The organism is Myroides sp. DW712, from assembly GCF_046557355.1.
Taxonomy (GTDB): Bacteria; Bacteroidota; Bacteroidia; order Flavobacteriales; family Flavobacteriaceae; genus Flavobacterium.
Genome location: NZ_JBKFDO010000016.1, coordinates 1 through 57,671 on the forward strand (window position 1 = coordinate 1; position 57,671 = coordinate 57,671).

Genomic DNA, 57,671 nt, shown 5'->3' on the forward strand with positions numbered 1-57,671 from the left:
CCAGTGTCACCAGTGATACCACAACAGGAACGATCACCTTTAAAGATGAACAAGGTGTTGAAACCGTTTTGAATGTGAGTCAATTGGTTCAATTGCACGAGACCTTGACTGTTTTGGATTACAATGCTACAACAGGAATATTAACCTATCAAGATGAACATGGAGATAGGGTAACAGTAGATATCAAAGGAGCCATTCAGTCTTTTGAAACAGTTACCAGTGTCACCAGTGATACCACAACAGGAACGATCACCTTTAAAGATGAACAAGGTGTTGAAACCGTTTTGAATGTGAGTCAATTGGTTCAATTGCACGAGACCTTGACTGTTTTGGATTACAATGCTACAACAGGAATATTAACCTATCAAGATGAAAAGGGCGATGTGGTAACAGTAGATATTAAAGGAGCCATTCAATCGTATGAGACTTTAACTGTTTTAGGGTATAGTGAAACAACCGGTTTATTGACCTATCAGGATGAAGAAGGAAGTACCACAACAGTCAATTTGAAAACGGCAATTAAAGCCAATGAAACAGTGACTAAATTGGTGCGTAATCAAGATGGAACGATGACCTACTATAATGAAAAAGAAATCGATGCCGAAGGTGAACCTATAGCGAACACAGGAACTACGTTTGCCATACCCGTAACTAAAACGTATGAGTTGACCAATAAAATAACAACAGATAACTCCACTTTTTACGCTAGTGATTGGACCATTGAACAAATGATTAGAAATTGGGATTACCCCAATTATTTTTCCACTACAGGAGAGGAACCACAGGTTGTATTAAGAAGTTTTTTTGATACGGATGGAAATCAGGAGGGATCGAAGTATATGAATTTTGATTTTTTCGTGAAATGTAATACACATACCCTAGGAGACGTCAGCCCTATTGGAAAGATAGAAGCAGAGTTACAAGTCGAAATTTATATTAATGATATATTAATTAAAGAATTCTTTCCCTTGCGTTATACGTTTGGACGAGCGGAAGGGTATGACGGTTTTGATGTGAAGCACTATGGTGGAATCGTCACCTATGCAAATGATTTAAGCTTACAAAGAACCAATAATAGATTGGAGATTCGAATTGCTCCAATTAGAAGTACGTTCAAAAATAATATTGGTGTGAATAATGGCTCTTTTGCGGTGGGGGCAAAAGCCTTTTCTATTGAAATATTAGATGTTGCTTTCCACATATTTGAAAAACTTTAAGCTATGAAAAAGTACGTTCAAGTATTTGTGTGTTTTTTGGTTGGAGTCTTGCCCATTCTTGGGCAGGCTCCGTTCCAAAACACCATGGTCAATCAGGGTCTATTAATTATTACACCGGAGGCCTTAATTAGTACAAGTTATGATTTTAACAATACAGATACAGGTATCGTTAAGAATGATGGAACGACCTATTATTACCGTGATTTCAACAATGATAATTTGTATTATCACAGTAATCAGACCAAGGCGCAAGCTATTTTTACGCCTTTAGATGCGCAGCAAGGGCATCAACTTATTTCAGGTTCTAGACCTTCAGATTTTTACGATGTAGTTTTAAACAATCCTACAGCAATTCGGGGATTTGATCTTAAAAATGAACTGAATGTCAAGGGAAGTATGGAGTTTCAGGAAGGGATTATCAAAGTAGATGCGTTGGAAGGCATGTTGACCTTTCATCAAGGGGCACAAGCTATAAATCCCAACGATCGTAGCCATGCAGAAGGCTATGTTGAAAAAATAGGTAAAGAAGCATTTACTTTTCCGATTGGCGATAAAGGCTGGTATCGCTATGCGAGTATTTCAGCACCAGAACATGAAAAAGAAGCCTATAAAAGCATGTATGTGACTATGGATCCGCTATTTTATGACACGCATAATAAGAGACAAGAAGGAATTGAATTCCTCAATATGAATGAATATTGGAGGGTTGATAAAGTTACGGCAGATCAAGGTGAAATCATGCTGACGCTCAGTTGGGATGAACGCACAACTCCTCCTGAACTAGTACCAAATATTCACCAGGAACTAACTATTGTTCGATGGAATAAACAAACACAGCAGTGGGAAAGTCAAGGAGGTATTGTAAATGTGGAACAGAAAGAAATAATGGCACCCACAATAGTCGAAGGAGAGGGGTATTTTACCTTGGCTACTGTAGGAAATGCTCAGGAATCCGGAGAGAATGGAGAAGGGTTTGTTATCTATAATCTGGTAACCCCTAATGCGGATGGTAAAAATGACTACTTCTATATTGAAAATATCTATACCATACCGAATAATCGAGTAGAGATTTACAATCGTTGGGGGGGCAAAGTTTATGAAACAACACACTATGATACAGTAGATAATGTGTTCCGAGGATATTCTGAAGGTCGAGTGACTATAAACAAAAACGAACTTCTTCCTACAGGAACATATTACTATATCCTAACGTATGAAGCAAAAGAAAATAATACTAGCAGTGTGAAGAAATGCTCGGGTTATCTTCATTTAGAAACAAATTAATAAAAGAAAAGTAGTGAAAAATAGAAGAATATACTGCAGACTGATTTTAGTAATACTAGGAGGTCTGCCTGGCTTGGTGTATGGACAGCAAGATCCTCAATATACCCATTATATGTATAATCACTCTGCAATCAATCCTGCTTATGCGGGTAGTCAACAGGGAATTGAGTTATTTGGACTGTATCGCACGCAATGGATCGGGCTAGATGGTGCTCCAAAAACAGCAACCTTGGCTATGAGTACACCATTGGGAAATAGCGGACTGGGTTTAGGAGTGAATTTTACCAATGATCACTTAGGAGTAATGGATGAGAATCGATTAGCAATTGATTTATCCTATACGATTGACTTGAATTACCAATACAAATTGGCCTTTGGAGTAAAAGGAACAGGAAGTTTGTTGGATGTAACTTACAGTGAATTAACTATCTATGATGGAACGGATCCTGTGGCTAGTCACGATATTAAAAATTCGTTTACTCCCAATTTAGGTGCTGGTTTATTTCTGTATTCTAACAAGGCCTATGTGGGGGTATCAGCTCCCAATTTGTTTACACAATCTAGGTATGATGACAATGAACTGACAACACTTCGTCAGAAATTACACCTCTATGTTACGGGAGGATACGTATTTGATTTGAATGATAATTTAAAATTTAAACCAGCGGCTATGGTGAAAATGGTTGAAGGAGCGCCGCTCCAGGTAGATGTTAGTGCGAATTTTATGTGGATGGAAAAATTTACCCTCGGAGCGGCTTACCGCTGGGATGCAGCAGTAAGTGGTCTAGTTGGTTTTCAAGCAACAGACGCGATTATGATTGGTTATAGTTATGATGCAGATACAACCAAATTAGCCCATTATGGGTCTGGTTCCCATGAGATTTTTATGCGTTTTAATTTGTTTAATGGTTTTAAGCGCCTCACTGCACCGAGGTTCTTTTAATAGGGAATAATTATGATAAGAGAACTAAATATAGGGTTGCTAAGTCTAATGTTGTGCTTGGGAACTACAGGATATAGCCAGATTAAAAAGGAAAAACGTGCCGATGAGCATTTTGATCATATGGCTTATGCTAATGCGATTGAACTTTATGAAACCTTGGCAAATAAAGGATACATAAATACTTCTATCCTTCAGAAATTAGGGGATTCCTACTATTTTAACGGGAAACTACAACAAGCTAATCCGTGGTATGCCCTGCTTTTTGATGCCTCTTACAAAGATAAAGAAGTGTCAGAGTTGCCTTCGGAATACTATTATCGATATGCACAAACATTAAAAAGTGTAGAAGACTATAAAAAGTCTCAAGAATTGATGGATCAATTTGCAGCAAAAGAACAAGGAGATTCACGTGCGTTATTATACACGAAAAATCGGGATTATTTGTCGCATATTGAGCAGCAATCCGAAGTGTATGAGCTAAAATTGTTATCCCTTAATTCCCCTTACTCTGATTATGGGGGAAGTATCCTGGGGAGTGAGTTTGTCTTTACTTCAGCGAGAGAAACACCAACGGCTAAGGAAAGTGATATTCACACTTGGACGAATGAAAGTTATACAAGTTTGTATCGCGCTCAAGTCGATGCACATGGATTGAGTGAACCCAAACGCTTGATTGTAGGAGTCGATACGGATGTAAATGATGCAACCGCTGTTTTTACTCAGGATGGAACTACCATGTATTTTACGCGAAACAATGCCAAAAAAAATGGCAAAAGCAAACAAAATAAGCAACATACGTCCATGTTGAAAATTTATAAGGCAATAAAGCAAGGGGATGGGCAATGGGGACAGGTAGAGGAGTTATCCATCAACTCGGATAATTACAATACCGCCCATCCCGCTTTAACGCCAGATGATAAATGGTTGTACTTTGTTTCGGATCGCCCAGAAAGCTTAGGCGAATCGGATTTATACCGCATGTCTTTGTATGCCAATGGGGAGTATGGTTCAGTTGAAAATTTAGGCGCTACAATTAATACTGCAGGACGAGAGTCTTTTCCGTTCATCACTTCCGATTATCAGCTGTATTTTTCTTCAAATGGTCATCCTGGATTAGGCGGTTTGGACGTATTTGTTGCCAAACTATATCCCGATGGAAATCTAGGCCCTGTTGTGAATATGGGAAAACCCATCAACAGCCCCATGGATGATTTTGGTTTCTACTTTGATCCCAAACAAAAGAAAGGTTTTGTAAGCTCCAATCGTATAGAAGGCCAAGGATCAGATAATATTTATTTAGTTGCAGAAAAACCTTGTAATCAAATGATTGAAGGTAAAGTTTACGATAAGAATACCCAAAAAGTGTTGACAGATATTACTCTTACTCTTTCCGACGCACAGTATCAACGTCTAGATACACTGCGTATTAATAATCAAGGCTATTACACGAGTTCGCCGTTAAATTGTGGAAGTAAGTATCGAATCAAGGTTGAGTCACCTTCGTATAGTACAGTTGAAGTAGTGGTACAAACAGATAACACAGGTGGAGTAAAAACAATGAATATCGGACTAGAACCACAGGAAATTCCTATAGAAGTGAATGATGATTTATTTAAAACCTTGTCTTTAGAACCAATTCACTTCGATTTCGATAGTAATTTCATCCGTTATGATGCGGCTATAGAATTGATGAAAGTAGTGGAGCTCATGAAAAAATATCCGAAGTTAAAGATTGATATTCATGCACATACAGATAGCAAAGGAAATGGAGCGTACAACTTGAATTTATCTAATCGTCGGGTAGAAGCCACTATCGGATGGATGATTGATCATGGTATTGAAGCAAATCGTTTAAGTGGTCGCGGATATGGAGCAACCCGTTTGTTGAACAAATGTAAAAAAGGAGTGCGTTGCACCAATGCGGAACATCAACAAAATAGACGTTGTGAGTTTATTGTACTAGAGAAATAAGAAATTAATGAAAGCTATTTTTTAGGTTATCCCGCTGTAGGATGTAAAACAAACAGCTGGAGTATAGAATGCTCCGCATAGCGGAGCTTTCTTTTCCATAGAAACCACAGCAATAGTGAGGTTGAGTTGTGCTTCGTTCTTTGAATGATTGTATAGATGGTATAGGATGAGAGAATCGTTTAGAATTACCCAAGGAAAAAACGTGCATATGGAAACTAAAATTGATAAAAATACAAGCTGATAAGTTGAAAATGAATCCTGATGTAAGAAGGGAAACGTAAAAATAAATTGATTTTTATAGCTATCGGTTCAATTGCAAGAGGAAGAAGATGGGGCGGCCTAGAGGAATTGGAAAGGAAGAAGGAAATAGTCTGGTTAGTTGTCTGCTTAACCAATTAATCAATTGGAATGTAGTTTTATTAATTTACAAGTCTTCTGCTTTTTTATTTACACTTTAGTACCCTTTTTTTTTGCTGTTTCTTGAATTTTGTTTCGTGAAAAATAAAGAATATCACTTATTCACTAGGCTATTCTTTAGTTGTTTAGCATCAAAGATGCTGTTTTGGTCGAAAGTAAAAAGTCTTCGGGGTTCGGTATGCATGTATCTTACCTGAAGAAGGAAAAGCTTGCCATGATTTATGTTGTTAGGATCAAAAGAAAATCCAAAAAAAACTAAAAAAGAGTAGTGAAAAGGGAATCTGTTGTTTCCAAGAAGTATGGCCCATTTATGGGCATACTTCTCTTTATTGTGGAAGAGAAAAGTCAATCCCCGCAAGGAAAATAGAACCGATGAGACGTAGGACGCAACAACTGCGAGTGGTATCAGGAGGCATCTTTACGCTATCCAAGGGGTATATAAGAACAAATTAATATAAAAAATCGTGAGAAAACGAATGAGTAAACTAGGTGTATCCCTTTTAATCTTAGGGGGATATTCGTCGCTTTATGCGCAACAGTATCCCTTGTACACACAATATATGTATAATCCTACGGTGATTAATCCCGCCTATGCAGCAAGTAAAGAATACATGAGTTTTTTTGGTTTATATCGGAACCAATGGATGGGGATTGATGGAGCGCCAAAAACAGCTAATATTGGTTTTACCACTCCCTTAAATCAAACGAATTTGGGATTGGGGATAAATTTTGTCAATGACCATATTGGGGCAATGGACGAAAATAGTCTAGCCATTGATTTGGCCTATACACTGGATTTAGATGGACAATACAAATTAGCAGTCGGATTAAAGGGAACTGCGAATTTGTGGAGCATGGCCTATTCGAAATTGAATATATACGATCAAACGAATCCCTTTGCATATGAAGATGTAAAAAATAAATTTACTCCTAATATTGGTGCCGGTGCCTATTTATTTTCTGACATCGCTTACTTAGGGCTATCTGTACCTAAAGTGTTCAAAGTGGACTATTATGATGATATCAAACGAACCACTATGCGCCAAAAACCCTTATTCTATATGACTGGGGGGTATGTAGTGGATTTAGCGCCAAATTGGTTGTTCAAACCTACCTTTCTCTCAAAGATCGGAAGTGGTAAACCTTCCATAGAATTAACCGCAAATTTTATGTTTCAAGAAAAATTCACCCTTGGGACAGCCTATCGTTGGAATGCTTCTATTAGTGCTTTGCTCGGTTTTAAACTGGATGAGAATTGGTTTATCGGTTATACTTATGATATAGATACGACCAAATTGAATCCCTATAATGCAGGATCCCATGAGCTATTTATGCGTTTTGATTGGATGGGGAGTTTTGCGGCAAGAAACCAAAGTAAAAGTCGATTCTTCTAAAAGAAAAGATAAAGTAAGTTAGAAGCGAAGTAGTAAAAGTAAAGCATTTGTTTGCTGCCATTGCACGAAGACCAACAGTATAGGATAACGTAAAAAAGCCTAGTAAAGCCCAAGAGAATAAAAACGCAAGAGTAAAAAGGGAAGCGATAGAACAAAAATAATCAGACTACTATGTTGAGCATCTGTTCATTTGAGTTTAAAAGCGATAAAATACAAATTCTTACACCTTAAATCAAAAAATGCAATGAAAGAAGAAATGAAACAAAACAAAGAAGGGATACTCTCTTCTACAGAGATTTTAACGAGATTAAAAATCTTATTAGGGGTACGGTCAGCGAAAGAATTAGCCCACTTTTTTAACCTAAAACCCAATACAATTTCCTCTTGGAAAAAGAGAAATACATTGTCCTATTCCAAGATTATAGAACTTTGTAGCCAACATGAAATTGATCTTAATGCGCTATTTTATACGGCCTATCAAAATATTGCCATCAACAAGAGTTATGTACAAGTTCCTATTGTTTATCTAGATGATTATTTGGAATACTACTTGAATTTGCACACGAAGAATAAAAAGATAAAGCAGATTTACTTTCCCAAAAGTGTCAATTTTAATTTTGTTATTCAGATGTATTCCAATTCATTGGAACGCATGCAAAGTGAATTGATGTATGTCTTTTGTAAAAAAGTAGAGCTAGCTCAGGTGGGAATCGGTAAAGAGTATGTTTTTCTGATAAAAAATAAAGGATTTCAAAAGTATATCGTACTTATTAATGAAGTAGAACAACACCGACTGCGACTAGAACGAGCGCAAGAGGAAACTATTTGGATTAATACAAAAGAAGTTTCTGAGTGTTTTCAATGTATCAATGTGATGTCCTGTTAAAACAAAAGTAAGAAAAGGGGAAAGAAATTGATGTTGTGGTTTGATTGGACAGGATTGAAACTTTTTAATTGATGCAAATCTAACTTTTATCACTAAAAAAGGCTGTCTTCATTTGACAGCCTTTTTTGTAACCCGACTGTTTCAAGTGAAAATGAAGGCACTTGTGAAAAAAAGTAACTCCTTATAATTTTTACTGCTCTTCATCTGCTGAATTTCTGCTAATGGCTAGGTACCACAGGAGAAAAATGCCCTTCAAACGATATTCTTTATGCCCTTGCGTTTGAAAAAACTAGCACAGCTGATCGAATAAGGCATGCGTTGCTAAAGATTAAGCTAAAACGAGAGAAATAGAGTACGAAAATGAGGTAAATGATCCATTTTTATCTATTTAACGGTTCATTTTTTTTTAAAATAAATTGATTTGACTTATTTAACTAAAGTAAAAAAGAATACTACTAAAGGGAATAGTGTTTTTTATTTCATTGAAAATGAATGAATTGTTGCGGCTTTGTTGTGGAAAGGGATATTTTTTACAAAAGCAAATACATATATTCAAATTTACTTTGATGTTTTTACACTTTGTTCAATTTTTTTTGAATTGTGGTGATTTCTTTGTCCCATAAAATAATAAAAGACAAATGAAAAGAATAGCAGGATTGATACTTTGCTTATTTACTTCTACAATGGGGGCACAAGTATTAGGGGTTAATACACCAACCCCCTTAAGTACATTAACAGTAGACGGATCTTATTCTGGAAGAAGTAGAGAAGTGTATGTGGCGAATTATACGCTTACAAATGAGGATTACACTCTATTTTATGTCAATAGAAGTTCTGATGGAACTTTTTTATTACCTAAAGTAGAAGATATTTCAGATCAGAATACAGGTAGGGTGTACCACATTAAAAACCTTTCTCCAACACGATCAGTAAGGGTTAGATCCATAGCTGGACAAGGGTTTAGCTCAGGAGTAAATTTAGATAATAATCAAGGAGTATTTGAACTTTTCCCTGGTGATTACTTAGCTGTGATTAGTAACAACAATGGAACATGGAGTGTACTGCAGTATGAACCGCAGCGTTTTGCGACTATGGCGATAGATTGGTCTGGTAGTGTTCCTTCGAATGAATTGCATTTTCGCAATTTGAATATTAGAGCAATAGATGGAATAGTAGCCTCACAAAATAATGCAGCTTATTTGCAATTTAAACTAGATGGACGTGTTCATGATGTTGCTTATGTGCGGTTTAGCAAAGCGGGGAAAGCCAAACCTTATAATGTGACGAGTACGTTTAAGGAGATAAGTACACTCAATAGCGAATGGTATTATATGTACTCAGCTACAGGTGCAATGGCTATATCGGACTGTATATATAGGAATTCTATAGAAATGGCAGATATCACCCTGGGACAAGGGTCTACGAATCAGATATTTAGAATTAAAGCTTTTGTCGTGGATATAGATAGCAGAATACCCGTTGGGAAGAAGTTAATAGTATCAGTAGAATTAATGAATTAAAAATAAAAATAGAAATTTAAATAAATGAAGAAAATTGTATTTTTTGCCTTTTTAATAGGCGCAAATTTTGTAGGAAAAGCACAGGTAGGTATTGGTACTCCAACACCAGCAAATGCAGCTATGTTAGATGTGGAAGCTGCGGATAAAGGAATTCTAATTCCCAGAGTACAACTAAAAACAATAGGTGATTTCGCTCCAATTGAGGGAGAAAAAGTAGAAAGTTTATTGGTTTACAATAACGGAACGCTAGTGCCCAAAGGATTTTATTTTTGGAGCAACAGCATGTGGAACCAAATTATTGACCAAGCCAATCTAGAAGTTTCCATTAATACCATTATTAATGGAGGAAATGGTAGCGATTTAGGAGAGTTGAAAAGAGTAGTGGATTTCTTGGTACCGACGAACCCTAAAAGCGGTGATAAAAGCTTAAGTCAAGCCGCTCTTATTATTGATCCAACGGATAATAAAATTTACAGCGTTAGCTATGACGTAACAACAGATGCATATATCCGTACTGAAGTGCAACTACAAGAGAGTATCAAGGCATTTGAAACACGCACTTACTTTAAAAAGGGAATGATCCAAGTTGATGGACAAGAACCTAATTTTGAACTTACCAATACAGCACCTGATTTCTCAGTAACGAAAAAAGGAGATGTTTTTTATCAATATTTAGGAGAGGATGACCGCATCGATTATTTAAACCTTACGGCTGATATTACCAATATTATCGAGAATAATGAACACATTAAAAACGAAATTACAAACATCATTAATCAAGGAGGTAACGTTTATTTTACCAAGGATGCTATTGAGGATATTCCCGCAAATAGTATGTACTACGTAGACACAGAGACAGGAGAGAAAACGGTTGTGGATATCTCTGAAACTATCATTAATACCATAACAGAAAGTATAGAAACTATAATAACACAAGTAGGGAGTAAAATTACAACAAATGAAGTGGTTAAAACAGGTAATTCAGTAGATGGGGATACCGTATTTATCTATAAAACAACAACCGAATTTACGGGGGCTAAGGCAAGACGCGTAGAATTAGATCAAAAATTACTTGAAGGAGGAAAACACATTAACCGTATTCTTAGTATTCAAGTATTTAAAGACAAGAAATTCATTACTAATTTGGTGACAGATGTAGAAATATTTGCTACACAAACAAAGGTGGATTTTAATTTGGGAAATGGCAAGATGTATATGCCTGTAGAAAGTGGAACGTATGAGGTAATACTCGAGTTTACAGCAAATTAGATTGTATGATATTCAGGTGAGATGAAACTCACCTGAATACTTTTACCCATTGAGTCTCGATATATCCTTTTGAATAAAAAGAACTACAATTGATACACACAGAACTACAATGAACAATAATTCCTTACTACCACAAGTCAGAATTAATTCCTCAAAGGAAGTCTTGACAAAATTAAAAATTTTATTAGGGGTGAAATCGGCAAAAGAATTGGCTGGTATTTTACATCTAAAACCCAATACTATTTCCTCATGGAAAAAGAGAAACACGCTGTGTTATACCAAGTTAATTGAAGTGTGTAAGCAACACAATATTGATTTAAATGAATTATTCTTGGCAGATTATTCCAAAAAACCCATCGATAAAAACTATATCGGGATTCCAATTATTTACATCGATGATTATTTGGAATACTATTTGAGTATAGAGGGAAAACACCAAAAGCTCAAGAAAATTTACTATCCTAAACAAGTTTGTTTTGATATTATTATTCAGCTATACGGTACTAGTGAGGAGCAAAAGGACTCCCGTCTACTATATGCATGCTGTAAAAAAGTTGATCTTTCAGCGGTGGAAGTAGCGTATAGTTATGCTTTTTTACTTGTTCAAAAAGGATTTCAACGCTATAAACTTATTAAAATAGACCAAGAAAAAAAGAGGTTATATGTACAAAAAGATAGCGATGAAATTACCGAGCTTAACACAGATGAAATCATTGAAATTTTTCAGTGTATAAAATATTTTCCCTGTTAATACAACAATCGAATACCAACTAAATAAAGGTGTTTTTATTCGTAGTAATACTAAGTTCAACAACAACAGGAATCAGATATAAAATTAGAACAGTAAAAGAAAAGTATGGAACTATTGAAGTACATTTTAATTTCCGTTCCTATGATTTCATCAATGACATGTGGAATTATTCTAATGGTTGTTTTTTATAAAAATCTTTCGGCAACGGAAATACCCATTCTCAGAACATTAGGAGGGTATTATTTTGCATTAATTGCCTTGTGGATTACAGATAATCTCACACAAAAATTATGGGGAAGTCGCATTTTTTTACTCCCTGTATTGTCGTTGTGGATTATGTTGTCTCAGGTGTGTTTTTATCATTTTATCTGCTTTATCATTCCTGCAAAAAAGAAATTCAATTACTTGCAATACTTTTTCATCTTTGTTGTGCTGGTTTTGTCGTATGTGTTTATTCATGAGCTCAAACAAACCCTGGGGTATCAATACTTGGATTTTAATGCCTTTTGCTCTAAATACTTATATCGGTTTATTGCTTTAAATACAAGTATTTATACGGTTTTGTGTTGGATGAGAGTGTATCGTTATCACCAAGAAAAGAATAAGCGAAAGATTCAAATTAAACGGTTGAATTGGATTCATCTCGTGTTGGTGTTTAAAACTATATTCACCCTCTTTTTTAGCTTGAATAATCCAAGTATTAAGATGCAAAGTATAATCATTTTTGTTTTATCTGCTCAACATATTGTATTGACCTTTAATATGCTATTGGAGAAAAATAGAGTGAAAATTCCTGTAGCATACAAAACAAATGTATTACTGTCCTCTGGACAAATTGTTTCCGTGGATCAAACGGGAACTCTAATCAATGACGGATTAGCATCAACCTTTGTAAACTCCAATGCTCGAATTGAAAACCTCTTAACTCAAAAAGATCTCGTACGGTACTTTAAAAAGGAAAAACCTTATACAAAAAATGATTTTCGATTGGATACACTCGTCAACCATTTTGGCGTGAATCGAACCTATATCTCAAAGTTTATCAATGTAACCTATAACTGTAATGTCAGTCAGTTTATCAATTGCTGGCGCCTAAAAGAAGTAGAAGAGCTACAACGCTCAAACAAAGAAAGTAGCATAGAAGAATTAGTAACTAAAGCCGGTTTTTCCGATTATCGGCATTATTTACGAGCCATGAATAACGCAGAAAAACGTCAACAAATTTAATTCGTATGGATTATCAATACCTTTTTTTAGGAGTTTCCTTTTCTTCCTCAATATTTTCAGCCCTCTTTTGTCTGGCTTTGTTAGGGTTGAAATTAGTCGACGATACTACAGATCCTATCGTGAGAAAAGCTACTATTGTGTTAATCTTGTTCTATATTGTCTGTATTTTTTGCTATAGTACAACCTTTTTTGACGTCTTTCAATTGCTGCCCTTGCCGTGTTTTAAAGGGGTGAACTTCTTAACTACTTTGTTGATACCCACCTTGTTTTATCACCTTATTTTTATCTTGACCCGATTGAAGAAAGAAGAAAAGTTTCAGTATTTCCACTATGGGATTAGTGTATTCTTGAGCCTTGCATTTTATTTTTATCATCATACCAAAATCGAAGAGGTAGTGGAGGCCTATTTCTTACAAACAACAAAAATTACCTTCTTGTTATTCAATGAAGATAGTGTGATGGCAACGCTCTTTAACTTGATTTATTTGTTGTTATCCTTTTTTCGCCTCTTGCGGTATCGCAAAAATATAACGCATTACTCCTCCAATGAAGAACAAGATTTTCTCTTTTGGCTCTACCCTATTTTTGTAATCGGATTCTTGCTTTTCCCAGGGTCTATTGTGCTGTACCTGCTTCCTCAGCTTCATAACAATATCCTCCTAGGACAATTAATTCCTAACTTTTTGATTATGTTTTTTAATATTAGTCTTTGCTATAATTTGTTTTGTGAAAATTTTGCTCAGGTAACCGAAGACATTGTTGAAGAAGTAAAAAACAACAACCTGGATGAAGAAAAAAAGGAAAAAGAAGGAACAATTGCCAAAGAAAGATTTGAAAAATATATACAAGAAACAAAGCCTTTCTTAAACCCACAGCTGAAAATTACGGATCTATTGAGTGATTTGATGACCAATAGAAGCTATTTATCTCAATTTATAAATACAACCTATAAGAAGAATTTTTCACAATTTATCAATCAATGCAGATATAAGGAATACCTCAGACTCAAAGAAACCTCCAATTTAGAACAAACAACGGAAACCGATCTCATTCTCATGAGTGGATTTCGAAGCTATGAAAGCTTTAAAAGAACGGAAGATGCAGTGTGTAAAGAAAAAAATAAAACACAGTTGTAAAATCCCTTCATATAAGATACCAATAGGAGTTGGAAATAGTGTTTGACCGTTAACATGGGATAAATTTCACCACTTTCTGTAGGGAGATGATGTCCTACAGCGTAAGATTAATTAATGATAATATGATAAAAGAAAATCGTTTGCCTCGTTTTGTACTCATTAGCCTAATGCTTAGTACGACAATATCATTGGCCCAAAATAATGTTTTTTATAATAAAGGAATACTAAAAATTAAGAGTAAAACTATTCTGAGCTCCTATTCTAATTTTACCAATCAAGATCAAGGAAATCTTACCAATGATGGATTATTATATTCTTTTGGAGATTTTACCAATGATGGAAAATTTACCTATACGAAGACGTTAAGTACAGGGGAGGTTTATTTTTTGAGCACCCAGGAACAACAGAAGCGTATTGCGGGAAATGAAGTAGTCAACCTCAATAAAGTTACCTTTGATAACCATAAGACAAAAGGGTATTTTGATTTGAAAGCTAACCTCGATATTTGGGGAGAAGTGGATTTTAAAGATGGAATAATTAAAGTGGATGACCAAATTAATACAGCAACCAAACAACCGATGGGATTAATTAGTTTTATGCCAGAATCCCAACACAAGAATAGTAGTACAACTAGTTTTGTTGACGGAGTAGTAGAAAAAGTTGGAGCAGACCCCTTTATTTTTCCCGTGGGCAATAAGCAACATTATCGACCTGCGCATATCAGTGCGCCTCCAAGTACGAAAGATGTGGTGCTTTGTAACTATGTCCTAGAAGATCCAATGTTCTTTGCCACGCATCAAGAACAAGCGCCAGAAATTAAACAAGTAAATACACAGGAGTATTGGACGCTTGAAAAAGCAAAAAATAGAGCTACACCTTGTCTACTAACTTTGAGTTGGGACGAAAAAACAACACCAGCGGACTTGTTGCTAAATCCCGAACACGAGTTGCATATTGTCTATTGGAATACCAGCAGTAATCAATGGGAAGATCTTGGTGGAATTGTGGATGTAGAGAATAAGACCATTACAACCCCAGCGAATATTACGAATTTTGGTTATTTTACTTTGGCGACAATACATCCTGTTTCCCCAGAAGAGGACGATGTAATTATCTATAATTACGTCAATACCACTGGGGGAGATGAGAATGACCACTTTATTATTAAAAACATCACAAACTATCCTGTCAATGCAGTGCAAATATTCAATCGTTGGGGAGCCAAAGTCTATGAAACTAAAAATTACGATAGCCATGGAAATGTGTTTAAAGGCTACCAAACTAAAGGGGGAAAATTGCCTGCGGGAACTTATTACTACTTTATAACCTATAAAAAAGAAACTAAAAATAGGACTTATACCGTGAAGAAAACGGGATATCTTCACTTAGATGCCAAGTAAAAAGTAGAATAATTTTACTGTGAATAAAAAAAATTGCTTAGGCGCTCCCAAAAGGAGCGTCTTTTTTGTGTTCTCTAAGAAAGTTGCGGTTTACTCGGAGTAACACACAAAAAATAGCAAGCACAAAAAAACAGCAAATGATATTCCCAATAAAAAGGGAGGTATACCCAAACATGAGATAGACTTTCTTTATGTGGATATAAGTTATTTCTTTATAAAAGTGCTTTGAAAAGCACGGAAAAAGGGTATTTTTGTTTCTACAATTATTAAAAAGAGTATTATGTCAACAATAGAAAGAACAAAGTGTTTAATTATTGGGTCAGGACCTGCAGGATATACAGCAGCAATTTATGCCGCAAGAGCAAATATGGCACCTGTATTATACCAAGGATTGCAACCAGGAGGTCAATTAACAACGACAAATGAGGTAGAAAACTTCCCTGGATATCCCGATGGTGTAACAGGACCTGAAATGATGCTACAACTCGAGGCTCAGGCTAAACGCTTTGGAACAGATGTAAGGGATGGATGGGTTACTAAGGTTGATTTAAGTGGAGCAATTAAAAAAGTTTGGGTAAACGAAACTACAGAAGTGCACGCAGATACTGTAATTATTTCTACTGGTGCTACAGCAAAATACTTGGGATTACCGTCTGAACAACACTACCTTAACCTTGGGGGAGGAGTATCCGCTTGTGCGGTTTGTGATGGATTCTTCTACAGAAATCAAGAAGTGGTTATCGTTGGAGCTGGGGACTCTGCTTGTGAAGAAGCTCATTACTTATCTAAACTTTGTAAAAAAGTAACCATGTTAGTGCGCAGCGATACGTTTAGAGCATCTAAAATTATGGAAGATCGCGTGCGCAATACAGAAAATATTGAAATTTTATTGAATACCAGTACAGTTGAGGTACTTGGAGATGGTAACGTGGTGACAGGAGTCAAAGTGAAAAATAATGAAACAGGAGTAGAAACAGAGATTCCTGCAACTGGATTCTTCGTGGCGATTGGACATAAACCCAATACGGATATCTTCCAAGGACAATTAACCATGGATGAAACAGGCTATCTAATTACAGCAGGTAAAACAAGTAAAACGAATATTGATGGAGTTTTTGCTTGTGGAGATGTACAAGATAAAGACTACAGACAAGCTATTACGGCTGCTGGGTCAGGATGTATTGCCGCGCTAGATGCAGAACGTTATTTAGCCGCTCAAGATTAATACGAAATGCAATAAGAAATAGGGCTATTTGCCTTGTTTATCATCAAGAAACAAAATATAATAAATTAGGGATAAGGCTGTTGCGTCTTATCCCTTTTTTTACTTTATTATTTTTATGCCTTTAGTAGAATTTTATAGAGTCCATCCTTAGATATTTTTATCTTTGTACTTTAAAATCTCGACATGCTTTTATTAAAAAATATATCGTTTAGTTATACCGCCAATAATATCGTTATAGACGCCATTGATTTAGTGATTGAAAAAGGAAAACACGTGGCTTTGCTCGGTGAGAGTGGATGTGGAAAAAGTACGCTACTCAAACTGATTTATGGACTCCACGACCTCGATCAAGGGGAAATATTCTGGAAAGATAACCAAGTACTCGGACCGGCCTATAATCTGGTTCCTGGTATGGATAATATGCGTTATTTGGCTCAAGATTTTGATTTGATGCCACATACCAGTGTAGCAGAAAATATTGGTAAGTATCTTTCTAACTTTAATTTAGAAAAAAAGAAAGCAAAAATAGATGAATTATTAGCGCTTATCGAAATGACAGCATTTGCCGATGTGAAAGTAAAACTGCTCAGTGGTGGACAACAACAACGCGTTGCCCTAGCTAGAGCCTTAGCTGTCGCTCCTGAAGTATTGCTCTTAGACGAACCCTTTAGCCATATCGATTATGCGCGTAGAAGTGTATTGCGCCGCAAGATATTTGCCTATCTAAAAGAAAATAATATTACCTGTATTGTCGCTACGCATGATAGCATGGATGTGCTGAGCTTCGCAGATGAAACTATCGTGCTCAAAGACGGTAAAGTGGTCGATTATGGCGATACCCAAGACCTATATGAGTATCCATCGGATAAATATGTGGCAACGCTCTTCGGAGAAGTCAATGAATTGTATATCTCCGACTTTAACCCCGATACCAAAGAAGATGAAGTATTGCTTATCTATCCTCATCAATTGATGATCTCTAAACAAAAGGGAGTCTTAGAGGTAGAAGTACAACAAGCATATTTTAATGGTGATGGTTATCTTATCGAGGCCGATTTTAAAAATAATAGAACCCTGTATTTTAACCATCCAGTTGAGGTACAAGTGGGAACTAACGTTAAATTAGCTTTGAAAAAATACCAATAAGAGTTAACGGTTTACGGTTGACAGTTAACGGTTCACGGTATAGTTCACAGTTAGCTGTAAATAAACTGTCAACTATTCTTATTTCTGGATTAAATCTAAAATTTTTACTCCTAAAACTACACCGTGACTTGTTTTTCTATTGGAAAAAGAAGTGAAATAGTCAATTCGAAAAGGCCTGAATTTCTTAAATCCAAAGTTGTTTAACCCCACGCTAAATTCTTTATACGTGGGTTGATCTGGCGTTTGTAACAAGTGAAACCCGACAATAAACGAATATCGTGTTTTGTTTAATAGCGGAATTTTATTGATTAAATACCCTCGAAAATCGTGTTCTAGATGAAATTCAACATAGGATTTATTCGTACTATAGGAATAGTAAGGAAGTAAGTTAAATTGTTTATTGTAGATTGTACTAGAACCAATAAAGGTTTGGTTGCCGTTGAAATGTTTGTAATCCGTAAACGGAATTTGATTTTGTTCAAAGAATTGCCCGAGGGAAATACCCGTGTACAATTCCCCAATATTGCCAATATTATTCTGATATTTCGTTCCAATAGAACCAAATGTATAGCTAAAGTTACGATCCGTCGTATTCAAGGCTTTTTCTAAAAGAATCTCAAGAATCGGGTATTTCGATTGCTGGATATATTGTTTTTTATTGGGATAACTAATCGTTTTTTGATCAAACACCACTTGTACATTGACTTGGAGTTTGGCCACTCCATTAGGTTTGAAGGTTGGAGTTTCAAAATCAGAAGGGTTCAACGGATTATTCGACGTGAAGTCTAAAGTGGGTACAAAAGGTGGATTTTGAATATGGTTGTTTAGATGATTTCGATACGCATACTCAAATCTCGCTTTTACATTAAAATTCGTTCCAACATATTGGCTGTACTGTAAAGCGATGAACTTTTTTTGAAAATACTTGGCGTAGTTTTTTCCAAACCAAGAAGAGGCAAAAGAGTTAATCGGCTTTTTAATTGGATCATCTTGATTGAACTGTTCGATTGTTTCCCCTCCCTCTAATCGAAGGGTGCGATAGTCCTGTTGATTGAAAACATGAGAAGCATAACCAGAAAAGCGAAATTTATTCTCACTAAACCCATAGCTGACATTTACCCCATAAGACGTCGCGCCAAGATCCGATCGCAATTTGGTGTAATCAATCCCTGAAGTAATATTAAACCCTTGTACGGCATTAAAAGCAAAGGTTGAAAGTAATCCATGGTAGTTATAGGTTGTGTTTTTGTAGGAGTTGACGTATTTGTATCCTTTAATTAGCTTAAATAGCGTAAAGTTATTGGTGCGTTTATCAATAGAATCTAAAATTGCTTTGGTGTTATCGGCTAAAAGAATCGATTTTTGTTCGAAGTATTTCTTTTCACTGTCTAGTAAGTGAAAAGGGCGAACTACGGCTAATTTTTTCTCCTCATCGACGTTGTAGTTTTTGGTAAAAGTCAGGTATTCATTGGTTTTATTTTCCATTAAATCTGCTGGTTTTTCTGTATAGTGTGAAAAACTACTTTCAAATTTTCCAATGAAATCAAAAACAATAAATCGACCATCAAAAACCAAGGTTTGCGCAGCTTTTACATGAGCGTCCAAAGACGGAGAATAGGTATAGGTCTGTTTAATTTGCAAGTTGTTGATATTCTTCACGCCTACATTCATACCCTGCATTTTCGCATAAAAAGACAATACTTGCCACTGGTTACTGGTAAATTCAATATAGCCCTCCATAATAGGTTCTCGATCGCGTTTCGGTGTGAAATACACTCGATAAACGGTATCTTCTCCTACTTGTTCCTCAGAAATAATGTCAAAGTAGTAGTAGGAATTGGCATAAGGAAGTAGAGGAGATACAACAGTAATCCGCTTGGAAACCTCCGCACTAAAAATATTGAAATCATTATCCGTTCCCGTTAGAAAGAGTAAATCCTTCGAATTTCCTCTTTCTTGTAGTGCCTGAACAGTTTCTTTACTCAACATCTTATTGCGGTAGTCGAGATCCGAACTAATTTCACTGAGGTATATAAAATTACCTGTTTGTTCACTGTCAATATCCAAAGCAGGATCCAAATCTTTGCGTTTTTGCCCTAAATAGGAAGAACGCTGGGTGTTGAGTTGTAAATCTCCTTTGGCGTAATACGTCGCCTGGTAGTTGTTAGTGCGTTGTTTAAAATGCGTGTAAACTAAGGAGAGTAAGTAGGACGCATACAAATCTTGTTGCTCGCTGTAGAGCAGGGTGCGTTTGTCCAAAGCAGTTAATACAACAGCTATGGAGTCTGTTTGATTCTTGTACTTGATGCGTTCATGTTCAAAACCTTCCTTTTGAATAAAAATCGGCTGTTTGGAGTCCCAATTAATCGTAAAATAACCAGCCTCATCTGTACGAGTATGGTGAACCGTTCCCGGAATAAAAACCAAACCACCAGCTAGGGGTAGTTGTTTCTCGGTGAGTAATCGCCCAGTAAGGTTTTGCCCATACCCCATTTTTCCCCATAGAAAAACCAGGAGGAAAAGCAAAGAAAAAGAAAAGGTTACACGGTATTTATTCATTAATTCTCAAAAGCATGAAGCGCTAAGGCATAACTTTTTAAACCAAACCCCAAAATAACCCCGCGACAATGAGCCGCTAATTTGGAAATTTTACGGAAATCTTCACGAGCATGTGTATTGGAAATATGGACCTCAATAACGGGGGTTTCTATGGCTGCAATTGCATCACCCAAGGCAACAGAGGTATGGGTATATCCACCCGCATTAAAGACAATACCCGCATAACTAAAACCAACTTCATGTAATTTATCAATTAAAATACCTTCACTGTTCGATTGAAAATACTCCAATTCGATAGTGGGAAATTCACGTTGTAGTTGTTCAAAGTAAGTCTCAAAACTAGTATCTCCATAAATAGTAGGCTCTCTTTTTCCTAGTAAATTAAGGTTGGGGCCATTGAGTAGTAGAATTTTCATAGGTGTAAGTTTCTAGAACAGTAAAACAAAGATATTTAATATTCAGGTTGATTAGGCATGCAAATACGAATATTTAACCCAGAGATAGAATTAGTTTCCGTTCATTTTGAAGGGGTTACTTCTTTTAACTGTTTTTAAAATATGGTTTTCTTTGTAATTAACTAAATATTAACTATTTGTATCAATGTAATAACTGATTGATTTACAATATGATGTTAATTTTTTATATTTATCAGGTTTATTTAATGTTATATATTTATTAAATAAACGCTGTCTTGTGTAGAGTTGCCTTAATTTCGTACTCAGTTAATAAAAAAAAATGAATGAATATGAAAAAATTAGTACTATCGTTAGCAGCCGTTGCTGCATTTGGATTCACAGCTAACGCTCAAGAAAAAGAAAAACCAACCTTTGGATTCCAAGAAGGAAACTTCATGATTGAAGGGAGCTTTCAAATTTCTGACAAAGTAGATAAAAATTCAACATCAGGGAACAAAGACAAAACCACTAAGTATAAAGTTAATCCTAAAGTAGGGTACTTTTTATCAGATAAAGTTGCTGTTGGAGCATCGTTAGCTTTTGGTAAAGATGAGCAAGAAGCATTTAATGATAAAGTAGCTACAAACTTATATGCAGGTTTATATGCACGTTACTACTTTTTAGAATTAGGTAATCGTTTCAAAACGTTTGCTGAAGTAGGTGTTGGATATGATCAAAAAGAATTATCTGCAGCGAAAGAAAAAATGACAGGTATTCAAGCTGGCCTAGACTTAGGATTCAACTATTTCGTAACAGAAAAATTAGCTGTTGCTTTCACATTAGGTAATGTATTCTCTTATGGAAACCACGACCACAAAATTGATGGTAACAAGAAAAAAACTATTTCTGAAACAGAAGCGAACGTAAACGTTTTCAATAACTTCTTTGACAACGCTACCTTCGGATTAGTATACAAATTCTAATCGAAAAATCGGTAAATAATAGAATACAGAAAGAGCTTCAGCAATGAAGCTCTTTTTTTTATCTTTGAAGGAACTGAATGAAGTAAAATGAGAAGTAAAATCTGGCAAAATGCCCTGCAATCCTATGTCCATTATTTGAAGTTAGAACGTGGATTAGCCGAAAATTCTATTGAAAGTTATGAGCTGGATTTGATGAAGTTTGTTCAGTTTCTTAATCATAGCGAAGTAGAAGTAACTCCTCAGGAAGTAACTCCTGAGCATGTCAATGAATTTGTCTATCAATTGTCAACGGTTTTAGCGCCTACTTCACAAGCGAGAATTATATCGGGATTGAAGAGTTTTTTTACGTTTTTAATTGTCGATGGGCAAATAGAAAAAGCGCCTACGGATTTATTGGAAATCCCTAAACTTGGCCGTAAACTCCCTGAAGTATTGGCGATGGAGGAAATAGATGCGCTAATTGCTACGCTCGATCTTTCCACTAATGAAGGATATCGCAATAAGGTCATGTTAGAGCTTTTATACAGCTGTGGATTACGCGTAAGTGAGTTGGTCAATCTGAGATTGAGTGATCTCTTTTTTGAAGAAGGATTTATTCGCGTAATAGGGAAGGGGAGCAAGCACCGATTTGTACCGATTGACCCCGATACGATGCAACTTATTACGCTGTACAAACAAACGATTCGCAATCACACGCAGGTAAAGAAGCAGGATAGTGATATTGTGTTTCTCAATCGAAGAGGAGGTCGTTTAACCCGAGCCATGATTTTTACCATTGTCAAACAAGCGGCTCAGGCCGCCAATATTCAAAAGAATATTAGTCCTCATAGTTTTAGACATTCCTTTGCAACGTATTTGTTGGAAAATGGCGCTGACATTCGAATGATTCAATTGATGTTGGGGCATGAATCGATTCTAACGACAGAAATCTATACCCATATCAGCAGAGAAAAACTAAAAGGCGTGATGGATAAATACCATCCGAGAAGTAAAAAGAGTGAGGATTGATACGTAGAACTCGTCCCTTTTGCTTGTGTTATTGATGGGGCAATCCCGCTCTGAATATAAAATAGAACAAGCATAAAAAAAAGGCATTATAGTTGAACTATAACGCCTTTTTTTATGCTTGTTTCCTTTCTCTATTTCGCAATATTAATCGCTCTAGTTTCACGGATTACTGTAATTTTTACTTGACCTGGGTACGTCATTTCCGTCTGAATTTTTTGCGAAATATCAAATGATAGCGTTGCAGCCATTTCATCAGATACTTTTTCACTTTCAACAATCACACGTAATTCTCTACCTGCCTGAATCGCATACGAGTTTTTCACTCCTCCAAATTCATTAGCAATACCTTCTAGGTCTTTTAGACGCTGAATATATGAATCTAAGACTTGTCTTCGTGCACCTGGTCTTGCACCAGAAATAGCATCACAAACTTGAATAATTGGCGCAATTAAAGTGGTCATTTCAATTTCGTCGTGGTGAGCTCCAATGGCATTACAAACCTCTGGTTTTTCACCAAATTTCTCAGCCCATTGCATCCCTAAAATAGCGTGTGGTAATTCGCTCTCTGTTTCAGGAACCTTACCAATATCGTGTAGTAATCCTGCACGCTTCGCTAATTTTACGTTTAATCCTAATTCTGCAGCCATTAAACCACATAATTTTGCAACTTCACGCGAGTGTTGTAGTAAGTTTTGACCGTAAGACGATCTGTATTTCATACGACCAACGATTTTAATCAATTCAGGGTGTAACCCGTGAATTCCTAAATCAATAACCGTTCTTTTTCCAATTTCAATAATCTCCTCTTCGATTTGTTTGGTTGTTTTGGCAACCACTTCTTCGATACGAGCAGGGTGAATACGTCCGTCTGTAACCAAACGGTGCAAAGATAAACGCGCAATTTCGCGTCTTACAGGATCAAAACAAGAAAGAATAATTGCCTCTGGCGTATCATCTACAATGATTTCAACACCTGTTGCCGCTTCAATTGCACGAATGTTTCGTCCTTCACGACCAATAATTCTACCTTTTACATCATCGGATTCAATGTTAAACACAGAAACACAGTTTTCTACAGCCTCTTCTGTACCTACACGTTGAATGGTATTGATGATAATTTTTTTCGCCTCTTGTTGAGCCGTTAATTTCGCTTCTTCAATGGTATCTTGAATGTACGACATTGCATCTGCTTTTGCTTCAGTTCGTAAGCTCTCAATGATTTGATTCTTCGCTTCTTCCGCTGTTAAACCAGAAATAATCTCTAATTGCTCGACCTGCGTGCGGTGTAAGCGCTCAACTTCTTCCTGTTTTTTCTCTATATGCTCAAGCTTAACCTCGTAGTCTTTAATGATTTTTTCGCTTTCTTCTGCTGCTTTCTTGGCTTTAGACAACTCATTAGAAATTTGAGATTCCTTATCTCTCGTTCTTTTTTCTGCCTCTGCCATCTTCTTGTCACGCGCTAAAATTACTTGCTCATGCTCCGCTTTTAGCTCAATAAATTTTTCTTTTGCTTGAAGTATTTTCTCCTTTTTAATCGATTCTCCTTCTGTCTTTGCGTCGCGTATTAGTGTCTTTGCTTCATTATTAGCGTTTTGCAAAACAGATGAAGCGTGGTTCTTTTCTAGGTATTTCGCTATGGCAAAACCGATGCTTCCACCGACCAAAACTCCTCCAACAATAAATAGTATATCCATATGTGTTTTATAATTATATAAAAAAAAGCCCACATCAGTAGAGTTGCATAAACTCTGATTTAAACAAGTTTTGGGTTAGCTTGCTGTTCAAGGATCTGCATAAATGCAGCATGCTTTAGTAGCAATGATTCACCCATTTTAATTTGTTAGTGTTGAGTTTATCAAAACGGTTTACTAATGTGAGCAGTATCTTTTTAGTTTTTCCTTTAAATAAGAACGTGTTATTTCGAAAGAATACGATCCAAAGCTTCATCTAATCGAATTAATCGATCAACCGCTTTGTTGTAATTTTCAGACTTGTCAATCGTCTTCTGTTCCGTCTGTGAGGCCAATTGCAAGGCACACATCGCCAGAACATCTTGCTTATCTCGTACCGCATAGCTCTCCTCAAACTGTGTAATCATAATATCAATCTTCTTCGATGCCGAACGCAAAGCCTCCTCCTGTGCATATGTCACCGTTAAGGGATATACGCGATCAGCTATCGATATTTTGATTTTTAATTGTTCATTTTGACTCATCGCTCGCTTTATTTACTGAGTTGAGTGATACAGGTGTCAATCTCTCGTATCAGTGAATTTATCTTGAGTTTCGTATCTTTTCTTCCTTCGTCACTGCCCAATAGTGAATTGGCTAATTGAAGGGACTCATACTTTTTGTAGATGTCTTCCAATTGATGTTCATTTTGCTGAATCTCCTCTCGTGCCTCAATCAAATCCTGCTTTAGGTTATTGTTTTCCGCTTCCAATTGATCTAATCGCTGTACAAGTTTGGCAAACTTTACTTCCAATGCATTAATTATGTCCGTTAGTTCACTCATGTCGCAAAATAAATATTCACTATTCTTTTACAAAGTTACAATTAGTATTTAGATTTTAAAATATTTTGTGTGAAAAGTTCGTCTGAATGCGGAGGAAATTGTTTAATAGCTAACTAAATAGAAGAATACCTGTTTTTTACCTGATTCTCACTAGAATGTCTGTCCTCTTCCACAAGGATTTATAGAAAAGGGTTCGCAGTTTTTAGATTATTCTTTATTTTAGCAATAAATTATAAAATTATGAAAAAGAGTTTAACTGGATTATTTGTTTGCTCTGCCTTGTTTGCTTTTGGACAAACTCCTGCTATCGAATTTGCGAATCCCTTAAATATCCCTATTAACGCCTCTGGTAATTTTGGTGAATTGAGAGGAAGTCACTTTCATTCTGGGTTAGATATTAAAACACAACAACGCATTGGTCTTCCTATTTATGCGCCCGCAGATGGGTATGTGTCGCGTATCAAAGTATCAACGTGGGGGTATGGGAAAGCACTCTATATTGATCATCCCAATGGGATGACCACTGTATATGGACACTTAAACGCCTATGAAGGTGAAATTGCAAAACGGGTGTTCGATACGCATTATAGACAACGCGTGTTTGAAATTGAAATTTTTCCAAAACGCAATGAAATCCCAGTTAAAAAAGGAGATATTATCGCTTACACAGGAAATACAGGGGGTTCAGGTGGCCCTCATTTACATTATGAATTTCGCGATACCAAAACACAAGCCATCATCAATCCGCTGAGTAAGGGAATGAAGGATATGCTCGTGGATACGGAAGCGCCTACGGTAAATGCTGTTTATGCGTATCCTATTTCTTTGGATGCAACCATTAATAAGAATAGTAGTCCCTTTCAACTGTCTTATAAAATGCGCAACGGTGTTCTGATGGCAGATCCAATTACAGCCAAAGGAAAAATTAGCTTTGGTATTGATATGTATGATACGGCTAATAATAATGCAAATAAAAATGGCGTTTATAAATTGGAAACGTTTATTAATGGAACCCCGAGTTTTAGCTATCAGTTTGATACCTTTACCTTTAGTGAAACGGGCTTTGTCAACGCCTTAGTGGATTATGGACGGGTAAAACGAACCAAGGCCAAGGTGCAAAAAATGTTCGTTGAAACCCCATACCCACTGTCGGTACTAAAAGTTAATCAGGCGAATCAGGGAATCTTAACCGTGCAGCCAGGAGAGAGTTATACCTATAAAATTGTGGCGTCTGACTATCACGGCAATCAAACAACGATTGAAATTCCAGTTACCTATGCGGATGATTTTGTCGCTCGTGTAGAAAGTATGGATGTGTCCGAAGGAGATAAGTATGACATCCTTTCCACGAGAGAATTTATTATGGAGAAGGATTTCGCGACACTTACGATTCCTGCCAATACCTTTTACCAAGATTTTAAATTTAATTTTAACGCCAAAGACAAGGTGGTTACGTTGCACAGAGATGTAGTGGCAGGATTTAAAAATATGACGTTGACGGTAGATGTGAGTAGTTTTGGATTAACCGAAACAGAGCTAAAAAAAGGTTATTTGGCTCAGCTTGGTCCTAATGGAAGTAAATCCTATGTCAAAACACATAAAAAAGGATCGTTGTGGACGATTTATACCAAGAAATTAGGGGATTATACCGTGGGGATGGATACAACACCACCAAAAATATACCAGCCTAGCTTTAAGGAAGGGGATTGGTTGAGCAATGCCGAAAACATCTCTTTTTTAATTCAAGATGCCGATTCAGGAATCAATAAAATTGAAGGAACAATCAACGGGAAATGGATCTTGTTGGATTACGATTATAAAACAAAAAAAATAGTACATTTATTCCGCGATGGAATAGTAGCTTCCGGGCGCAATGACGTGGTGATTAAAGTGACAGATAACCTAGAGAATGAAGCCACTTTTTCAACGCATTTTTTTAGAAAATAACAGATGATACATCGATTGGGCATAACCATACTGGTTTTTTTACTGAGCGTAGGTTTATACGCTCAAGAACTCGTAACGTTGAAAGGAAAGTTTATTGACTATAAAGACAGAACTGGAATAGCTAATGTTTCTGTCGTTGTATATGAGGGGTATCTAAAAAAGGAACATGCAGTAATTGGCCGTGTAGTAACAGATGAACAGGGAGAGTTTCAACTTGAATTTCCAAGAGTAGAGGTGGTGATTGTTGATTTCGATAATACACTACTTTGTCTCGGAGAGCCTCATATCTATTTTCGGAATAAAACGGTTCATTACGACGTTTATGAGTGTATGAAAATTCAACCAAGAGAGGCTAAACAATCCCATCTAGAAGAAAAAGAAAATAAACAAGTATTAGAAGACATTACGATTGTTACGTCCAAAAGTGGTGGGGAACGAGACGTAATGCATGTGGATCTTTCGGAAAGTGCCTCAGCGGTAAAAGAGAGCAATACCTTCGAAACGGTATTAACTACATTAGCAGGAGTGAACTCGAATAACGAATTGAGTAGCCAATATACGGTGAGAGGCGGAAGCTTTGATGAAAATTTGATTTATGTCAATGGGATTGAAATGTATCGCCCTTTTTTGGTGCGGTCGGGTAAACAAGAAGGATTGAGCTTTGTTAATCCTACGATGGTAGAGGGAATTTCTTTTTCTGCAGGAGGATTTAAAGCGAGATATGGCGATAAGATGTCATCGGTTCTAGATATCACCTATCGCAAGCCGAAGGAGAATAAAGCCTATCTACAAGCGAGTTTCTTAGGGGCAGGAGCAACCGTCGATTTAGTTTCTAAAGATAAGGCCTTAACCGCTATTCTTGGTATGCGTTATCACAACAATCGCTTGCTGATGAATCGAAACGATGATGAGGGATACTATAAGCCTTCTTTTATGGATGCGCAAACCGTAGTGAATTATACCGTAAACGAACATTGGGATTTTAGTTTTTTAGGTAATATTACAGGAAATCACTATAAATACGAACCTAATCGAGCGGAAGTTAATTTTGGAGCTTATAATGCGTTGTCAAATGTATTGGTTTTATATGATGGAAAAGAGGAAGATAAGTATAGCTCCTTGTTTGGTGCTTTCACTTCTTCCTATGCGTGGAATAGTAACAATAAAGTAGACGCAATTATTTCAGCGTATCACACTCAGGAAAAAGAATACTACGATATTGAGGCTTCTTATTTACTGATGGATCAACAAGAATCTGATACAGATCCTCTTTTTGGATCTGATATTGAAAGACCAGTGGCGGTGAGAAAGGGAATCGCTTCTCAGTTTTCGCATGCTAGAAATAACTATGATGCTTTAGTCCTAAGTGCGGAAGTAAAAGGGAAGTTTTTCTTAGAAGATACGGATACTTCACTATATTGGGGAGTAAAATATACCAGAGAAAATATCAAAGATCGCTTGTCAGAGTGGGAGTTAATGGACTCTTTGGGCTATGTGTTGCCTAATATACATCCTTATTCAACGCTGCATACGCAACATAATGTAGACATCAATCGATTTATGGTATATGGAGAATGGAATAAAGCGCTATACACAGACAAGGCCAAAATTACCCTTAATGCGGGTGCTCGCATGCAGTGGTGGAAGATGTCTGAAAGTGATGCAGGAAAAGTAGTGGTCAGTCCCAGAGCGCAAATTGCTTTTGAACCGAGTAATTGGGAAAAAGACATGTTGTTTACGCTAGCTACAGGTTTATATCAACAGCCTCCATCGTATCGAGAATACAGAGGATTTGATGGAGAATTAAATCCCGATTTAAAAGCGCAAAAAGCTTGGGTGGTTGTTTTAGGACATAGGTATCAATTTAAGTTGTGGGAAAGAGATTTCCGCATGCAATCGGAAGTGTATTATAAGAATATACAAGATGCAAATATTTATACCCTCGATAATGTACGCCTGCGCTACGTAGCCAATAATGAGGCAAAGGCTTATGTGTATGGAGCGGATGTTCGAATCTATGGAGAATTCATCGCCAATACGGAATCTTGGGTGAGTGTTGGTTATATGAAAGCAGAAGAGAATTATCAAGATAAAGGCTATATCGCTCGACCAACTGATCAACGATTGAAGTTTGGTTTGTTGTTCCAAGATTATGTGCCTTCCATTCCTAATTTGAAATTGTACTTTAATGCTGTTTATAGTACTGGTCTACCAGGTGGTTCACCCGCTTATGAGGATCCCTACCGCTATCAAGACAGATTGCGCGACTATAAACGGGCAGATATCGGATTTAACTATGTGTTTAAAGATGATGGTATTGGGCAAAATAAACGGTGGTTACAGGGAATTGACCACTTGCAAGTCGGGGTAGAGGTATATAATGTCTTTGATTTTGACAATGCAATTACCAATACCTGGATTCGAGATTTAAATAGTACAAAGTCCTATGCTATACCAAATTATATGACAAATAGAACATTCAATATTAAAGTCGCGCTAACCTTTTAATTTTTTCGCAGAGCATTTGTAAAAAACGTATCTTTGAATCATCAATAGTGAAAAGAATGAAAACAAAAGTAGGTTTATTCGCCAGTATTTTTTCCGTTGTGTTGCTTTTTTCTTGTAAAGGACAAGAGGAAAAACCAAAAGTGATTTATAAAGATGAGGTAGAAAACGCAGAGCAACAAGAAGCGGTGAAAGAAAAAACAGAAGATATCAGAATTGCTGATTTACCTTTGGTTGTCGGTAACTCTTCCTATTTAATTCACCCTGTAGGAGAAGTAAGAGTCTATGCTAGTCCAAGTAAATACGGAACAAGCAAAGTTAATCAGTTCTCCTATACGGTTTCTAATTATGTGCCTTTTGAAATTACAGGTTATTTAGAAAACTTGATGTTTCAACATAAAGATTCCCTAGAAATCAGACCGCTGACCACTAAAAAAATCCAAATTCAATCCGTGGTATATTTAAATACAATCGCAGAAAAACTGAAGAAAAATATTTTAGTGTATAATGTTTTTGACGCAGATACGAATCGCGATGGTAAAATTGATTCCAATGATATTAAAACCCTATATATTAGTAGAGGTAGCGGAAAAGAGTTTAAAAAACTAAGTCCGTATTTACAAGAATTGTTAGATTGGACGGTGATTGATGTACAAAACCGACTGTATTTTAGAACGATTGAGGATATTAATAAAAACGGTGCTTTTGACAAAAACGACAACATCAATTATTTTTATATTGATTTGACCGATCCACAATGGGAAGTCAAGAGTTATGATCCCTTGAATATCCTAGGGGAAGAAGAACGTAATGAATCTTCTACTACAGAAGAAATAGTATAACCGAGATAAAGAGGCTGTCCCAAAAGACAGTCTCTTTTTTTTGGGTGCCTGTGTATTGGATGCAGGGTGTAAGCAGGGTTAGTCCATAAAAAAACATGGTTTTAATGGACACACTATGGACACATTATGGATACACCCAAATGAATAATAGTTGACAGTGTACAGAAACCTCACCCAATCATACCCAATCACACCCAATCACACCCAATCACACCCAATCACACCCAATCACACCCAATCACACCCAATCACACCCAATCACACCCAATCACACCCAATCTCACCCAATCACACCCAATCACCTTTATTCCCTTATTGTACAGCTTATTGCTTATTTACGATTAGAAGGGGAAATAAACCACAAAATAAGGCGTAAATACTCAAATAGTGAAATTATTTATATTTTATTCAATTTAACGTTTGGCAGTGTGTTAGTTTTGTTTTTTAATGATTTTTATGTAATATATTGATTATATTGTTTATTTTTTTACTCAATTGCCGTTTATTTTTTGTCTATTTATGAAGTAAATACTCAATTAATGTGACTTTTTTCAGGTATCCTTGTCTTAGATATAGATGAAATGAGATTTTTGCTTCTAGCTTTACCGTAGCTCTTCTTTTTTTGCTAGTAACAGAGAAAAAAAAGAGAAGGAGAAGAAGAGAGCTAGAAGAGAATAACCAATAAAACAGATAATCAGTTGTGTTTATTGTATTAAATGGAGATAAATTAATATGATAATCAGGGTTATTTAGTGAATAAATTTAGTGACTTGGAGTATTTTATCACGAGAAATTAAGTATTATAAAAGGTAAAATGCGATTAAGTGAAGAATATGTAATTCTCATTTTGTAATGTTAAATAATATGTTAATCTAAAAAATAAATAATAATTTTGTCACGCTTTAAACGAAACTAAAAAAAGTAGTAATAGGCGAACATCTATTATCTTAAGTCCCCACTTAATAGAGAATCGTGCCTGTATTGCTATGCAGTATTGTCACGACGCAATATGTGAGGGTAGAGGTATTAATTTAATACATCACCACTAACATTATGAAACTAATTAAAACATTTGATGGTTTTTTAAAAGGCCATTTTAACTTCGAGAGCATCGTTAAGAGTATCCTAGCCATATCTCTTATTCAGCTCGTTGTGATTTGCCTAGGGGTAAATCTAAACTTAATCCATTTAGCGATTCCTTTATTGTATTTCTTTACAAGAAAAACGGCTAGTCAGGAGGAACCAACTATGACAGAATTTGTACTGCATTTTAGCTTGGTTATTCTCGTGATTTTATTGCCGAGTTTATTCCCTTTTAAGTATATCGGCTCGCTTATTTTTGCGTATGTCTTAACCTATCTCATGCTGATTTACAAGGATGTAAAGACAATTAAACCATCTTCTGCAAATCAAAGTATTTTAGGCTTTATTGGTTTTTTCTGCAACTACATGATCGCTTGTTTAATTGCTAAAATCATTTTCTTTTTGGTTACACATATCTATGCTGATTTTGGTATTGATTATGTATTCTTTCAAACGGGATTATCTGTGCTCGTGCTATTGTTCAGCTTGTTGAGTTTGGTTAATATCAATGAATCCAATAAAGTGTTGCTCAATCAGGGGCCCGCTTTTATGATAAGTAAAGCTGATATCCAATCGTATAGTGAGGTGGTAGAAGATAAGGAAAGAATTATCGTAGACTTCTTTGAAACAAGTGATGAGTTCTTAACGAATTCCTTTTCTTTAGAAGATTTAGCTGATGCAGTTGGTTTAAGTAAGCAAGAAGTTTCAACTGTGATTAATCATCAATTGAATTCTTCTTTTTATCATATGGTGGCTCAATATCGAATTTTGCATGCCAAAGCGCTTCTGCAAGAACGCAATAATTTAACCATTGAAGCTATTGTAGAAGAATGTGGTTTTAGTTCAAAATCTACGTTTAATAAATACTTCAAACTTTTTGTAGGAAAAACTCCATCGGTATATCGCAATCAATTAGCTTAGTTGTATTGGTATGGAATTTTATTTCAACTTGCTCGTATTAACGGCGACAATTATTTTTGGCAGTATATCTTTTATTGTTAACTACACCTTGACTAGTACAACAAAAACACAGCGAATGCTACATGTTTTTTTGTTGTTCTTTATTCTGCACCTTGTTGTACTGTTGTGTCTGAGGTTGATACTGCCAGAATATACTTTTTTGAGTTTGGGATTGCCCCTAAATACACTGTATGCACCTACGTTTTATTGCTGCTTGGTTTTACTCTGCGAAGAAGTAAATAAACCCAAAATAGCACCAAAGCACCCTCTTTTTAGTTTGCATTTTCTGCCTGCTATTGTCTTGCTGAGCTTCTATGGGATACTGATAAGTAAAGGACTAGACGTGGAAGAAGAACTGGTGTATTGGTACTTAATTATCCTTTATTGTGTAGAGGGGTTACAATATATAGGCTATGCATTTACTGGTTATTTCAAAATTAATAAGCTGATGTTGAATAACAATATCCGTTTACTCATCTTACGTGTCATGTGGATTATGATTTTCATGGCTCTTGTTTCCCTTGGTGTGGTGGTTTATAATAGTGTGTTGTCTTACGATCTTTCTGTTACTTATCTCGCGTTGCTGTGTTTTTCTTTGGTCATATTTAATTACTATATCACGCGATTAAAATATGTGAAAGTAGTCGCTGTAACGGAATCAGAACTAGAGGAAGAAGCAGAATTGGCAAAGGACGATCAGATGCTGTTAAAGTACGAAAAATCAAAATTAGGAGAAGAAATCTTACAAGTATATAAACTGAAAGTAGAGCAAGTATTGCAAGATAAAAAGTCCTACCTAAAACTAAACTTTACACTGGATGACTTAGAACGAGAAAGTAAAATTGCGAAACACCATTTATCGCAATTTTTCTCTACTACGTATGGAATGAATTTTAATACCTATATCAATAAGCTACGCGTGGAACACGCGAAGGAACTATTAGAAAAAAGAAATTTTGATATTTCTGTTTCTGAGCTAGGTGATGAATGTGGGTTTAATTCTCGAACTTCTTTTTTTAGAGCCTTTAAAAAATTTGAAGGCGTTTCTCCTTCGGAATATATCGCGAATATTTTGCAGAAATAGACTTTTTGTTATTTGGCTTTTGTTGTTCGACTTTTAGTTAAATTCAAAAGAAAAAGAGAAAATAACTCATAGCAGAAAACAATAAGAACCAACTCGCAAATAGATCTTTTTTGTGATTTATATTCCCTCTGTAAGATAAATTATGACTCTTGTCTCTAGTTTTCATGCTGATAGTATGGGAATGACAGTCGTTATTTTATATCGTAGAAGAATACAGTAGTTAGCTCCTGATTGGATGATGGTTCTGTTTGTTAAGCGACAGTGCCGGTTTGTATGGTGAGGAGTATGCTTTACCAGGAAGTATTTAGCTCAAAGTTAAACCCTCCCCAAAAGCCAAAAGTCGAACGCCAAACAACAAGCAACAAACAACAAAGCCCAAACAACAAAAACCTCTTTTCTATTCACTATTTCATTTGCATATAAAAAGAGTTGTTTATATTTGTATTTGCATTGGATAGTTCAAATGAAATGATAAAATAATGCACAAGCATAGTAAAGTAAAAAATAGAAATAATGATTATACAACCTAGAACTCGTGGATTTATCTGCCTAACGTCTCATCCAGAAGGATGTGCGGCGCATGTTAAACAGCAAATTGCCTATGTTCAATCAAAAGGAAAAATAGCGAATGGTCCTAAAAAAGTACTTGTTATTGGTGCTTCTACAGGTTTTGGTTTAGCATCGCGTATTGCAGCAGCTTTTGGCTCTGACGCAGCTACTATTGGTGTGTTTTTTGAAAAGTCTGCAACAGAAGGCCGTCCGGCAACTGCAGGTTGGTATAATTCAGCAGCATTTGAACAAGAAGCTGCTAAAGCAGGTTTATATGCAAAAAGCATTAATGGGGATGCTTATTCTGATGAAATTAAAAAACAAACAATCGAGTTGATTAAACAAGATTTAGGTCAAATTGATTTAGTAGTATATAGTTTAGCATCGCCTAGACGTACACATCCTAAAACAGGTGTGGCTTATGCTTCAGTTTTAAAACCAATAAATGAGCCTTTTTCCAATAAAACAGTTGATTTCCATACAGGCGTAGTGTCTAATATTACCATTGATCCCGTAACGGAACAAAGTGATATCGATAATACAATCGCTGTTATGGGAGGAGAAGACTGGAAATTCTGGATGGAAGACTTGAAAGCGGCAGGTGTTTTAGCAGAAGGTGTTAAAACAGTAGCGTATTCTTATATTGGCCCTGAATTAACGTATCCAATTTATAGAAATGGAACAATTGGTATGGCTAAAAATGATTTAGAAGCTACTGTTCCTACAATTAATACATTATTGGCTGATTTACATGGAGTGTCTTATGTTTCAGTAAACAAGGCTTTAGTAACGCAATCAAGTTCAGCTATTCCTGTCGTACCGTTGTATATTTCTTTGTTGTATAAAGTAATGAAAGAAAAGAATATTCACGAAGGATGTATTGAGCAAATGCAACGCCTATTTGCTGATCGTTTATATGCAGATCAACCTATTACATTAGATGCTGAAGGAAGAATCAGAGTGGACGACTGGGAAATGAGAGCAGATGTACAAGCAGAAGTCGCTAAATTGTGGGAGGAAATTAGTTCAGAAAATATCAATGAAATCTCCGATTTAGAAGGATATAGAAAAGATTTCTTTAACTTGTTTGGGTTTGAATTTGATACCGTGGACTATACGGCAGAAACAAACGAATTGGTTGAAGTACCTAGTATAAAATAATAAAAAAAGGTCGGTGGTTTTATCATCGACCTTTTTTTGTTAGTAATGTATAATGGTGTATGCAACTGGTGTATGAGAAAAATCTTCTATCTAGATTAGATTTCAAAGAACAAATCCTATGAACCCCGCAAACCTCACCAAACACCACTAATCCAAATACTTTTCTTGTAGATCTTGAATAACCGCTTGAATTTGTTTTGAAAGCGTTTGAATATAATCGTTCATTTCGTCTTTCGTTTCAAATATTAGCGTTTTATCTTCTAGTTTCTCTAGCATAGGAACTAGGTGATTAATCTGGATTTGCTTAAACATCGGGAGCATTTTATGCGCTATATTACTAATCGTATCATAATCAAAATCCTCCATTGCATACGTCATATCCAAGAGACTCTCTTGGGTACTATCAACAAAAATAACGACAAATTTTTGCAGCGCTGCACTATCCTCGCCAATAAATTGTTTAATTTGATTGATGTCGTATAGCTGTTCTGGTTTGTTAGTACTAACAGTGGGGTCTACGGCAGTTTGAAATTCAATTGTATAGTTAGGGTGTAGCAGTTGAGTAATTAATACTAATAATTCTTGTAATTGAATGGGCTTCTGATGAGCTGTTGTAAATCCAGCTTGTTTAAAGTCTTCTAAGGTTAAATCGCGTTTTCCTGAAAGAGCAATTACAGGGATTTCCTTGTACGTGGGATGTTCTCGTAAAAGTTGAACCATTTCAAAACCATCCATTTTAGGCATTTGAATATCACTTAAAATAAGGTCATAGCTATGCTGTGCTAAAACGGCTTCTATTTCTGATGAATCGTTGAGTACTTCCACTTGCTTGAAAATAGGAGATAAGAGTTCTTCCATTAATTGCAGCTGAATTTTATCGTCATCGACAACCAGAATGCTATTTTGATGTAAGATGGTAAATAACTCTTTGTATTGGCGAACGGTAGTATGGGTGTTGACTTGTATATCAGCCTGCTCTAGTGGTAGAGTTAAGGTGAAAATAGATCCTTCGCCAATTATACTTTCTACTTGGATGTCACCACCTAACAACCCGATTAAACGCTTGGATATGTTAAGTCCTAATCCTGTGCCTCCAAATCGCTTTTCTATCCCCTCATTGGCTTGACTAAATTCTTTAAAAATATTTTCAATCTGATTTTGTTCAATACCAATTCCTGTGTCAATGACTTTAATTTGTACTTTATTGTCTAGCTTAACTGCCTCTAGGAATACCCCACCTTTTTGGGTGAATTTTACGGCATTGGTAATTAAATTGGTGACTATTTGCTTTAAGCGATAAGGATCTGAAATAAAGGTGTTGTTGAGGGCCGAATCAACGGTCCATTTCAGTTTGATTTTTTTGTTTTCTGCATTGGGAACTAAAGGCGCACAAATGCTTTCAATCAATTCTTTGGGATTGAACGCCTTTTCTTGAATGCTTATTTTATTGTTCTCTAATTTAGAGAAATCGGTTAAATCATTAATTAAATTGGCAATGTATTGCGTTGAACTTTGGATGTTGTTGAGGTATTGCTTCTGTTTGGGCGTTAATGCTGCCGACTCAAGTAAGTGAGAAAATCCAATTAAACTGCCCAAAGGTGTTTGTAAATCATGTGTAACAGTTGCAAATAACATGGTTTTACTGCGCAATAAGACTTCTCTTTCTTGGTTTAATTGTTCTAATTTTAAACGATATTCTTGGGTTTGGTTGATGTCTTTGATGATAATCCATCCCAAAATAATAATAACAAACAACGCAGATCCTCCAATATAGGCAATATTGGTAGATGCTGTACTAATACGCGCTTTCGATTCGTTAATATTCTGATAAGAAAGGGTCAATAAATTTTGCTCAATACTTTCGAGAATCTTGCGCAATTCATTGGTGATATTTTTATTCTCGATAACGAGTTTTTGTTCTTCTTTTAATAGGGTGGCTTGTTGCTGATTTACTTTCTCCTGGGCTTTGAGAATGATGCTCTCCATGGCATTAATGAGGGAATCCGTTACATTGGGGTAATTGATGGTTTTGGTGATTGTATCGGTGTGGTCTCCTTTAAATAAACGCGCCCAAGCACTTCGCTTTTCTTTTTCTTTTGATTGAATAACGATAGGTTGAATTTTGCGCTCAATCTCATCGCGTATATCGTAAATCTTGTCAATAGCCTCGCTATAATTGCGATCTTGATTAATTTCTTTTCTCGCTTTAATGATGTTGTTGAAGCTCACTTTTTTCTTCTTTAGTAGCTCCTGAACTAAATCTATTTTTTGATGAATAGCCTGATCTGCTGTCGTTAATTTGATTTGATCAATCTGATTGACCAAGGTATCTAAGTGCGAATAATAGCTTTGGATGTCTTTATTCGTACCTGTTACAATTGCATTCCTACTGTATATCTCAGATGAATATAGGTTGTTTAGCGTACTGCTGACTAGAAAGATTTTATTGTTTTCCTTGACTACTTGTTCTTCTGGCAAGGTGAATTTTTTAGCCTCTTTATATATGTAAAAACCCGAAAAGAAAACAGCTCCTAGTAGAATAATATACAGGAATATGATTTTTATTTTAATTGATTTTGAGGGTTTCATTTGTTTTTGTTAGGATTGAATTACAAATGTACAAAATGTTGTGTCTCATTTTTGGATTTTGTTAGGCAATCAATTTTTTAATTCGACTGTTAAATGGTTAAGGTAAATTTTATTGTAGAATCTGCTGTTTTATGTTTTGTTGTTTGTTAAATTTTTAATTCTGTATTAATTTTGTTTGGATGTTTGTTATTATTGGTTAACTTTAGTGTAAATAATGTAATTGGTGTTTTGTTAAGTGCTGATGGATGTACATTGTAAAGGATAGTGGTTTAATCAAGTAAAACTGGATGTTATGGCAAAAAACGATTTATTTAAGAAAGATTGGTTGGATATTGTATTTGCAGGTCGAAATAAAAACTATGGTGCCTATAAATTACGTCTAGAAAGCCCAAGAACTACGCTTGTTGCTTTAGGAAGTGGGCTGTGTTTGTTCGCATTTGTATTTGTTGCACCAACAGCTATTGCTGCTTTTTTTGAGGAAGAAAATGAATTTGCTGGAGGAGAAATTATTTATGACAAGGGAATCGATGTACCCGTTGAACTTGTCGATGTAGATTTTCCAAAAGTAGAAAAACCTGAAGAAAAACCATTTGTAGAAGAACCTAAAGTAGCAGAGAACAGTGCGCCTGCTTCTAGTATGGATGTTGAACGATTTGTAAACCTTGTGGTGGCGAGTGCGGATGAAGTAACGGAAGAACCAGCTAAACAAGAAAATTTAGTTGATGTCTTAATTGGTACAACCACAATTGAAGGAAATCCTGAGGGGAGTATTCTAGTGGATGAGGCTCCTGGACATGTCGTAGATGGAACAGGAACCGATACGACGATAAAAGATGAAGGAGAAGGTGGAAATGAAATTCTGCGTTTCACCACTGAAAGAGCGGAACCAATGGGGGGAATGGCGAATTTTAGTCAAAACTTTATTTCTAAGTTCCGTGAAATACATATTCCTGATAACGCGACTAAAGTGCAGGTTATCTTGTCTTTCGTGGTGGAAAAGGATGGTAGTATTACGGATATTAAAGTATTGCGTGATCCAGGATACGGAACAGGAAAAGAAGCAATTCGCGTGTTAAAAACCATGCCAAAATGGAAACCTGCACGTCAGGATAATCGTACAGTACGATCTCAATTCACTTTACCTATTACGATTCAGGTACGGTAAGTGAGATAAATTGATAGATAGGTTTATAAAAAATAAAAGCGATCCAAGGATCGCTTTTATTGTATGCTGCATATTGAAATTAGTCTCTCGCAATTCCTCTTGAAATTACAATTTTCTGAATTTCAGAAGTTCCTTCGTAAATTTGCGTGATTTTAGCATCGCGCATCATGCGTTCTACGTGGTATTCTCTTACATAACCATTTCCACCGTGAATTTGAACGGCTTCTACAGTAGTATCCATCGCTGTTTTAGAAGCGAATAATTTAGCCATTGCTCCAGATACAGAGATATCTTGTCCGGCATCTTTTTCAGCTGCTGCTTTTAAGCAAAGCATTCTTGCAGCAGAAATTTGAGTAGCCATATCCGCTAATTTAAATGCAATCGCTTGGTGGTTGATAATTTCCGTTCCAAATGCTTTGCGTTCTTTGGCGTATTTTAAGGATAATTCGTAAGCTCCTTGTGCAATTCCTAACGCTTGAGAAGCAATACCTATACGCCCCCCATTTAAGACATTCATAGCAAAGGCAAATCCAAACCCATCTTCTCCAATACGGTTTGCTTTTGGTACTTTAACGTCCGTAAATAATAAGGTGTGGGTATCAGATCCACGGATTCCCATTTTTTGCTCTTTTGCGCCAATTTCAAATCCAGGTTGTCCTTTTTCAACAATAAAGGCATTAATTCCTTTGTGTTTTTTTTCTGGGTTTGTTTGGGCAATTACAATATAAAAAGAAGCTGTACTACCATTGGTAATCCAGTTTTTGGTTCCGTTTAACAAGTAATAATCTCCCATGTCAACGGCTGTAGTTTTTTGAGAAGTTGCATCCGAACCTGCTTCTGGTTCCGATAAACAAAAAGCGCCAATCGCTTCCCCTGATGCAACAGGTTTAAGGTATTTTTCTTTCTGCTCTTCGTTGGCATATTTCTCTAAACCTGCACAAACTAAAGAGTTATTAACAGATAAAACGACAGCAGTAGAAGCGTCAACTTTAGCGATTTCTTCCATTGCTACCACGTAAGATACACTGTCTAAGCCACTTCCTCCATATTTTGGATCAACCATCATTCCTAAAAAACCAAGCTCTCCTAGCTTCTTAATTTGCTCCGTTGGAAAAATTTGGTGCTCATCTCGTTCAATAACCCCTGGTAGTAATTCAGTCTGTGCGAAATCACGCGCAGCTTGTTGAATCATTAGCTGTTCTTCTGTTAATTTAAAATCCATTGATTGTTTATTTAATGCTATGTAAGCTGTAAAAATTATAGGTTCAAATATAGCGGAATAATATCAAATATTCAATTAGTATGCGTAAATTTATACCTATGAAAAATAGTCGCTACCACGTTATTGGAATCATGTCAGGCACTTCGCTTGATGGAATAGATTTAGTGTATGTTACCTTGTTTTTACAAGAAGGGAAATGGTCGTTTGAAATGAAGCAAGGACAAACGGTTCCTTATTCGGATGTTTGGAGAAAAAAATTAAAAACAGCAATCACCTTAAATAAAGAGGAGTTAGATCGCCTGGATGAGCAGTATACGGTGTATTTAGCCCAAGTTATTACTGGTTTTATTCAAGAACATGCCTTGGAAACTGTTGATTTTGTGTGTTCTCACGGACATACGGTTCTGCATCGTCCTGATTTGGGTTACACCGTTCAAATTGGAAACCTACCTATTTTAGCTGATTTGATTCAACATAAAGTGGTTTGTGATTTTCGTGTCCAAGACGTAATATTGGGTGGGCAAGGAGCGCCTTTAGTCCCTATTGGCGATCGTTTGCTGTTTGGTGATTATGCGGCTTGTTTAAATCTCGGCGGTTTTGCTAATGTGTCCTATGAAAATCAATTAAACTATCGTATTGCCTATGATATTTGCCCTGTGAATGTGCTGCTGAATGAACAAGCACAACGGCTAGGCTTTTTATACGATGATGAAGGGAAGATGGCTAAACAAGGACAAGTTTCTCTTCCGTTATTAACGGGATTGAACGAATTGGACTATTATACTAAAATACCACCGAAATCCCTAGGGGTTGAATTCGTTTCCAGTCATATCAAACCCCAATTAGCCTTGCATCCACTTCCTGTAGCAGATTATCTCGCAACTTTTGTTGAACATATAGCGATGCAAATAGCACATGGCATTCAATTGCCTCAGAAGGCTACTATTTTAGTTACGGGTGGCGGCGCATTGAATCAATATTTGATGGAACGCATCCGATACTATGCGCCATCGTATCAATTTGAGATTCCTCAATCTTTGCTGATTAATTATAAAGAAGCACTCATCTTTGCCTTACTAGGTGTTTTGAGACTCAGAGATGAAGTGAATACACTCGCTAGTGTTACTGGCGCGCAATACGACCATAGTTCGGGAGTTATCTATGATATTTTTGACCCTGTTTGGTAAGAAACCAAAGGCTTAAAAACGTTAATCTGCTTGTTTAGCTTCTGTAAAACCTACTATCTTTGATCTGCTTTTACAAGAAAAGACATCATATTTTTGCTTTTTTATTAGAAGCATTGAAATTGAGTAATTTACACCCATTGATTCGCATGCAATGCGAATCCTATTGTATTGACCTATGACCTATCAAGAAACTGTCTTGTGGATGTTTGAACAACTTCCCATGTATCAACAGCAAGGGGCTATTGCTTATAAAGCAGATTTGTCCAATATAGAAAAATTAACGGCTCATTTGAATCATCCAGAAAAGGCGCTTCAAATGTTACATATTGCTGGAACGAATGGAAAAGGATCTACGTCGTCTATGTTGGCTGCTATTTTACAAGAAGCAGGATATAAAGTAGGACTGTACACCTCTCCACATTTAAAGGATTTTAGAGAGCGTATTAAAATCAATGGAGAGGAAATAGCGGAGACTTTTGTTGTTGATTTTATTGCCACTAATAAATCATTTTTCGAACAAGAATCATTGAGCTTTTTTGAAATGACGGTAGGGATGGCCTTTCAATACTTTAAAGAGAAGCAAGTGGATATTGCGGTGATTGAAGTGGGGATGGGGGGACGATTGGATGCAACTAATATTATTACGCCTTTGGTTTCGGTAATTACTAATATCGGAAAAGATCACGTGGCTTTTCTAGGGGATACGTTAGAAGCAATTGCGGGAGAAAAAGCTGGTATTATAAAGAAGGGAGTTCCTGTAGTCATTGGTGAGTATGTAGTAGAAACCAAACCCGTTTTTATAGCCAAGGCCAAGGAAATGAACAGTCCGATTTATTTTGCCTCTGAAACGTATGCTTCGAATACCTGGACGTCGGATTTAAAAGGGGTGTACCAACAAAAGAATATACGCACCGTTCGTCAAGTAATCGAATTGTTGCGCAAAGAGTGGAAAATCTCCGAAGAACAGGAGAGAATAGGGCTCCAACACGTAGTACAAAACACAAAATTACAGGGGCGCTGGCAAATTTTACAGGAACAGCCAAAGGTTATTGCTGATACGGCACATAATGAACACGGGATTACAATTGTGATGGAACAGTTAAAAACCGAACAATATAAACAATTGTATGTGGTTTTTGGGGTGGTGAACGATAAAGATTTACAAAGTGTACTTCCTTTTCTCCCCCAAGAAGCAAAATACTTTTTTGCAAAGCCAAGTATTTTTCGTGGATTGGATGCAAAAGTTTTAGCGGAGAAAGCGAAGGAATTTGGATTGGAAGGTGAGGTTTGTGATTCAATACCAGAAGCTTATGCGAAAGCAAAGAGCGAAGCTAGAGCGGAAGACTTGATTTATATAGGGGGGAGCACTTTTGTTGTGGCAGAAATTTTATAAAAAAAAATTCCAAAAAGCTTGCAAACATGAAATCCCGTCGTATATTTGCACCCGTAATCAACACATGATTACACGTTCATAAAGAAAGGGCGATTAGCTCAGCTGGTTCAGAGCATCTCGTTTACACCGAGAGGGTCGGGGGTTCGAATCCCTCATCGCCCACCATTCTTACACATATTGAAAATATTCCGAATTTATAGAAATATTAATTAGGGCGATTAGCTCAGCTGGTTCAGAGCATCTCGTTTACACCGAGAGGGTCGGGGGTTCGAATCCCTCATCGCCCACAATATTTTAAATAAAAGTTAATTCGGGCGATTAGCTCAGCTGGTTCAGAGCATCTCGTTTACACCGAGAGGGTCGGGGGTTCGAATCCCTCATCGCCCACAATATTTTAGATTAACGTCAATTCGGGCGATTAGCTCAGCTGGTTCAGAGCACCTCGTTTACACCGAGGGGGTCGGGGGTTCGAATCCCTCATCGCCCACAATTTATCTTAAATTTGGAATTTTTCCGAATGTATAGTTTATATTCGGGCGATTAGCTCAGCTGGTTCAGAGCATCTCGTTTACACCGAGAGGGTCGGGGGTTCGAATCCCTCATCGCCCACAACAAAAAAAGCCTACTTCTACAGTAGGCTTTTTTTGTGAAATAAACTTCTATTTTTTTTCGTGATACACTACTTCAATAGCAGGGTGAATCGCTACTAATTCCTTTACTAGTTCCGAATTGCTTAGCGGTGCAACGTAAATCTCGTCAAATCGGTTGTATGTGATAATAATACCCTTTCTAGCTAATGCAGGCTTTGTACCTACCCATAAACTCTTCCCAATCTCAAGACGCGTAATCGTTAAGATATCTATTTTTCCCTTGATAAAAGCAGAACGGTAGTGAAAAAAATGCCCTTCTATCCCGTAAACAGTTGTGCTATACACCCAAACCAATAACAACACAGGTAATAAACTCAAAATAAGTTCAAATGCAATATCCAACAAACTACCTTCATGGGTATAAAGAATAATAAGGGGAATCAAACTGGCAAATAAAGGATAAATAAAAAATCCTTTCTTTTTTGCTGGGAATTTTTTCATTTTAAAGAGAAATAAGTACGTATCCAAATATACTTTTTTTTGCCAAAGTAAATGACAAACTTTTGTAAGTATAAATAAAATGGCAAAAGCAAGCATTTTGAACCTAAATTTTCCTTTTATCTATTTTAATCCTGATGAAATAAGAATTATCTTTGCCTATTAAATTTTGTTAATGATGTTGAATCAGATTTTAACTCCTCAGATTAGTAAAGCAGTCCAAGAACTGTATGATGTTGCAATTGATAAAGTTGAGTATCAAGTGACTCGAAAAGAATTTGAAGGAGATATTACAGTTGTTATTTTTCCATTTTTAAAACAGATTAAAGGAAATCCTATTGAAATAGGAACTAAAATCGGTACCTATTTAGTTGAAAATACAACTGAAATCGAACGGTTTAATGTCGTAAAAGGATTTTTGAATTTGGTGGTGTCGGATGCGTACTATTTATCTTCATTTGAGAAGATGAATAAAGAAGCGCATTTTGGTTTTCAAACCCCACAAGCAGACGACAAAGCGGTGTTGGTCGAATATTCTTCACCCAATACCAATAAACCTTTACACTTAGGACACGTTCGAAATAACTTATTGGGATTCTCTGTGGCTGAAATTTTAAAAGCTTCAGGAAAAAAAGTATATAAAACCCAGATTATCAACGATAGAGGAATCCATATTTGTAAGTCAATGTTGGCTTGGCAGAAGTTTGGTAACGGTGAAACACCTGCATCAACTGGATTAAAAGGGGATAAACTCGTAGGGAACTACTACGTGAAATTTGACGTGGAATATAAAAGTCAAATCAAAGAATTGATGGCTAGCGGAATGACGGAAGATCAAGCGAAAGCAGAGGCACCGATTATCAAAGAAGCTAAACAAATGTTGTTGGATTGGGAAGCAGGAAAACCAGAAGTTATTGATTTGTGGAAGATGATGAATCAATGGGTATACGACGGATTTGCCGTATCTTATGCTAATTTAGGTATCGATTTTGATAAAAACTATTATGAAAGTAATACCTATTTATTAGGAAAAGATGTGGTAGAAGATGGATTGGCCCGTGGCATATTCTTTAAGAAAGAAGATAATTCGGTGTGGATTGATCTTACAGATGAAGGACTAGATGAAAAATTGGTGCTTCGTGGTGATGGTACGTCTGTCTATATGACGCAAGATATTGGAACCGCCATTCAACGTGTGAAAGACTTCCCGGATATTGGAGGTATGGTGTATACGGTTGGGAATGAGCAAGATTATCACTTTAAAGTCTTATTCCTAATCTTGAAGCGTTTGGGATTTGATTGGGCAGATAGCTTGTATCATTTATCATACGGAATGGTGGATTTACCTTCAGGAAAAATGAAGAGTAGAGAAGGAACCGTTGTTGATGCAGACGAATTAATGCAGGAGATGACTAATACGGCTCGTTCTATTTCAGAAGATTTAGGTAAATTAGAAGGTTACTCGGAAGAAGAAAAGTCAACGTTGTATAAAACCATCGGTTTAGGAGCGCTTAAATACTATATTTTAAAAGTAGATCCGAAAAAACGCATCTTGTTTAATCCAGAAGAATCAGTAGATTTTGCAGGAAATACAGGGCCGTTTATTCAATATACGTATGCGCGTATTCAATCGATTTTACGTCGAGCTGATTTCGATTTAACGCCTGCTATTGCTGCTATTGCACTAGATCCTAAAGAAAAGGAAATTATCAAGTTGTTGGAAGATTTCCCTGAAGTAATCCAAAATGCAGCGCGTTCACATAGTCCTGCTTTAGTTGCTAATTATGTGTATGATCTGGTAAAAGAGTACAATTCTTTCTACCAAACGGTTTCTATTCTTGGAGAAGAAGACTTGACGTTGAAAACGTTTAGAGTACAATTATCTCAAAAAGTTGGTTTGGTGATCCAAGACGCATTCTCTTTATTGGGAATCGCGGTGCCAAATCGCATGTAATTTAGTTCTTTGTGAAAGTAGTAAAATCATACATGATACAGTCATTAGCCATTGTTATTTTGGCTAGTGGCTTTTTTTTATTCTTTAAAGCAAATTTACCTCAAAAGATTTTTTCTGAAGAAAAACCCAAAACAAACAATGTTGTAATTGACAGCTTGTTGTTAGAAGCAATCGAAGAGGAAAAAGTAGCCGTTAAAGAAGAAGAAGAAACTCCACCAAAGGTAGAGCAAGAAGAAGGAGCCGTACTTGTTGTTCAAGAAGACGATTTGTTTTCGAATGAAGGGGAGGCGAATTTCAAAGGAATGCTATTCCTAGACTATTTTTTTAGTCGTTTATACCAGGTCGAGGCAGAAAATCAAGGACGTGCTCGTATCGCTTACTATGGAGATTCTATGACCGATGGAGATATGATTGTCCAAGATTTGCGAAAAAATTACCAAGATAAATATGGGGGGGCTGGAGTCGGATTTGTGCAAATTACCTCCGAATCAGCTTCATCTCGAGGATCTGTGGTACACAAATACTCAAATAATTGGAAAGTACAATCGTATTTGAATGTCAAAAACCCATGGAAACCCTTTGGAGTTGGAGGACAAGTGTTTTTTGTCAAAGATACGGTCAAACCTACGTGGGTAAGTTACCAAGCAGGGGCGATTCGCAATATGACAACGCTGAATAATCCAACGTTGTATTATGGTAAATCAACTAATACTCGAGGAACTGTTGAGGTAATCCAACAAAAAGATACCTTGAGGAAATCACTACAAGCTACTACTTCACTTAATAAATTAAAATTAACGGCGGGTTCAACTAAGCAGTTGAAAATGCAATTCATACATGCCGATTCGATTCCTTTATATGGTATTGATGTCAGTAGTGCAACAGGTGTACAAGTAGATAATTTCTCGAGTAGAGGAAACTCGGGATTACCCCTGTCGTTGTTTAATGTAGGTGTCATGCAAAAATTCCAAAAAGAGTTGGATTATAGTTTGATTATCTTACATTATGGAACCAATGTATTGAATTATGGTTCGTATAATTACAACTGGTATACCAAACAGATGAATAAAGTCGTTAGTCATTTGAGACAGTGTTTTCCAAAGGCATCGATTTTAGTTATTTCGACAGCGGATAAATCGACGAAATACAATTTAACGATGGAAACTGATTCAGCAGTAACGCCTTTAATGCGTGCACAACGCAAATATGCGATGGAGTCCAAAACGGGATTCTTCAACTTATATGAAGCCATGGGCGGAAAGGGCTCTATGGTTCAATGGGTAGAAGAATCACCTGCTAAAGCAAATAAAGATTATACGCATTTTAATTTTAGGGGTGCACAGGCGGTTTCGACGCTGATTTTTAAACAATTAGAAGAGGGATACGCAGCATATAAAAAGGAAAAAGAAGGAGCTAAAATAAAAGAAGACTCCTTACAAAAAAAGAAAGTTCAAAAAGAAATAGATACGGTGTCTAATGATAAGATGGAGTAAGATTAGCGTTGCGCTGTTGCTTTTGGCAAGTACTGGTGTTTTTGCTCAAGAACAACCAATTGTTCCAGAGGATTTAACAGTGACTAGTGTGCAAGATACACTCAACGAACCCTATAAAAATAGGATTTACTATCCCGAACAATTGAAGCATTTTTTCACCAGCTTAAAAGAATTAAGCGAAGGAAAACGCAAAAAAGTGAATATTGTTCATATTGGGGATTCTCATATTCAAGCGGATTTTTTTAGTGGAAGAGTACGCAGCTTAATTCAAGAGCAATTTGGCAATGGAGGGTTGGGATTTACTTTTCCGTATCAATTGGCGCGTACCAATAGTAATAACTATGTACGTTATTCTAGTAATTCAGATTGGGAAAATAGAAGAAATATCTATCCAGTCAACGGAGCTAAAGTAGGGTTAAGTGGTATTGCCTTATCTTCAACTACTAAAGATGCTGTCATTAAAGTTGATTTAAGAGAAAGTAAATTTGCTTTTACGAAAGTGAAACTATTTACCCCCAATAATGAATTGGTTTATCGGGTAGGAACAACAGATCGCGAGCTGAATTTGACAAATACGACCGTTTCAAAGACGAGTACACATAAAATTAAATCAGGTGAATCGCTCTCGGGGATTGCTAAAAAATACCAAACAACGGTGACTCATCTAAAGCAGTTGAACAAAATGAAATCAACGGCGATTCAAGCAGGTAAAACATTGGTTATTCCAACTAAAGAGGTAGAGCGTCCCAGAATTGTTACATCTGTTTTTGAGCCAGTACACTACAGCAAACAAAAAAATTGTTTTGCCTTTGATTTTCCTAATGCAACGGCACAATTCTATTTGTATGCCGTGGGGCAAAATGAATCGAATGACTTAAATGGACTGGTTTTGGAAAATGATCAAGCGGGAATTGTTTACCACACTATTGGGGTTAATGGCGCACGCTATTCCGATTATAATAAATATCCCTTGTTCTTTGATCAATTAGAAGGACTAGAAGCCGATTTAGTGATTCTATCTATGGGAACGAATGAAGCTTTTGATAAGATAGATGCCGAAAGTTTTAAAAAAGAAGTAAATCGATTTTTAAAAGAGGTAAAGAACAGAAATCCTCAAGCATCTATTTTGATTACTTCCCCTCCTCCCAGCTATTTCTCTAAAGGAAATCCAAATACGGTAGCAAGTACGTTAGCCAATGAAATTATTATCAATGGGGTAGAACAAAAATATGCCATTTGGGATATGTACTATAACTTAGGAGGAACACTGGGGTTACCTTATTTAATGGAGGAACAGCTCTTATCAAAAGATTTAGTACATTATACTATTAAAGGGTATGAATATACAGGAACTCTATTTTTTGAGGGATTGATGCAGGGATACCAGAACTATTTTTCAACAGAAACGGAACAGACAAATGAGTCTATTTAATATAGAATTGCCCACTGTAACCTTGGATGATGTTATCCACTGGTTTACATTTAACCCGAAAGAGCCTTTGTTGTTTAACTCGGCTTTGTTTTTGGGTATGTTTATTGTTTTTTACTTTATCTATATTGGGCTAAGGAAAACGTTTCATGCTCGTCTACTCTATGTCGTGCTCTTTTCCTTGTTTTTCTATTATAAATCCAGTGGGTTGTACCTCTTTATTTTAATTGGTTCTTCCTTAATGGATTATACCTTTGCCAACAGTATTCACAAGAGTACGCATGAACCTAAAAAAAGGTTCTTACTGACCTTGAGTGTACTCTTAAACCTTGGATTATTAGGGTATTTTAAATACACTAATTTCTTTTTGGATGGATTTAATTTTTTTGCTGATACCAAGTTTCATCTCGATGATTTGATCTTACCCGTGGGAATTTCATTCTATACCTTTCAATCCATTAGTTATATCATTGAAATTTACCGCAAGGAGATTGAACCAACCAAGAGTTTCTTGGATTATCTCTTCTTTATTTCCTTTTTCCCTCAATTAGTTGCAGGGCCTATTGTACGCGCTAAAGATTTCATTCCGCAGATTTATTCTAATCTTATCGTTACGCGTAATCAGGTGAATGAAGGAATGTTGTTGATTATTGGAGGGGTATTGAAAAAGGCGGTGATCTCTGATTATATCTCAATTAATTTTGTGGATCGCGTATTTGATGCACCGAATAGTTATACTGCTTTTGAAAATTTAATGGCTTCCTATGGATATGCCATTCAGATATACTGTGACTTTTCAGGCTATTCCGATATGGCGATTGGTATTGCTTTATTATTAGGGTATCGTTTACCGATGAACTTTGATGTACCTTATCAATCGACCTCTATTACCGAGTTTTGGAGAAGATGGCACATTTCTTTATCTACCTGGTTAAAAGATTTTCTATATATCTCAGTAGGTGGAAATCGAAAAGGAACATTTGGAGGATATTTCTTCCCTAGTTTGTTTTTTATTGGGATTATTGGATGGGGAATTTACAGCTATAATTCGAGTATCTATCCCTTAATTATAGGGACGTTAGCTCTTGTTGTTTTTCTATTGACTATTGCTTTGTCCAAAACCAAAGAGAAGAGCTTGTTTACTAATTTCAATCTATTGACAACAATGCTTTTAGGTGGGTTGTGGCACGGGGCGAGCTTGCGCTTTATTGTTTGGGGAGCTTTACACGGAATTGCTCTAGCGGTTCACAAAATAGTGATGGAATTGTTTCCGCGTCCTAAAGATAGACCTGTTTCTTTTGTATGGCGCATTATTTCCATTGTCTTGACGTTTCACTTTGTAACGTTTTGTTGGATTTTCTTCCGCGCAAATTCTTTCGAAACTGCGTTGAATATTATTTACAATATTGCCGACTTAGAATACGATTGGGAGGCTTGGCAAACGATTATTATGGGGTATAAAAATGTGTTTTTGTTAATCGCCATCGGATTTGTTTGGCATTTTATTCCAAAACGCTGGATGGCTATTCCACAACAATGGTTTAATGTAGCTCCAATTTTTGTGAAATCAGTAGTTTTAGGATTTGTATTTTGGGTGGTATACGCCACAGCAACAGCAGGTCCTCAACCTTTTATTTACTTTCAATTCTAAGAAAATAAAAGATATGAAAAATAAAAAAGCCTCGCTTATGTGAGGCTTTTTGACTTATTTTCTGATATCAGCACTGTGTTTTGGAGATAAATTAGGCTCTGCAAATGAAATCGTTTGTTCTTCTTCTAAAGCAGCTAAAATAGCATACACTTTCTTGTAATCTGTTTTAACAGGAACATTGATAACGAAATAGTAATCATCCACTAACTCAATCTCTGTTTGGGCGTATAAAATCTCGTTATACAAATCATCACGGTTGTATTTTTCCTTGAGGACCATAACTTGAATCGTACTATTGCCCGAAGGTTGTTCAATATGCGCTAATTTATAGCGCTTTTCTCGCGCATCGAAAGTTGCATAAACAATATCCTCACAAGACAATTCAGGACCATAGAACGGAATATTGTCAATCTGAAACAACTGCTTGTCCGCATCAACAACAATTCCCCATAGAATCTCTTCCGTTTCTTTTTCTAATACTTCACTGTGATATTGGATGGCAATCTGTTCGTACTGTTCTTTCATATTGTTCTATTTTAAATGAGACACGCAAGCCGTGACTTTTCGTCCACAAAGATAGGGGGTATAATTTTAATTTGTAAATGAACCCATTGGATTTATTAAAAAAATCATTTGGTTCTATGATTACCAACAGTAAAAAAGAGTATCTTAGAATTTAATTATCTTTTCAACTCCTTACTAGACTTATGAAAAAAATATTATTTACCTTATGTTTAGCGCTAGTTTATTCCGTGACGCTACACGCACAAAATCAATTGGAGCATTTCCTTAAAGAAGGCGTTGCTTACCACGATCAGGGACTATATGATCAAGCCATAGCAAGCTATCAAAAGATGCTGGAATTGGACCCTAATTCGAGTTTAGGACACTATGAAATTAGCTTGAGTTATATGTATAACAAAGCATATGATTTAGCGATAGAACACAGTGAAAAAGTGATTGAAGCGGGGGGACGTCTACTTATCCCAGCTATTGTGGTAAAGGCTTCTTCGTGGAGTGACCAAGGTAAAGTGCAAGATGCAATAGATTTATTAGAGGAAACTACGGAAAAATATGAATTAGACGTAATGGTATTGTATAACTTGGCCATCTGTCATTTCAAACGGAATGACTTAGAAAATGCAGAACGTGCCTTGGTTGCAGGAATTTATACAGATCCTTTTCACCCTAGTTCGCATTATATGTTAGCTGTTTTAAAAGAAAACCAAAATTTACGAACAGCGTCCATGTTATCGGCTTATTTTTTCTTGCTACTAGAACCTAATACAGCCCGTAGTGAGAAAATGCTAGCTTTTTTGGATCGCGCATTTATGAAAGGGGTTGATGCTTCTCCAGAAATAGGAGAGAGAAAAGTTATTAATTTAACCTTAAATGAAAATGATTTAGATACGCAGTATGGAGTGGTAGAAATGGGGTTAACGATGGCAGCTGCAGTAAGTTTAAGTGAACAAGACAAAAAGAAAAAAGATGTGTTTTGTGAGCGTACAACCTCTTTTTTGGAACTTCTACCTGCTGCGAAAGAAAGGGGCAAAAAAGAAGGATTAAGTTTAGATACTCATTTTTATCTCCCTTTTTATAGTGCTTTGTCAAGTGCGAATTACAAGGAGTTATTTTGTAAATATACCAATCAACGCGCATCCGATACCAATCAGAAATGGCTGACTAAAAATGAGAAAAAGGTTAAGGCTTTCAAAGCATGGACTGAAGAAAAAATAGTAGAACTCATTCAATTAGAAGAATAAAAAAGCGAAAAGGAGGAAGGTAATTCCTCTTTTCGCTTTTATAGGTCAGTGATTGTGAAAAAAATACACCAAATGATTATTGCCAACCACCGCCTAATGCTTTGTATAATTGTACACCATATTGGAGCTTATTCAATTTTAATTTGTTGAGGTTTAGCTCATTGTCTAACCTGTTTTTTTGTGCGTTGATGACCTCAATATAGGTTGCATACCCACTGTTAAATAGTAAGTTCGATTGTTTTACTCCCAGACGCGAAGTCGTTACCTGTTCATCGGCGATTTCAATTTGCTCGGTTGTCGTTTGTAAATTGATTAACGCATCGGTCACTTCTGTCACTGCAGTATATACTGTTTTTTGAAAGTCAATTTCACTTTTCGTACGCTCTATTTTTGCTACTTCAAAGTCAGTTTTTAGCTTGCGCTTATTGAAAATAGGGTTGGCTACTTTGCCAATTAAACTTCCAAAGAGCGAACCTGGAATATTAAACCAGTTTTCTCCCAGCATACTATTTACTCCACCTTCGAGATTAATGGTTAACGAAGGATAGCGCGCTGTTTGTGCTACGCCAACTGCGGCATTTTTGGCCTTTAGTTCAAATTCAGCCATTTGTACATCGGGGCGATAGTGCAGTAAGGCTAAAGGAACTCCTGTACTACTCAATTCTTCTTGCCTTACTTCTGTTAGTTTTACTTCACGAATAATAGTTGTTGGTAATTGACCAGTTAAGAGAGAAAGTGCATTTTCTTGAATGGCAATTTGCTGTTTTAATGATGGAATTAAAGCTTTTGCTACCAACATTTGGTTTTTCGTTTGTGTAATGGCCAAGGAGGTGATTTGTCCAGCATCTCGTTGCAATTCAACTATTTTTAACGTGTTTTTCGTTAATTCGTAGTTGGTTTGTGCTACTTCCATTTGGGCATCTAATAAGAGCAGGTTGTAGTAACCTTGCGCTATTTGAGCAATCAACTCGGTTTGAATCGCTTTCTTAGCCTCGGCTGTTTGTAAAAAACGCGCCAACTGTTCAGCTGTCTGACTCTTAATTTTACCCCAAATATCTAGTTCCCAACTTAAGGCTAAACCTGAAGTGTATTGGGCTGAGTTGACATACATATTCGTGGGAGCTTCTTCTCCTTTATTTTTATAGTAATTGGTAGAAGGGGTCCCGTAGTAGTTCTCCGAACGATATTGATAGGCTACACTTCCTGCTTCTAAACCTAAGGAAGGTAACCATTCTAGCTTAGCTTGCTTTGTTTTTTGGGCAGCTATATCTAAATTTTTGATTGCATTTTGCATGTCAAAATTATGTGATAACCCCATATCAATTAAATGGGTTAATTGTTCATCTTGAAAGAAATCACGCCATTTAATTGCAGAAACGCTTAGCGAATCTTGCCCAATTATCGTGTCATTTTGCCCTCTGTAGGTTTCAGGTAGGTCAAAGGTTGGTGTTTTATAGTTCGATTGAGGTGCACAAGCCTGAAATAAGGTCAAACTTGTCCCCAATAGAATTACGAGCGTGAAAGGAGCAATGGTTCTATTTTTATTCATCTTGTTTTCTTTTAATCGTTTGTAAATTTAGCTTTTAAACGTTCATCGATTCCTTGGAAAATTACGAATAATACAGGAATGATAAATATACCAGCGGCTACACCGAATAGCATTCCTCCAGCCGCACTAAAACTAATGGAATGATTTCCTTGTGCAGAAGGGCCAACAGTAAACATTAAAGGAATTAGACCCGCTACGAACGCAAAGGAAGTCATTAAAATAGGACGTAATCTCATTTTAGCTCCTTCTGTAGCTGCTTCAACAATGGATAATCCCTTTTTACGCTGTTGAAGCGCAAATTCGATAATCAAAATAGCATTCTTCGCCAATAATCCAATCAACATCACCAAGCCTACTTGTACGTAAATATTGTTTTGAAGTCCCGCTAGATTTACAAATAAAGCAACACCCAAGAGACCCGTAGGAACCGTTAATAGAATAGCAATAGGCAATAAATAACTTTCATATTGAGCAGAAAGTAAGAAGTAAACAAAGATAATACTCAAAGCAAAAATAAAAATAGCTTGATTTCCTGAATCTTTTTCTTCTAGCGACATCCCTGTAAACTCATACGAATAGTTACCGGGCATTTTTCCTGTTACTTCTTCAATAGCTGTCATCGCATCTCCTGTACTATACCCTTGACTCGGATTTACTTTCACCGTAATAGCATTGTATAAGTTGTAACGACTTACCGTTTGTGGACCCAATACTTTCTTTAACTTCACCAACGTATTGGCAGGAAGCATGTCACCGTCTTTATTTTTGACGTAAATCGAACTAAAGGATTGTGGACTTTCTCTATACTCAATATCAGCTTGCATATACACGCGATAGGTGCGTCCAAATCGGTTGAAATCTCCTGCTTTAACTCTTCCGTAATAGTTTTTAATTGTCGTCATTAAATCCTTGACACTTACACCCAGCGATTTGGCTTTGATATAGTCAATTTCCAATAAGTATTGTGGAAAATTTGCCTTAAACGAAGTAAAAGCCGATCCAATTTCTTTTCGTTCATTCAATTCTTTAATCACGCTATCTGCGGCTTGACTGAAGGAAGTAAAATCTCCACCCAATCGATCCTGTAAAACAAATTCAATTCCACCAAAATCTCCAAACCCTTGAATTGTTGGTCTTGGAAAGACATTAAATGTCGCTTCGTGAATGACGCTAAGGTCTTGTTGAATTTCGTCAATAATTTTGTCTATATTCTTTACTTTTCCTCTTTTCTTATACGGTTTTAAATTAATGTAACCTACAGCAAAAGAAGGGCTTGCATTTCCGTCAATGGTATTATAACCCGAAATGGCGGTCATTCCTTCAATATCGGTTCTCTTTTTTAAAATACTATCCGCTTTAGCTAAGACTACTTTTGTTCTCGCAAGGGACGCCCCTGGAGGCATAGCCAGCGAATACGTGATATAACTATCATCTTCTCTAGGTATAAAAGAAGAAGGCGTTTTATATAAAAAAAATATACCCAGTCCAATGATTAAGACTAATCCCGAAATCGCTACTTTTTTATTGTGAATTAATTGACCAATGGCTGTTACGTATTTAGTCGTAAACGAATCAAAGGCGGTATTAAAGGCGTAGAAAAAACGAGCAGATACACGCTTAATCGGATTGGTTTCTTTCTTTTTAGCTAATTCATCCGGTTGTGGTTGTTTTAAAAATAAGGCACATAAAGCTGGACTTAAGGTCAAGGCATTCACGGCCGAAATTAAAATAGCAAAGGCTAGAGTATAGGCAAATTGTTTGTAGAAAATACCCGCAGGACCCTGCATAAAACCAACGGGTAAGAACACGGCAGACATCACCAAGGTAATGGAGATAATGGCACGTGTAATCTCATTCATGGTTTCAATGGTCGCTTCTTTGGCTTTCAATCCTGTCTGATGCATCTTCTCGTGAATCGCTTCCACCACCACAATGGCGTCATCCACCACAATACCAATGGCGAGTACCAAGGCAAACATCGTCAATACGTTAATGGAGAATCCCATTAAGTAAATAAAGAACAACGTACCAATTAAGGAAATTGGAATGGCAATGGCCGGAATAATGGTCGATCTAAAATCCTGTAAGAATAGATAGACAATAATGAATACCAAGAAAAAAGCCTCAAATAAGGTACTTTTTACCTGATTAATTGATTCGTCAATTTGATCTTTTACAGAATAGCTAATCTCATAGTGAATTCCTTTTGGAAAGGTTTGAGCTACGCGTTCCAATACTTTTCGTACAGCAATATCAATTTCTCTCGCATTAGAACCCGCGGTTTGGGTAATATTCATCGTTAAGCCTGGAAAGCCATTCACACTGTTATCACTTCCCACATTGGATGCGCCAAATTCAACACGAGCTACGTCTTTGAGTAATAAAACAGACCCATCCACATTGGTTTTGATTACAATGTTTTCATATTCTTCGGGTTGACTGAATCTCCCTTTGTGTTTTAAAGCAGTTTCAAAAGCCTCTTCGGAAGTTTCTCCAAAGTTTCCTGGAGCAATCTCGAAGTTTTGATCCTTGATTGCCGCTATCACATCTTGGGGAGTTAATCCATATAAAGCTAATTTCTCTGGGTTTAACCAAGTACGCATCGAATAATCACGTGCACCAACACGACCTACTGCTGCTACACCAGGTACACGGAGTAACTCTCTGTTAATGTTAATTTGCGTATAGGCTTGCAGGAATGTTTCATCGTAGATTTCCTCTGGATGGTCACTGTAAAAGTTGATGGTCATGATGTTACCACTCTGACGAGGCGTAACTGAAATTCCGTTTTCATTTACTTCTGAGGGTAGGTCACTAGCCGCCTTACTCACTCTATTTTGTACGTTTACCGCTGCTTGATCAGGATCAGTACCGGCTTTGAAAAATACGTTAATTGTTCCCGAACCACTGTTACTTGCTTTAGAGCTGATGTAGGTCATATTGTCCACCCCGTTGATGGCTTCCTCAATTGGCAGTAAAACACTTTGAGCTACCGTTTCTGCATTTGCCCCTGGATAGGAGGTTGATACACTCACGCTAGGAGGAGCAATTTCTGGGAAACGAGTAATGGGCAATAACGTAAGCCCTACTAGCCCAAGTAAAACGAACATAATCGAAATAACCGTAGCTAGTATCGGACGATTTATAATAGTCTTTAGCATATTTTTTAAATTTAGTAGAGGTGAAAAATAGACAGAAGGGAGGAGGATTAATTCATCGCCTTTACATACATTCCTTCTGTTAATTTATCGAATCCCGTTTTAATCACGCGATCCCCAATTTGAAGTCCTTCCGAAACAATATAATTCGTACCTGAAACCCCGTCTAATTGAATAGATTGTAGTTTAACCTTGTCGTCTTGATCTACCAAATACACAAAGGTTTTATCCTGAATCGCCGTAGTCATTTCTTGTGGAATGAGAATCACATGAGCTTTGGTTTCACGCAGTTTTACCGTTCCTGTGTTCCCAGAACGCATGACGTCTTGGGAGTTCGGGAAAGAAGCACGTAAAGAAATAGATCCTGTATTTCGGTTAACTTGTCCATTAACCATATCCACTTTCCCTTTTTCTCCATACTCGTGTCCATCCGCTAGGATAAGAGTCACTTCAGGTAAAATTTGCCCCGATGAGGTAATACGAGTGCTGTCCGATTTTTTAGCATCTTTAGTGAAGTAAAGAAAATCAGATTCACTCATACCAAAGTACACATAGACCTCACTGACATCGGTTAATACGGTTAAAGGTTCTTTGTCTCCTTTGCTTACTAAGTTTCCAATGCGCTTCGGCATACGACCAATATACCCACTAACG

42 protein-coding genes, 5 tRNA genes, 1 other RNA gene and 1 pseudogene (1 of these 49 running past the window's edge) are annotated in these 57,671 nt (G+C 36.5%); 36 read left to right on the forward strand and 13 right to left on the reverse strand.

Annotated elements, in window-relative coordinates; genetic code table 11:
- The 14 genes and pseudogenes from ACLJX0_RS12250 to ACLJX0_RS12315 form a co-directional block, all read left to right on the forward strand.
- A pseudogene (locus tag ACLJX0_RS12250) lies at window positions 1-1,217 on the forward strand (hypothetical protein); the annotation flags it as partial.
- A 3-nt stretch (window positions 1,218-1,220) separates the two neighbouring features.
- On the forward strand, window positions 1,221-2,501 hold the full coding sequence (locus ACLJX0_RS12255; RefSeq protein WP_410880813.1) for a gliding motility-associated C-terminal domain-containing protein: 1,281 nt from the start codon (window positions 1,221-1,223) through the stop codon (window positions 2,499-2,501).
- 28 nt (window positions 2,502-2,529) lie between these two features.
- Window positions 2,530-3,444, forward strand: coding sequence for a type IX secretion system membrane protein PorP/SprF (locus ACLJX0_RS12260; RefSeq protein ID WP_410880883.1), 915 nt, complete (start codon window positions 2,530-2,532; stop codon window positions 3,442-3,444).
- 12 nt (window positions 3,445-3,456) lie between these two features.
- Window positions 3,457-5,415, forward strand: coding sequence for an OmpA family protein (locus ACLJX0_RS12265; protein ID WP_410880814.1), 1,959 nt, complete (start codon window positions 3,457-3,459; stop codon window positions 5,413-5,415).
- Window positions 5,416-6,308: 893 nt separating this feature from the next.
- Window positions 6,309-7,226: a type IX secretion system membrane protein PorP/SprF gene (locus ACLJX0_RS12270; RefSeq protein WP_410880815.1), complete on the forward strand. Its 918-nt coding sequence runs from the start codon at window positions 6,309-6,311 to the stop codon at window positions 7,224-7,226.
- A gap of 244 nt (window positions 7,227-7,470) precedes the next feature.
- Window positions 7,471-8,112, forward strand: a complete 642-nt coding sequence (locus ACLJX0_RS12275) for a helix-turn-helix domain-containing protein (RefSeq protein ID WP_410880816.1) — start codon at window positions 7,471-7,473, stop codon at window positions 8,110-8,112.
- A gap of 638 nt (window positions 8,113-8,750) precedes the next feature.
- Window positions 8,751-9,632 carry a hypothetical protein gene (locus ACLJX0_RS12280; protein ID WP_410880817.1) on the forward strand — a complete coding sequence of 294 codons (882 nt, stop codon included), beginning with the start codon at window positions 8,751-8,753 and terminating at the stop codon, window positions 9,630-9,632.
- Between the two features lie 24 nt (window positions 9,633-9,656).
- Entirely contained in the window at window positions 9,657-10,901 is a 1,245-nt protein-coding gene (locus ACLJX0_RS12285) for a hypothetical protein (RefSeq protein ID WP_410880818.1), read from the forward strand.
- A 109-nt stretch (window positions 10,902-11,010) separates the two neighbouring features.
- Window positions 11,011-11,652 (forward strand): helix-turn-helix domain-containing protein, encoded by a 642-nt coding sequence (locus ACLJX0_RS12290; RefSeq protein ID WP_410880819.1) that lies wholly within the window; start codon window positions 11,011-11,013, stop codon window positions 11,650-11,652.
- A 141-nt stretch (window positions 11,653-11,793) separates the two neighbouring features.
- Window positions 11,794-12,879: an AraC family transcriptional regulator gene (locus ACLJX0_RS12295; RefSeq protein ID WP_410880820.1), complete on the forward strand. Its 1,086-nt coding sequence runs from the start codon at window positions 11,794-11,796 to the stop codon at window positions 12,877-12,879.
- Window positions 12,880-12,884: 5 nt separating this feature from the next.
- Window positions 12,885-14,015 (forward strand): hypothetical protein, encoded by a 1,131-nt coding sequence (locus ACLJX0_RS12300; protein WP_410880821.1) that lies wholly within the window; start codon window positions 12,885-12,887, stop codon window positions 14,013-14,015.
- Window positions 14,016-14,137: 122 nt separating this feature from the next.
- Window positions 14,138-15,415 carry a gliding motility-associated C-terminal domain-containing protein gene (locus tag ACLJX0_RS12305; RefSeq protein WP_410880822.1) on the forward strand — a complete coding sequence of 426 codons (1,278 nt, stop codon included), beginning with the start codon at window positions 14,138-14,140 and terminating at the stop codon, window positions 15,413-15,415.
- A gap of 280 nt (window positions 15,416-15,695) precedes the next feature.
- Entirely contained in the window at window positions 15,696-16,640 is a 945-nt protein-coding gene (trxB, locus tag ACLJX0_RS12310) for a thioredoxin-disulfide reductase (RefSeq protein ID WP_410880823.1), read from the forward strand.
- A 183-nt stretch (window positions 16,641-16,823) separates the two neighbouring features.
- Window positions 16,824-17,786, forward strand: a complete 963-nt coding sequence (locus ACLJX0_RS12315) for an ABC transporter ATP-binding protein (protein WP_410880824.1) — start codon at window positions 16,824-16,826, stop codon at window positions 17,784-17,786.
- 78 nt (window positions 17,787-17,864) lie between these two features.
- Here ACLJX0_RS12315 and ACLJX0_RS12320 read toward each other — a convergent pair whose 3' ends face one another.
- Both ACLJX0_RS12320 and aroQ read right to left on the reverse strand, forming a co-directional pair.
- Window positions 17,865-20,345, reverse strand: coding sequence for a DUF5686 family protein (locus ACLJX0_RS12320; protein ID WP_410880825.1), 2,481 nt, complete (start codon window positions 20,343-20,345; stop codon window positions 17,865-17,867).
- On the reverse strand, window positions 20,345-20,761 hold the full coding sequence (gene aroQ, locus ACLJX0_RS12325) for a type II 3-dehydroquinate dehydratase (RefSeq protein WP_410880826.1): 417 nt from the start codon (window positions 20,759-20,761) through the stop codon (window positions 20,345-20,347). Before aroQ ends, ACLJX0_RS12320 begins: the two co-directional genes overlap by 1 nt.
- Before the next feature lie 329 nt (window positions 20,762-21,090).
- Here aroQ and ACLJX0_RS12330 point away from each other — a divergent pair, with 329 nt between their 5' ends.
- Window positions 21,091-21,723 carry an outer membrane beta-barrel protein gene (locus ACLJX0_RS12330; protein ID WP_410880827.1) on the forward strand — a complete coding sequence of 211 codons (633 nt, stop codon included), beginning with the start codon at window positions 21,091-21,093 and terminating at the stop codon, window positions 21,721-21,723.
- A gap of 87 nt (window positions 21,724-21,810) precedes the next feature.
- Window positions 21,811-22,731 (forward strand): site-specific tyrosine recombinase XerD, encoded by a 921-nt coding sequence (xerD, locus tag ACLJX0_RS12335; RefSeq protein ID WP_410880828.1) that lies wholly within the window; start codon window positions 21,811-21,813, stop codon window positions 22,729-22,731.
- 131 nt (window positions 22,732-22,862) lie between these two features.
- Here the strand turns inward: xerD and rny are convergent, their stop codons facing one another.
- The 4 genes from rny to ACLJX0_RS12355 form a co-directional block, all read right to left on the reverse strand.
- Window positions 22,863-24,425, reverse strand: coding sequence for a ribonuclease Y (gene rny, locus ACLJX0_RS12340; protein WP_410880829.1), 1,563 nt, complete (start codon window positions 24,423-24,425; stop codon window positions 22,863-22,865).
- 49 nt (window positions 24,426-24,474) lie between these two features.
- A non-coding RNA gene (gene ssrS / locus ACLJX0_RS12345) (6S RNA) lies at window positions 24,475-24,583 on the reverse strand.
- Window positions 24,584-24,646: 63 nt separating this feature from the next.
- Window positions 24,647-24,946 (reverse strand): cell division protein ZapA, encoded by a 300-nt coding sequence (locus ACLJX0_RS12350; RefSeq protein WP_410880830.1) that lies wholly within the window; start codon window positions 24,944-24,946, stop codon window positions 24,647-24,649.
- 8 nt (window positions 24,947-24,954) lie between these two features.
- Window positions 24,955-25,245: a hypothetical protein gene (locus ACLJX0_RS12355; RefSeq protein WP_410880831.1), complete on the reverse strand. Its 291-nt coding sequence runs from the start codon at window positions 25,243-25,245 to the stop codon at window positions 24,955-24,957.
- A gap of 240 nt (window positions 25,246-25,485) precedes the next feature.
- Between ACLJX0_RS12355 and ACLJX0_RS12360 the strand changes: the two genes are divergently transcribed.
- From ACLJX0_RS12360 to fabV, 7 genes are all read left to right on the forward strand, one after another.
- Window positions 25,486-27,192, forward strand: coding sequence for a peptidoglycan DD-metalloendopeptidase family protein (locus ACLJX0_RS12360; RefSeq protein ID WP_410880832.1), 1,707 nt, complete (start codon window positions 25,486-25,488; stop codon window positions 27,190-27,192).
- Between the two features lie 3 nt (window positions 27,193-27,195).
- The gene (locus ACLJX0_RS12365; protein WP_410880834.1) at window positions 27,196-29,700 is read left to right on the forward strand and encodes a TonB-dependent receptor plug domain-containing protein; all 2,505 of its coding nucleotides are present in this window, start codon (window positions 27,196-27,198) and stop codon (window positions 29,698-29,700) included.
- 56 nt (window positions 29,701-29,756) lie between these two features.
- Window positions 29,757-30,539 carry a hypothetical protein gene (locus ACLJX0_RS12370; protein ID WP_410880835.1) on the forward strand — a complete coding sequence of 261 codons (783 nt, stop codon included), beginning with the start codon at window positions 29,757-29,759 and terminating at the stop codon, window positions 30,537-30,539.
- Between the two features lie 151 nt (window positions 30,540-30,690).
- Window positions 30,691-30,915 carry a hypothetical protein gene (locus ACLJX0_RS12375; RefSeq protein WP_410880836.1) on the forward strand — a complete coding sequence of 75 codons (225 nt, stop codon included), beginning with the start codon at window positions 30,691-30,693 and terminating at the stop codon, window positions 30,913-30,915.
- Window positions 30,916-31,592: 677 nt separating this feature from the next.
- Window positions 31,593-32,543, forward strand: coding sequence for a helix-turn-helix domain-containing protein (locus ACLJX0_RS12380; protein WP_410880838.1), 951 nt, complete (start codon window positions 31,593-31,595; stop codon window positions 32,541-32,543).
- 115 nt (window positions 32,544-32,658) lie between these two features.
- Complete coding sequence (locus ACLJX0_RS12385; protein WP_410880839.1) at window positions 32,659-33,666, forward strand: helix-turn-helix domain-containing protein; 1,008 nt, start codon at window positions 32,659-32,661, stop codon at window positions 33,664-33,666.
- A gap of 513 nt (window positions 33,667-34,179) precedes the next feature.
- Window positions 34,180-35,376 (forward strand): enoyl-ACP reductase FabV, encoded by a 1,197-nt coding sequence (fabV, locus tag ACLJX0_RS12390; RefSeq protein ID WP_410880840.1) that lies wholly within the window; start codon window positions 34,180-34,182, stop codon window positions 35,374-35,376.
- Window positions 35,377-35,523: 147 nt separating this feature from the next.
- On the opposite strand, the gene ACLJX0_RS12395 is transcribed toward fabV, so the two are convergent.
- A complete protein-coding gene (locus ACLJX0_RS12395; protein ID WP_410880842.1) occupies window positions 35,524-37,965 on the reverse strand; it encodes an ATP-binding protein in 2,442 nt (813 codons plus the stop codon).
- Between the two features lie 292 nt (window positions 37,966-38,257).
- On the opposite strand from ACLJX0_RS12395, the gene ACLJX0_RS12400 reads away from it, so the two are divergent.
- Complete coding sequence (locus ACLJX0_RS12400; RefSeq protein WP_410880844.1) at window positions 38,258-39,130, forward strand: energy transducer TonB; 873 nt, start codon at window positions 38,258-38,260, stop codon at window positions 39,128-39,130.
- Between the two features lie 79 nt (window positions 39,131-39,209).
- Here ACLJX0_RS12400 and ACLJX0_RS12405 read toward each other — a convergent pair whose 3' ends face one another.
- On the reverse strand, window positions 39,210-40,352 hold the full coding sequence (locus ACLJX0_RS12405) for an acyl-CoA dehydrogenase (protein WP_410880845.1): 1,143 nt from the start codon (window positions 40,350-40,352) through the stop codon (window positions 39,210-39,212).
- Window positions 40,353-40,450: 98 nt separating this feature from the next.
- Between ACLJX0_RS12405 and ACLJX0_RS12410 the strand changes: the two genes are divergently transcribed.
- The 7 genes from ACLJX0_RS12410 (at window position 40,451) to ACLJX0_RS12440 (ending at window position 43,541) form a co-directional block, all read left to right on the forward strand.
- Window positions 40,451-41,539: an anhydro-N-acetylmuramic acid kinase gene (locus ACLJX0_RS12410; protein WP_410880885.1), complete on the forward strand. Its 1,089-nt coding sequence runs from the start codon at window positions 40,451-40,453 to the stop codon at window positions 41,537-41,539.
- Between the two features lie 175 nt (window positions 41,540-41,714).
- Window positions 41,715-42,932, forward strand: coding sequence for a bifunctional folylpolyglutamate synthase/dihydrofolate synthase (locus tag ACLJX0_RS12415; protein WP_410880847.1), 1,218 nt, complete (start codon window positions 41,715-41,717; stop codon window positions 42,930-42,932).
- Window positions 42,933-43,019: 87 nt separating this feature from the next.
- Window positions 43,020-43,097, forward strand: a tRNA-Val gene (locus tag ACLJX0_RS12420).
- Window positions 43,098-43,144: 47 nt separating this feature from the next.
- Window positions 43,145-43,219, forward strand: a tRNA-Val gene (locus ACLJX0_RS12425).
- A 25-nt stretch (window positions 43,220-43,244) separates the two neighbouring features.
- Window positions 43,245-43,319, forward strand: a tRNA-Val gene (locus ACLJX0_RS12430).
- Between the two features lie 25 nt (window positions 43,320-43,344).
- Window positions 43,345-43,419 (forward strand) — tRNA-Val (locus tag ACLJX0_RS12435).
- A 47-nt stretch (window positions 43,420-43,466) separates the two neighbouring features.
- Window positions 43,467-43,541 (forward strand) — tRNA-Val (locus ACLJX0_RS12440).
- Between the two features lie 50 nt (window positions 43,542-43,591).
- On the opposite strand, the gene ACLJX0_RS12445 is transcribed toward ACLJX0_RS12440, so the two are convergent.
- Entirely contained in the window at window positions 43,592-44,023 is a 432-nt protein-coding gene (locus ACLJX0_RS12445) for a PH domain-containing protein (RefSeq protein ID WP_410880849.1), read from the reverse strand.
- 172 nt (window positions 44,024-44,195) lie between these two features.
- Here ACLJX0_RS12445 and argS point away from each other — a divergent pair, with 172 nt between their 5' ends.
- Genes argS through ACLJX0_RS12465 form a run of 4 tightly spaced genes read left to right on the forward strand, consistent with a single transcriptional unit; the run spans window position 44,196 to window position 50,547 of the window.
- Window positions 44,196-45,974, forward strand: a complete 1,779-nt coding sequence (gene argS / locus ACLJX0_RS12450) for an arginine--tRNA ligase (protein WP_410880851.1) — start codon at window positions 44,196-44,198, stop codon at window positions 45,972-45,974.
- A gap of 32 nt (window positions 45,975-46,006) precedes the next feature.
- Window positions 46,007-47,467: a hypothetical protein gene (locus ACLJX0_RS12455; RefSeq protein ID WP_410880853.1), complete on the forward strand. Its 1,461-nt coding sequence runs from the start codon at window positions 46,007-46,009 to the stop codon at window positions 47,465-47,467.
- Window positions 47,451-48,899: a LysM peptidoglycan-binding domain-containing protein gene (locus ACLJX0_RS12460; protein ID WP_410880855.1), complete on the forward strand. Its 1,449-nt coding sequence runs from the start codon at window positions 47,451-47,453 to the stop codon at window positions 48,897-48,899. Before ACLJX0_RS12455 ends, ACLJX0_RS12460 begins: the two co-directional genes overlap by 17 nt.
- Entirely contained in the window at window positions 48,886-50,547 is a 1,662-nt protein-coding gene (locus ACLJX0_RS12465) for an MBOAT family O-acyltransferase (RefSeq protein WP_410880856.1), read from the forward strand. The genes ACLJX0_RS12460 and ACLJX0_RS12465 overlap by 14 nt, the downstream gene beginning before the upstream one ends.
- A gap of 54 nt (window positions 50,548-50,601) precedes the next feature.
- Here ACLJX0_RS12465 and ACLJX0_RS12470 read toward each other — a convergent pair whose 3' ends face one another.
- Window positions 50,602-51,072 carry a DUF4265 domain-containing protein gene (locus ACLJX0_RS12470; protein ID WP_410880858.1) on the reverse strand — a complete coding sequence of 157 codons (471 nt, stop codon included), beginning with the start codon at window positions 51,070-51,072 and terminating at the stop codon, window positions 50,602-50,604.
- A 182-nt stretch (window positions 51,073-51,254) separates the two neighbouring features.
- Here ACLJX0_RS12470 and ACLJX0_RS12475 point away from each other — a divergent pair, with 182 nt between their 5' ends.
- On the forward strand, window positions 51,255-52,310 hold the full coding sequence (locus ACLJX0_RS12475) for a tetratricopeptide repeat protein (RefSeq protein WP_410880859.1): 1,056 nt from the start codon (window positions 51,255-51,257) through the stop codon (window positions 52,308-52,310).
- Between the two features lie 76 nt (window positions 52,311-52,386).
- Here ACLJX0_RS12475 and ACLJX0_RS12480 read toward each other — a convergent pair whose 3' ends face one another.
- The 3 genes in view from ACLJX0_RS12480 to ACLJX0_RS12490 are tightly spaced (at most 47 nt apart) and all read right to left on the reverse strand, a layout consistent with a single transcriptional unit that may run on beyond the window.
- Entirely contained in the window at window positions 52,387-53,859 is a 1,473-nt protein-coding gene (locus ACLJX0_RS12480) for an efflux transporter outer membrane subunit (protein WP_410880861.1), read from the reverse strand.
- Between the two features lie 11 nt (window positions 53,860-53,870).
- Window positions 53,871-57,020 (reverse strand): efflux RND transporter permease subunit, encoded by a 3,150-nt coding sequence (locus tag ACLJX0_RS12485; RefSeq protein WP_410880862.1) that lies wholly within the window; start codon window positions 57,018-57,020, stop codon window positions 53,871-53,873.
- 47 nt (window positions 57,021-57,067) lie between these two features.
- A protein-coding gene (locus tag ACLJX0_RS12490) for an efflux RND transporter periplasmic adaptor subunit (RefSeq protein ID WP_410880863.1) crosses the window boundary here: on the reverse strand, window positions 57,068-57,671 show its 3' portion. Its footprint extends 548 nt past the window's final position; the window shows 604 of its 1,152 coding nt (coding positions 549-1,152); its start codon lies off the right edge, out of view; its stop codon occupies window positions 57,068-57,070.

Excerpts from the sequence above, each read along its gene's own strand:
- ACLJX0_RS12255 (WP_410880813.1), top strand. The coding sequence starts at position 1,221 with ATGAAAAAGTACGTTCAAGTATTTGTGTGTTTTTTGGTTGGAGTCTTG.
- ACLJX0_RS12265 (WP_410880814.1), top strand. The coding sequence starts at position 3,457 with ATGATAAGAGAACTAAATATAGGGTTGCTAAGTCTAATGTTGTGCTTG.
- ACLJX0_RS12270 (WP_410880815.1), top strand. The coding sequence starts at position 6,309 with ATGAGTAAACTAGGTGTATCCCTTTTAATCTTAGGGGGATATTCGTCG.
- ACLJX0_RS12275 (WP_410880816.1), top strand. The coding sequence starts at position 7,471 with ATGAAAGAAGAAATGAAACAAAACAAAGAAGGGATACTCTCTTCTACA.
- ACLJX0_RS12280 (WP_410880817.1), top strand. The coding sequence starts at position 8,751 with ATGAAAAGAATAGCAGGATTGATACTTTGCTTATTTACTTCTACAATG.
- ACLJX0_RS12285 (WP_410880818.1), top strand. The coding sequence starts at position 9,657 with ATGAAGAAAATTGTATTTTTTGCCTTTTTAATAGGCGCAAATTTTGTA.
- ACLJX0_RS12290 (WP_410880819.1), top strand. The coding sequence starts at position 11,011 with ATGAACAATAATTCCTTACTACCACAAGTCAGAATTAATTCCTCAAAG.
- ACLJX0_RS12295 (WP_410880820.1), top strand. The coding sequence starts at position 11,794 with ATGATTTCATCAATGACATGTGGAATTATTCTAATGGTTGTTTTTTAT.
- ACLJX0_RS12300 (WP_410880821.1), top strand. The coding sequence starts at position 12,885 with ATGGATTATCAATACCTTTTTTTAGGAGTTTCCTTTTCTTCCTCAATA.
- ACLJX0_RS12305 (WP_410880822.1), top strand. The coding sequence starts at position 14,138 with ATGATAAAAGAAAATCGTTTGCCTCGTTTTGTACTCATTAGCCTAATG.
- trxB (WP_410880823.1), top strand. The coding sequence starts at position 15,696 with ATGTCAACAATAGAAAGAACAAAGTGTTTAATTATTGGGTCAGGACCT.
- ACLJX0_RS12315 (WP_410880824.1), top strand. The coding sequence starts at position 16,824 with ATGCTTTTATTAAAAAATATATCGTTTAGTTATACCGCCAATAATATC.
- ACLJX0_RS12320 (WP_410880825.1), bottom strand. The coding sequence starts at position 20,345 with ATGAATAAATACCGTGTAACCTTTTCTTTTTCTTTGCTTTTCCTCCTG.
- aroQ (WP_410880826.1), bottom strand. The coding sequence starts at position 20,761 with ATGAAAATTCTACTACTCAATGGCCCCAACCTTAATTTACTAGGAAAA.
- ACLJX0_RS12330 (WP_410880827.1), top strand. The coding sequence starts at position 21,091 with ATGAAAAAATTAGTACTATCGTTAGCAGCCGTTGCTGCATTTGGATTC.
- xerD (WP_410880828.1), top strand. The coding sequence starts at position 21,811 with ATGAGAAGTAAAATCTGGCAAAATGCCCTGCAATCCTATGTCCATTAT.
- rny (WP_410880829.1), bottom strand. The coding sequence starts at position 24,425 with ATGGATATACTATTTATTGTTGGAGGAGTTTTGGTCGGTGGAAGCATC.
- ACLJX0_RS12350 (WP_410880830.1), bottom strand. The coding sequence starts at position 24,946 with ATGAGTCAAAATGAACAATTAAAAATCAAAATATCGATAGCTGATCGC.
- ACLJX0_RS12355 (WP_410880831.1), bottom strand. The coding sequence starts at position 25,245 with ATGAGTGAACTAACGGACATAATTAATGCATTGGAAGTAAAGTTTGCC.
- ACLJX0_RS12360 (WP_410880832.1), top strand. The coding sequence starts at position 25,486 with ATGAAAAAGAGTTTAACTGGATTATTTGTTTGCTCTGCCTTGTTTGCT.
- ACLJX0_RS12365 (WP_410880834.1), top strand. The coding sequence starts at position 27,196 with ATGATACATCGATTGGGCATAACCATACTGGTTTTTTTACTGAGCGTA.
- ACLJX0_RS12370 (WP_410880835.1), top strand. The coding sequence starts at position 29,757 with ATGAAAACAAAAGTAGGTTTATTCGCCAGTATTTTTTCCGTTGTGTTG.
- ACLJX0_RS12380 (WP_410880838.1), top strand. The coding sequence starts at position 31,593 with ATGAAACTAATTAAAACATTTGATGGTTTTTTAAAAGGCCATTTTAAC.
- ACLJX0_RS12385 (WP_410880839.1), top strand. The coding sequence starts at position 32,659 with ATGCTACATGTTTTTTTGTTGTTCTTTATTCTGCACCTTGTTGTACTG.
- fabV (WP_410880840.1), top strand. The coding sequence starts at position 34,180 with ATGATTATACAACCTAGAACTCGTGGATTTATCTGCCTAACGTCTCAT.
- ACLJX0_RS12395 (WP_410880842.1), bottom strand. The coding sequence starts at position 37,965 with ATGAAACCCTCAAAATCAATTAAAATAAAAATCATATTCCTGTATATT.
- ACLJX0_RS12400 (WP_410880844.1), top strand. The coding sequence starts at position 38,258 with ATGGCAAAAAACGATTTATTTAAGAAAGATTGGTTGGATATTGTATTT.
- ACLJX0_RS12405 (WP_410880845.1), bottom strand. The coding sequence starts at position 40,352 with ATGGATTTTAAATTAACAGAAGAACAGCTAATGATTCAACAAGCTGCG.
- ACLJX0_RS12410 (WP_410880885.1), top strand. The coding sequence starts at position 40,451 with ATGAAAAATAGTCGCTACCACGTTATTGGAATCATGTCAGGCACTTCG.
- ACLJX0_RS12415 (WP_410880847.1), top strand. The coding sequence starts at position 41,715 with ATGACCTATCAAGAAACTGTCTTGTGGATGTTTGAACAACTTCCCATG.
- ACLJX0_RS12445 (WP_410880849.1), bottom strand. The coding sequence starts at position 44,023 with ATGAAAAAATTCCCAGCAAAAAAGAAAGGATTTTTTATTTATCCTTTA.
- argS (WP_410880851.1), top strand. The coding sequence starts at position 44,196 with ATGATGTTGAATCAGATTTTAACTCCTCAGATTAGTAAAGCAGTCCAA.
- ACLJX0_RS12455 (WP_410880853.1), top strand. The coding sequence starts at position 46,007 with ATGATACAGTCATTAGCCATTGTTATTTTGGCTAGTGGCTTTTTTTTA.
- ACLJX0_RS12460 (WP_410880855.1), top strand. The coding sequence starts at position 47,451 with ATGATAAGATGGAGTAAGATTAGCGTTGCGCTGTTGCTTTTGGCAAGT.
- ACLJX0_RS12465 (WP_410880856.1), top strand. The coding sequence starts at position 48,886 with ATGAGTCTATTTAATATAGAATTGCCCACTGTAACCTTGGATGATGTT.
- ACLJX0_RS12470 (WP_410880858.1), bottom strand. The coding sequence starts at position 51,072 with ATGAAAGAACAGTACGAACAGATTGCCATCCAATATCACAGTGAAGTA.
- ACLJX0_RS12475 (WP_410880859.1), top strand. The coding sequence starts at position 51,255 with ATGAAAAAAATATTATTTACCTTATGTTTAGCGCTAGTTTATTCCGTG.
- ACLJX0_RS12480 (WP_410880861.1), bottom strand. The coding sequence starts at position 53,859 with ATGAATAAAAATAGAACCATTGCTCCTTTCACGCTCGTAATTCTATTG.
- ACLJX0_RS12485 (WP_410880862.1), bottom strand. The coding sequence starts at position 57,020 with ATGCTAAAGACTATTATAAATCGTCCGATACTAGCTACGGTTATTTCG.